The organism is Paracoccus homiensis, from assembly GCF_900111675.1.
GTDB classification, from domain to species: domain Bacteria; phylum Pseudomonadota; class Alphaproteobacteria; order Rhodobacterales; family Rhodobacteraceae; genus Paracoccus; species Paracoccus homiensis.
In genome coordinates, this window is the sequence record NZ_FOHO01000023.1 from 1 (window position 1) to 46,353 (window position 46,353).

A 46,353-nucleotide genomic window follows, 5' to 3' on the forward strand; every position below is an offset into this window, starting at 1 on the left:
CGGCTGTAGAGCGTCTTGTGCGGACCATAGGCGGCAGGCGCATCCCGCCAGCGCAACCCATTGCGATTGATGAAGATAATCCCACTCAGAGCCCGCCTGTCATCAACCCGTGGCTTGCCGTGCGACTTCGGGAAGAAAGGGGTGAGCTTGGCCATCTGCTCGTCAGTCAGCCAGTAGAGGTCGCTCATGTCACCGCTCCATTTTCTGAGCCGTGAATCACGCCGTGCGACCAAAATCAATGCATCCTGATCCTAGGCTCCGACAGCCTCGGCCCAGGGCATGAAGGTTTCGACCGCGCCCTGTCGTATCCCGTCGCGGTCGGACACGCCCGAGGGGCAGGCGAAGGGATAAGGCAGCATCGAGCGCTGCACCACGCAGGTCGGGGCGATCTGCGCCAGTTCGGTCAGGATGGGCTGTGGCAGGGCCATGTCCGCGATCACGTCGCGGGCGTTTGACACGTCGATCCGCGGGGTCTGGAACGCCTGATGCAGCGACAGCCCGCGATCGACCATCAGCGAGGCCAGCTGCGTGACCGCCGAGACGATCTTGCGCCCCCCCGCCGCGCCCAATGCGACACGACCGCCATCCGGCATCTCGCCGATGACGGGGCAGACATTCATCAGGCAGCGCTTGCCCGGCCCCAGGGAATTCGGACGCCCCTGCACCGGATCGAACCACATGATGCCATTATTCAACAGGAACCCGGTCGAGGGCGAAACGATGCGCGACCCGAACAGCGACAACAGCGTCTGGGTATGGGACACCATGTTGCCCGCCTGATCCACCACGGCGAAATGCGTGGTCGATCCGGGGGCCTTCGACACCTCGCCATCCGCACCCATCCGGGTCAGGCGGTGATCATAGGCCGACAGCAGCGCCCGCGCATGGGCCGGGGCCAGCCCTACCAAATCGGGCGACAGCCGCGACAATTCCTCCAGCGCCCGCGCGAATGTCGGGCCTGCGGTCAGACCCGGCACCGCATGAAACCGCGCATCGCGATAGGGCACCCGAAGCGGGTCATGAAACCGCGCGCGATTGGCGGCCAGATCCTCGACCGTCAGATAGCCGCCCTTGTCCTGCACGTCGCGAGCCAGGGCCGCGCCCAGATCGCCGCCATGCATGGCCTCGGGCCCGTCCCGCGCAATGACGTCCAGACTGTCGGCCATGCGTGCAAAAGGCAGGCTTGCCGCCGATTGCGCAGCCCATGACATGGCGGGGGGGAATGTCCCATCCTCCAGAAACAGCGCCGCGGCATCGGGATCGGCCGCAAGATCGCGCGCCGCGCAGCCGATGATCAGCGAACTGTACCAATCGACCGGCATCCCGGCCCGCGCGTGATCGACGGCCGGTGACAACAGCGCCTGCCACGGCATCCGGCCCCAGCGTTCATGCGCCAGTCCCAGACCATCGACCATTGCCGGAACGGCGACCGCCCGCGCGCCGATGACATTCCGATCCTCGACCACCCGATCCCAGGGGAACAGATCGCCTGCCTTGCCCGCGCCGATCAGACCGAAATCATCAAGGCGCAATCCGGCCGGGGCCTTCATCCCGAAATCGAGCGCATGATATTCGCCGGTCTCGGCGCGGAAATGGACAGCCGCGCCGCCGCCCGCAGGCCCGGACATCCAGGGCTCCAGCACGGACAGCACAAAGCCGCATGCGACGGCCGCATCGACGGCATCGCCGCCCGCCCGCAACACCTCGGCCCCGGCCTCGGCGGCCAGCCTGTGCTGCGCGGCCACGACGCCAAAGGGGGTTTCGACCACGTGACGCAGGACCTGCATGGTCGGTGACAGCGCTTGCGACATGGCAGACCCCCTATGCGCCAAGGCGACAATACAGCGCGGCGGCCAGCCGGGCGCGTTCGACAAGGCTGTCGACCTGGATATGTTCGGTCAGCGTATGCAGGCCGGCACCCTGAACACCGATGGAATCCAGCGTCGGAATCCCCAGCGCCCCGGTGAAGTTGCCATCCGAACCGCCCCCTGCCGAAGCGCCCGTCATCTGAAACCCGATCTCTTCCGAGATGTCCTGCGCCAGTGCCAGCATCGCCATGGTTCCCGGCTGATCGGGCTCCCAGACAGGGCGGGTCACGCCGCGCCTGACCTCCATGATGACATCGCCGCTGTCATCGTTCAGATCCATCATCCGCGCCACGCCCTGATCCAGCAGATCCTGGGTCTTGGCCATTGTCAGAACCTCGGCATCGCAAAAGGATGACACGCAGTTCACCCATTGCCCGGCATGAAACACCCCCAGCGAGAAGGTGCAGTCCTCGGTGGTCATCCCCTCGATCTGGCCGACCGCGCGGGCCATTCTGGCGATGGCCGAACGGCCTTCGGCCAGTTGCCAGCCGGCATGGCTGGGCCGGCCACGGGTTTGCAGGTTGAACCGTGCGATCGCATAGCGCCCGATGACCGCGCCGCCATCGGGTCGGGCGGGTTCGGGAACCAGAACGAATTTGTGCCGCCTGGCCTCGGTTTCGATCAGTTCGCGGGTCGAGGGGGTGCCGATTTCCTCGTCGGGGGTGAACAGGACGGTGACCGGCAGGGGCGTCTGGATTCCTGCCGCCAGCAATTTGCGCAGCGCATCCAGAAACACGTAATTGCCGCCCTTCATGTCCTGCAGGCCGGGGCCGTAAAGCTTGTCGCCTTCGCGGCGATAGGGAAGCTTTGACAGGGTGCCGATCGGATGCACCGTGTCCATATGACCCAGCAACAGGATGCCCCCCTCGCCCATGCGCGGATGCGGCATGGTCGCGCGAACGCTGTCGCCCAACCCCATGCGACCGGGGATCCGTTCCGTGATCGCCCCCAGGGCGGCCAGTTCATGCTGTACCACATCCATCATGCGATTGACGGCGGCTGCGTCGAATGTGGGGCTTTCGGTTTCGATCCAGGGGCGCAATCCCGCGATCATCTCGTCGCTGTCGAAAGGCAGGTCCAGCGGGTTGGTCAGGCTTTGCATCTTGGTCATGGCAATACTCTTCTGTTTCCCGGCGACGGGATGTCGGCCGGGACCTTGGTTTCGGAATGGGCAGGCCCGGGGATCGCCGGGCCCTCAGGTTCGGGGATCAGGCGACCGGCAGCCGGCGTTCGATCATCCGCGCATAGACCGATGCCCCCACGGGCAGGATCGCATCATCCAGCACGAAGCCGGGATTGTGCAGGGGAACCATGCCCGCATGACCCACCCGACAATAGGCGCCCGGCACGATTTGCAGCATGTCGGCGAAATCCTCGGATCCGGTCATCTGATCGCTGGTCAGGGTCGCGCCCGCGCCGACGATTTCCCCGGCGGCCTCGATATAGGCCTGTGACAGGTCGGGATCGTTCAGCAGCACGTCAAAGACATTGCGCAGCTTGACCTCGATCTCGATCCCGTGGGCCTGCGCCATCCCCGCGCACAGGGCCTTCATCCGGCCCTCGGCCATCTCGATCACATCCTGATGGAAATAGCGGATGGTGCCGGTGATCGTCGCGCTGTCGGGAACGACATTATAGGCAGAGCCCGCGTTGAACGTGGTGACCGACACCACCAGGGGCTTGGTCGGCGGGCAGTTGCGGCTGGCGATGCCCTGCAATTGCTGGACCAGCGCGGTGCCGATATGGATCGGGTCCTGCGATTGGTGCGGCATGGCCGCGTGGCTGCCCGTGCCCTTGACGGTGATGTCGAAAAAGCTGGCCCCCGCCATGGCCGGCCCCGGCGTCACCGTGACCACGCCCGGCTTGCCATTGGGGTCGTTATGCATGCCGTAGATCTCATCGCAGGGGAACCGCTCGAACAGGCCATCCGCGATCATGCGCCGCGCCCCGCCCAGACCTTCCTCGGCGGGCTGAAAGATCAGAACGACCGTGCCGTCGAAGCCGCGCGTCTCGGCCAGATAGCGCGCAGCCCCCAGCAGCATCGTCGTATGCCCGTCATGGCCACAGGCATGCATCCGGCCCGGATTGGTCGAGGCATAGGCCACGCCCGAGGTTTCGGTGATCGGCAGCGCGTCCATATCGGCACGCAGGCCGACACGGCGGTTGCCGCCGCCCTGCCCGCGGATCAGGCCGACGACGCCAGTGCCGCCGATACCCTCATGCACCTCGTCGACGCCGTAATCGCGCAGCAGCCCGGCCACGATGCCCGCGGTCCGGGTTTCCTCGAATCCCAGTTCGGGATGCGCGTGGAAATCCTGACGGATCCGGGTCAGGTCCGAGGCAAAGGCCTCGATGCGGGGAAGTACGCTCATACGGTGGCTCCTTGAATGGCGGAAGGCGCGGAAACCGCGCGGAAATTGGCAAAGTCCCAGTCGCGGCCGGGGGCGGCCTCGATCAGGCTTTTCGTATAGCTGTGCTGCGGATCGGCCAGCACGGCACCGGCGGGGCCATGTTCGACGACCTGCCCCTTTTGCATCACCAGCACATCGTCGCAAATCTGGGCCGCGACACGCAGATCATGGGTGATGAACAGCATCGCGATGCCAAAGCGTTTCTGAACATCGTCCAGCAGGTCCAGAACCTGCGCCTGCACGCTGACATCCAGCGCGCTGACCGCTTCGTCCGCGACCAGAAGATCGGGCTTCATGGCCACCGCGCGGGCAATGGCGATGCGCTGGCGCTGCCCGCCGGAAAACTGATGCGGATAACGCCACAATGCGTCGCGCGGCAGATCGACCAGTTCCAGCAATTCGGCCGCATGTTCCAGCGCCTGTGCCTTGGGCTGGCCGAAATTGATCGGCCCCTCGCACAGCGATCGCGCCACGGTCCAGCGCGGGTTCAGCGACCGGTAAGGGTCCTGGAACACGATCTGGAAATGCTTGCGATGCGGTTGCAACTGCCGCCGCGACAGGCGCGCGATGTCGCTGCCCGCGACACAGACCCGACCGCCCGTCGGGTCGATCAGGCGCATGATACAGCGTGCGACGGTCGATTTTCCCGATCCGCTTTCGCCGACGATGCCAAGCGTGCGCCCCGGCGCGATATCGAAGGTGACATCGCGGGCGGCGCGCACGCCCTCGGATCGGCTGAACCAACCGGTGCCGCCATAGGTCATCTGCAGATTGTCCACATCCAGCACCGCATCCGCGCCATTCACCGGGCGCGCGGGGCGCGGGGTCAGATTCGGCACCGCCTGCAACAGCTTGCGGGTGTAATCCATCTGCGGATCGGTCAGCAATTCGCGGATCGGCGCGGTCTCGACGATGCGGCCCTTCTGCATGACGCTGACCGTATCGGCGATTTCGGCCACCACGCCCATGTCATGGGTGATGAACAGGACGGCGGTGCCGTGCCGCTGCTGCATCTCGGCGATCAGTTTCAGGATCTGAAGCTGCGTCGTGACATCCAGCGCGGTGGTCGGTTCATCCGCGATCAGCAGATCGGGTTCCAGAACCAGCGCCATCGCGATCATGATGCGCTGGCGCTGACCGCCCGACAACTGATGCGGAAAGGCCTGATAGATGCGCGGCACATCGGGCAGATGCACCTGTTCCATGATGTCCAGCGTGCGGGCCTTGGCCTCGGCTGCCGACAGATCGGTGTGCATGTTCAGCACTTCCTCGATCTGGGCGCCGACGCGCAGCACCGGGTTCAGCGCGGTCATCGGTTCCTGAAAGATCATCGCGACCCGTTTCGCCCGCAGATCGCGCATCCGCGAGGGCGAGGCCGCGGTGATTTCGACCTCTTTCAACTGGATCCGGCCGCCAGTCACCTCCAGCGCGTCCTTGGGAAGCAGGCCCATGGTCGCCAGCGAGGTGACGGATTTGCCCGAACCGCTTTCGCCGACAAGGCAATGCGTTTCGCCGGCGCGGATCTGCAGGTCGATGCGATCCAGAACCGGCGCGGCATCGGGCTGACCGGCCAGCCCGACTTGCAATCCGGTGATGCTGAAGACCTGTTCGGCGCGGCTTAGATCCTTGGTGCTGAATTTCATTGCTCAGCCCTCCCGTTTCTTCATGCGCGGGTCCAGCAGGTCGCGGGCCGTATCCCCAAGCAGGTTGATGCACAGAATGCACAGCGACAGCAGAATGCCCGGCCAGAAGATCAGGCCCGGTTTCAGCTGAAAATAGGTGCGGCCCTCGGCCATGATGTTGCCCCAGGTGGGGATCTCGGTCGACACGCCCGCGCCAAGGAAGGACAGGATCGCCTCGATCAGGATGGCCGAGGCGCAGATATAGGTGCCCTGCACGATCAGCGGCGCCAGCGTGTTGGGCAACAGATGCTGGATCAGGATCTTGGGCATCGAGGATCCCAGCGCGATCGCGGCCTCGACATAGGGTTCCTCGCGGGCGGTCAGCACCACCGACCGGACCAGTCGCACGACGCGCGGCACCTCGGGGATGGTGATGGCGATGATCACCGATCCCAGCGACGGCCCGTTCAGCGCGACCAGCGCGATCGCCAGAAGGATCGCAGGGATCGCCATCAGGCTGTCCATGATCCGCATGATGATCCCGTCGGCGGTGCGGAAAAACCCCGCGACAAGGCCGATCGCCAGCCCGATGGCCACGCTGACCACCGCCGCGCCGACCCCGATCAGCAGCGACACCCGGCCGCCGGTCATCACCCGGCTGAAGATGTCCCGCCCGAACGGATCGGTGCCCAGCCAGAATTCCCCGGACGGGGGTTTCAGGCGCGACATGGCATCCATCGACAGCGGATCATGGGGCACATAAAGCGGCGCACAGACCGAGGCCATGACGATGATCGCCAGGACAAGGGCGGCGATGGCCGGGCCCGCGCCAAGTCGCGCGCCCTTGGGCAGGGCAAAGATGCCGGTCAGCACGTGAAAGGCGCTTGGGCGAGAGGTGGGTATATCGGCCATGTCAGTACCGGATCCTGGGGTCGAAGAGAGAATAGGAAAGATCCACCAGCAGGTTGACCATGACATAGATGCCCGCGGTCAGCAGGATCATCGCCTGGATCACCGGGTAATCCCGCGCCAGGATCGCATCGACGGTCAGCCGCCCGATGCCGGGAATGTTGAACACGCTTTCGGTCACCACCACGCCTGAAATCAGCAGCGCGAACCCGGTGCCGATGATGGTCAGGATCGGGACCGCCGCATTGCGCAGCGCGTGGCGGAACAGGACGACATTCTCGCGCACGCCCTTGGCGCGGGCGGTGCGGATGTAATCCTCGCCCAGAACCTCCAGCATCGAGGCGCGGGTCATACGGGCGATCAGCGCGACATAGATCGTCGCCAGTGTCAGCGAGGGCAGCACCGCCCGGCTGAAAAAGGCGCCCAGCCCGTCGGCGGGGGATTTGTAGCCCTGAACCGGCACCCAGCGCAGCTCGATCGCAAAGATCTGGATCAGGATATAGCCGATCACGAATACCGGCACCGAAAAGCCCAGCACCGAAAAGGACATGACCGCGAAATCGATCCATGACCGGTGCCGCCACGCCGCGATCACCCCCATCGGCACCGCCAGAAGCACCGAAATGATGATCGTCATGACGGCGATGTTCACCGTCGGTCCCAGCCGGTCCGACACCATGTCCAGCACATCCGTGTTCGAAATCAGCGAGGTGCCGAAATCGCCCTGCAACATCTGTCCAAACCATGTCAGGAACTGCACATGCAGCGGATCGTTCAGACCCAGGCTGTCGCGGATCCGTTCCAGTTGGGCGGGCGTGGCCGCGTCACCGGCCAGAATGGCGGCGGGATCGCCGGGCGTCAGCCGCAGCAGAAGAAAGACGAAGACGGACACGATCAGCAGGACCGGGATGGTCGCCAGAAGCCGCCTGAGGATGTAGCCGAACATAAGATGTTCCTGTGTCGGGATGGGGACAGGATATGCGGGGGCCATGGGGGCGCGCGAACGCGCCCCCGACCACGAAACGCGGTGGTTCCGTCAGGCGCCGATCACTCGGCCTTGGTCATGGCCCAGAAAACCGGCACCGGCGAGGGGATCATGTTCTCGATCACGGTGCGGCGGGCCTGCGGGATCAGGTATTCGCCCATCATCAGATAGTTCACATTGTCCATGACATGTTCCTGGATCTGAACCGCGATGGCCTTCTGCGTCTCGGCGTCGGTGGCCGCGACATAGGCCGACCGCATCTCTTCGATCTGGGGATCGTCGGGCCAGCCGAACCAGCCATCGTCGCCGCGGCCATTGACCATCACATTGATCAGCGGGTCCGAGATTTCGGGCACCATCCAGTTGGTGAAGAACATGTTCCAGCCACCCTCGCCGATGGGCGCCTGCTGGGCGCGGCGCTGAACCACGGATTGCCAGTCCATCGACTGCATGTCGACCTCGAACCCGCCTTCGCGCAGCGCCTGTGCCGCCACGACCGGCTGGTTCGACAGCGAGATCACGTCGGTCGGGGCCATCAGCACGATGGGCGTGCCGTCATAGCCCGCCTCGGCCAGCAGCGCCTTTGACGCCTCGGGATTGGGCGCGACCAGCGTTTCCGAGGCGGCCTGATCGCCAAGCGGCGTTGCACAGCCGAAGATCGCGCCGCAGACCTTGTAGTATTCCGGGTCGCCCTGCATCGTGGCCAGCATCTGTTCCTGACCCAGCGCGGCGGCGGCGGCCTGACGCACCAGTTTGTTGTCGAACGGAGGATGCAGGAAATTCGGGCGGCCGATCGTCACGTAACCCAGCGGATCGCGCATCTCGACGGTCACATCGGGGGCCGCATCCAGAATCGGCATCAGGTCGATCTGGACCTGTTCCAGATAGTCGATTTCCCCCGCAGCCAGCGCGTTCATCGCGGTCAGGTTGTCGGGCATGGTGGTCCAGACGACGCGGTCGACATTCACGACCTTGCCGCCGGCCATCCATGACGGCTCACCCTCGCGCGGGACGTAGTCGTCGAACTTCTCGTAGGTGACCGAGACGCCGGGTTCGTATTCCTCTTCGTTGAAGACAAACGGACCCGAGCCGACATATTCGGTGATCGTTTCATCGGCCGAGGTTTCGGCAACCCGCGCGGGCATGATGAAGGGCGGCACCGCCGATTGTTTCGAAATCACGTCCATCAGCGGTGCAAAGGGCTGGGACAGGGTCCAGACAAGGGTCTTGTCGTCGGTGGCCTCAAGGCTGGCGGTCACGTCGAAGATCAGCTGACCGCCACTGTCCTTCTGGCCCCAACGCTTCAGCGATGCGACCGCATCCGCCGCCGTCACCGGCGCGCCGTCATGGAACATCAGCCCGTCGCGCAGCGTGAAGGTATAGGTCAGCTGATCGTCAGAGACCTGCCAATCGGCCATCTGCGGCTGCGGCGTGAAATCCTCGTCCACGGCGGTCAACACGTCATAGATCATATAGCCGTGGTTGCGGGTGATATGGGCGGTGGTGATCACGGGGTCCAGCACCCGCAGACCGGAATGCATCACCGCGGTGATGGTCGTTTCCTCTTGCGCCTGTGCCGGGGTCAGCAGGGCGGAACTGGCCAGCAGCGTGGCGGCCAAGGTTCTGGTGACGGGCAACCCGGTCCTGATCGCTTTCATGTCGAAATCTCTCCTGTTGGTTCGTCTTGTTGGATCGTTGGTCGTCATTGGTCCGCACGCTGCGTTCAGGCGGGACTTTCCTGCGTCTTGCGCGCAGGTATCGGGGTAAAGACGGGCCCGTTCGGCGACAGCCGAAGCCCCGGCCGCAGACGGATGAAGGGCAGATCGGCGGGATCAAGCGGCATCGGACCGGGCGCCTTTGCAATAAGGATATGCGCGGCAATGGGCGCGAAATCGGCCCGGAAATGGGTCGAGCTTTTGACGACCAGCACGCGCATCCGTTCGGGGACGATGCCGACGAAACGAAACATCTCGCGGTCGGCCATCTGGGCAATTGCGCTGGTGACGACCACATCGACCCCGCCGACGCGCAGGCAGGCCGAGGGGCCAAGATCCATCTCGGTGCCGCCGTAATAAGGGCCGGTCGCGGCGAAGCGGCCATCCGACAGGGCGACGACCTGGGCGCGGGTCGAAACCGGCAGATCGCCGGGAACGCCCGGATGGCCGCCGATCTCGAAATCACCGACCGCCCCCTGCCCCAGCGAATGCGCCCGCGCGGCACTGACAGGATCGACGATCAATCCGATGGCCGCGCCCCGGACATCGGCGGCGATCAGCGCCCGCAGCATTCCGGTCGTCGCCGAGACGCCCCCGGCACCGGGATTGTCCTGCGTGTCGGCAATCACCACCGGGCCTGCGGCGGCCCCGGACAGGCGCGTCGCCTCGGCGATGGCGTCAATGGGCTGATAGGCGCGTCCCTCGAACCCCGCCTCGGCCAGATCATAGGCCCGCGCGATCTGATCGGCGGCGCGGTCGGCCCCGTCCTGCGTGTCCGCATAGGTGACGGCGACGGGACCGCAATCGGGAATATCCGCGGCGGGAAAGCCCATGAACAGCGACACGGCCTTCACCCCGCCCTGTTCAATGTCGGGCAAACGCGCGTAAAGGTCGCGCGCCGGGGCCATGTCGGTCGATTGAAACGGGATCGGCACCAGATAATCCATCCGGCGAAAACCGCAGGCCGGACGCATCCCCGTCACCATGATCTGGTGCAGCAATTCGGCGGCGCGTGCCCCTGTTTCGGCCATATCGACATGCGGATAGGTGCGAAATCCGACCAGCGCCTGAACCCCGCGGGCAAACCCTTCAGAGATGTTGCCATGCAGATCCAGCGCCGCGACGATCGGCACATCCGGCCCCACGACGCTGCGCACCGCGTCCAGAACCGCCTTTTCCCCATCATCATGGCTGTCGGTGACCATTGCACCGTGCAGATCCAGAAACACGCCATCGACCGCCCCCGCCGCGCGAAGATCGCTGATGATCCGGCCCAGCACATGATCAAAGGCCGCATCCGTCACAGGGGCCGACGGGATGGCCCCCGCCCAGGTCAGCGGCACGACATCCCAATCCCGCAGCCGCACCACGCGCAATGCGCCCGAAATGCCCAGGTTGACGTTCTGCCCACGGCGCAGGATCTCGGCCCCGTGGCTGAGCGGGATATAGCCGCCGCCACGCTGAAACGCGGCCAGATCCGCCGGGACGGGTGCGAAGGTGTTTGTCTCATGCAGGAAACCTGCAACCGCGACGCGCATGACATCCCCTGTTCTGATCGCAACAGCGTGTTGAGTTCATCGGGTGTATCGACAGCCGATACATCTGTATTGCTTATCGAGCGTAGATGATTAGAATTCGAATCGTCAACAGGAAGGTTTTTTCATGCCAAGCATTTTGCGTGCCCAGCCCACGACAGTGACCGATTTTGATGCACAGGGCTCGGATGCGCTGTTTGTGCGTGCAGCCGCCAGAGCAATGCAGGTGCTAAGCGCCTTTCACCAGGCCGCAGGCCCCCTTAGCCTCAGCGAAATCGCGGCCAATGCCGGGCTGGACCGATCCGCCAGCCAGCGCATCGTGCACACGCTGGTCACATTGGGCTATCTGCGGCGTTCGGCGGATAATCGCGGCTATCTTCCCGGCCTTCGAATTTTCGACAACACGCTGGACCTGCTGCGTCTGGACCCGCTGGTGCAGAAGGCGACACCGGTGCTGCTGGAACTGCGCAAGACCGTTCGCGAACGCGTGGACCTTAGCCTGTTCGACGAAACCCGCGTGATCTATGCCCTGCGCCTGCAAAGCAAACGCGAGACATTCTATGCGACGCTGGTCGGTCACAGCGTCCCCAGCTTTTGCACGGCAGGTGGTCGGGCGGCGCTGTCGGCACTGCCGGATGACAAGGTGCGCGAGATCATCACACGCACCCCGCGCGAAAATTTCACCAGCAAGACCGTCACCGATATCGACCAGCTGATGCAGATCATCGCGCAGGTCCGCAGTGACGGCTTCTGCCTGCTATGGGACGAATTCGTCCCCGGCGAGGTGGTGATCGGCGTCGCGGTCGGGCCGCATGGCCAACCGCCCCTGGGCGCGATCCATGTCGCGGGATCGCTGTCGGAATGGACCCCGGAACGGTTCCGCGACACCGTCGCCCCGCTGACGATGGAGGCCGCGCGCGCAATCAATGACAGCCTGTAGCCCGCGCAGGTGGCCCCGACGCTAGATCACGGGCTTTTTCGCCAGACCGACACCAAGGATCGGCCCGGTCGGCAGGTCGGTGGGCGAACCGCCCGCGGGTTCCGACGTGATTTCGTACAACTGGCTTGGCCCCGGCGCGGGCAGCCCCCGGATCGTCAGCGTGCGCGACGCGCCCCCCGCCAGCAGGCCAAGCGAAACCGGCGGCCCATCGGCATCGGGCTTGGTCCAGACCTGCATCACCCGGTCGGCAGGCAGATCGGGCCGTTCCAGCAAGGTGACCTGTGTCCTGTTGTCTTCGCCGCTTTCGATAAGGGCCACGGCCTGACCCTCGCTGTCCAACAGCACCGCCACGACCAGGGGTTCAGCCACGGACAGCAGGCTCCAGCCAAGGGCAACAGCCATCACCAGGCAGGCGGCCACCGCGCCAAGCGCCGCCCGGCGCCACTGGCCAAGGCGGGCGCGAACCTGCGCCAGATCAATCACTTCGGCGGCGGGCGCGTCAGCCTTATCCAGACGCGCCGCGATCCGGTCCCAAAGCCCCTCGGGCAGCGGCAATGGCGTGGCGGTGTCGTCCAGCGGGGCAAATCGCTGTCGCGCCTGTTCCAGACGGCTGGCAACATCGGCATCCTGCGCGGCCAAGGCCTGCAACCGCCTGCGATCCTCGTCCGAGGCCAGACCAAGCACGACCTCGTCGATCAGCATGTCAAGAGAACGGTCTGTCATGACAGGCACTCCCTCAGCTTCAGCAATCCACGCCGCACGCGGGCCTTGACGGTGCCCAAAGGCGTATCCAGCCGTCCCGCGATTTCACCGTGACTGTGACCCAGCACATAGGCCGACAGGATCGCCAGCCGCGTGGGCGCGTCCAGTCGTTCAAGGCACTGGCGCAATCCGGTCGATCTTTCCAGCCCGTCAAATGCCTGATCGACCAGGTCGGCACCTGAAACGGTCTCAAGCTCGGACATCTCGGTGGCGATTTCGCGATCCTCGCGGCGCAGCATGGTCAGACAGCGGTTGCGCAGGATCGTGTAAAGCCAACCCTTGGCACTGCCCCTGCCCGGATCGAACTGCGCCGCGCGCCGCCAGATCAGCACAAAGGCATCCTGCACCGCATCTTCGGCCAGATCGCGACGACGCAGCATCCGCGCCGCAACGCCCAACATGCGACCGCCTTCGGCCCGCATCAGTGATTTCAACGCAGCCCGGTCGCCCGAGGCGCAGGCCCTGATCAGCGCGGCGTGATCGATCTCGATCGCGATACCTCCCCCTTCAAGGGGTGTCGTGGCGGCCCCTTCAGGATCAATGGCTAATGACCGGGCGCAGGGCTGTCAAATCCAACGGCCTCGCAGATGGCTGGCGCGGCATGACCGCCGCGCCAGCCGGGCGCATCGGCCTGTTTACATATCCGCGGTCAGGAAGGTGATGTCGCGCAGGACGGCATCGCCCGCCCCCTGGATATCCCAGCTTTCGCCGATCGACCCGTCTTCCAGGGACACGGTGTGCAACTGCCCCGCCGCGACCAGCCAGGCGGTGTTCGTGCCCTCGGCATCGGTGGCGATATCAAAGGCATAGCTGTCGGACCCCTCGATCCCCAGCTTGCCCACGGCGGCCAGCGTCCCGTCATTGGGCGAGGTCTGCTGGATCAGCGCCACGATGGTGCTGTCGATGTCATACATCGCCGTCGCCTCGGGCTTGCCATAGCTGTTGATATAGGCCGCCGCGACGATCGCCGGGGCCTCGCCCGCATGCATGTCGGCCTCTTCGAAGGCCAGCGAGCCGTCAACCGTCACCGCACCGCTTTCAATATCGACGCGGTGATTGGTGGTGCCGGACATGAAGCGCAGCTTGTCGGCCATCGGGTTGAAATCGACGATCACCGGCGCGTCGCCGTCAATCGGCAATTCGGTATCCATGGTCGAAATGACGGTCGCGGCACCGGTCTTGGGGTCGATCTCGACAATGTCGAACCCGTCGGTGACGCCGATCAACTGCCCGTTCGAGGGGCGCAGGTCGATGCCCAGAAGCCGGTCGACGCCCGTGACCTCCATGCTGTCACCGACGGTCGCGTTGCTGGCGTCGATCATGTGCAGCATCTTGTCGCCGCTAAGTGCCACGGCTTTCAGCCCGCCATGATGATCGGCATGGGCAACGGTTGCGGTCACGGCCATCAGGCCAAGCGCGGCGGTGGTGGTCATCTTCAGCATGGTCTTCTCCTCACTGGTGACAGGCGGCGGTCGATCCGCAGCCCCGATATCCCCCTGACTCGGCCAGGACGTCCTTTGGATGCATCCAATCCAGATTTTTTTTCGCGGACGGGTCGCGCGGGGGAAAGTGCGGGGGTGGGGTCAGCCATCAGGAAAGCCGCCACCCCGGCAAGGCCTTGCCGGAATTCGCCGGACCCGGCGCCCCCCTGTTGACCCTCCCGGGTGCGCCATGCCATCCGCGCGGCCCTTGTGACCCCAGCCCGGCATGTGACCGGCCCCAACCGACGGAAGGACCCATGGCCTTTACCCTGCGTCGCAACCGCGACCAAGATCTTGCGCCCCTGGCGGCGATGCTGCCGACCGCAGAGATCCCCTTGATCAACCCCAACGCGAAAACCCCCTTCGATGAAACGGAATGGCATCGAAAATGGCTTGGAGATCGCGATGATGTCTCGTTCTACCTTCAGGATGACGAAGGCCGGGATGTCGGCTTCTTTGCGCTGCGTGTCGGCGTCGGGCCCGAGGTGCGGCATCTGACCTATGTCTATCTGATCGAAGAGGCGCGCGGCGGCGCCGCCGCAGAACTGACCGAAATGGTCGAGCAGGCCGCCCGTGATCTTGGCGCGCTGACGCTGACCCTGAAGGTCGAACTGGACAACAGGCCCGCCGTGAACGCCTATCTGTCAGCCGGGTATGAGGAACTTTCGCGCCGTCAGGGCATGGCGACCATGCGGCTGGATCTGGATCAAGCGCTGGCTGCCTGAGCGGTGCCGTGACGTCGTGACCGCACGCCCGCCGGAAACAGGCGTGCGGGCCCCCGCCCTTAGACGGTTTCCGCCAATGCCGGCCCGTCGCAAAGTTCGGCAAGGATCGCCGCCTCGTCGATATCGACAAGGAAGGGCGCGTTCCGCGCAAGCGCCCCGGTCACCGCCGCGGCAAGATCGCTGCAGGTGGCGGCACGGCAGGCCGGAATGCCGTAGGATCCGGCAAGCAAAACGAAATCCGGGCTGGCAAGGTGAACCCCTTCGGGCGTGACGCCCGCCGCGACCATCGCATCATGGATCTCGCCATAGCGGGCGTTGTTCCAGACAAGCAAAATGACCGGCGCGGCACTGTCGATCAGGGACGCCATCTCGCCAAGCGCATAGTGCAGCCCGCCATCGCCGACCAGACAGAAGACCGGTCCATCGCGGCCAAGCGCGGCCCCGATAGCCGCCGGAAGGGCGTAACCCAACGTGCCGAACCCGGTCGCGGAATTGAACCAGGTTCCGGGCCGTGCCGCCGCATGGCCCAAGTTGCCCGCATAGACCGGGTGGGTCGAATCGCCCACGATCGGCACATCCGGCCCGGCATCGCGCAGCATGGCCAGCACCGCCAGCCCCGCCTGCATACGCGCATCCAGCCCGGCAAATGCGGCCCGGCGCGTCGTCGCTGCGCGCTGTGCGCCATTCCTTGCATGGCCCTGCGTCAGGCGGCCAAGAAGATCTGCGGCAATCACCGCCGCGTCGCCCGGCAATGGCAGGTCGGGAATGGCATTCGTCACCATCTGCACCGGGTCGATCTCGACCCGGATCAGGGGGCTGGGGAGATCGGGCATGCCGGTTTCATACATGTCGTAATCGGTCGGGCCGATCTCGGTGCCGATTGCCAGCACCGCGTCGCTGTCCGCGATCAAGGCCCTGACTGAATCCAGAGACGGGCTGAACGGCACCGCAAGCGGATGATCCGGCGGCAGGATGCCGCGGGCATTCGTGGTCATCACCACCGGGGCGTCCAACCGCTCGGCCAGGCGTTGCAGGTCGGCGGCCGCATAGCGTGCGCCGCCACCGGCCAGGATCACGGGACGACCGGCATCGGCCAATGCCCTGACCGCCGCGCGCGTTGCGGCCGGAGCTGCGGTCCCAAGGGCAGGCACGAAGGGGGCGCGCGGCTGGTCGGGCGGCGGCAGTTCGTCCCACAGGTCCAGCGGAATTTCGATATGGACGGGACGCGGCCGCGCCCCGCCGAAAACAGCAAAGGCCCGCGCCAGAACCTTGGGCAGATCGGCCAGACTGTGCAGCGTGTGGCTGAAGGCCGCCACGTTCCGCATGACGGCGCGTTGATCGGCCAGCTCGTGCAACTGGCCCTGCCCCAGCCCCATGTGGCGGCGACGGTTCACCGACGAAATGACCAGCATCGGCACCGATTCCGCATAGGCCTGACCCATGGCCGTGGCGATATTCGTCACGCCCGGACCGGTGATGACAAAGCAGACGCCCGGCTTTCCGGTCTGGCGGGCATAGCCATCGGCCATGAACCCCGCGCCCTGTTCGTGGCGCGGCGTGACATGGGTCAGCCCGCTTTCCACCAGCCCGTCATAAAGCGGAATCGTGTGAACGCCGGGGATGCCGAACACGGTGCTGACACCATAGGATTTCAAAAGCGCGTGGATCCAGGGGCCCGCACGGCCCGGCACCGGTGCGGTCATGACGTGGCCTCGGCGACAGCGACCCGCGACCGGCAGAAGGCCGTGATCCGGCGGGCGGCCTCGGCCAGCACCTCCTGCGACAGGGTGAATGACAGGCGGACATGACCCGCCGCGCTGGGACCGAAGGCCGTGGCGTCCAGCACCGAGACGCCGGTTTCGCGCAGCAAAGACCATGCGAATTCGCGGGCAGTCAGGCCCGTGCCACGGATATCAAGCATCAGGAACATGCCGGCCTCGGGCGTCAGCGCCGAAACACCCGGCGCCTGCGCCAGCGCCGCCAGCAGGCAGTCGCGCCGCGCGGCATAGGTCGCGCGGGCTTCGGCCACGATGGCATCGGATTGTTGCAGCGCGACGACCGCCGCCTGCTGCACGAAGCCGGGCAGACCGTATAACATGCACAACGACAGGTTCGCGGCATGGTCGATCGCAGCCTTGGGCCCGACGATCCAGCCGCAGCGCCACCCGGTCATCGCATGGCTTTTCGAAAGGCTTGAAACCGTGATCGTCCGGTCGGCCATACCCGGCAGCGCAGCGATGGGGACATGTGGCACAGCATAGGTCAGTTCTGCATAGACCTCGTCACTGACGACCCACAGATCATGCGCGCGGGCCAGTTCGGCAATGGCCTCGGCCTCGGCGCGACTGGTCACGACACCGGTCGGATTGTTGGGCGAGGTCAGCAGCATCGCGCGGGTGCGCGGGGTGATACGGGCGGCAATGGCGGCGATGTCGGGACGAAAACTGCCATCGGCGCGGGGCGGCACGGCCACCGGGATCGCGCCCGCCGCGCGCACGGTCGCCTCGTAGGTGACATAGCAGGGATCGGGGATCAGGACCTCGTCGCCGGGACGCAGGACCAGCATCGATGCAAAGAACAGCCCGTTCTGTGCCCCGGCAGTGACGCAGATGTTCTCGGCTGCGACGGGCCTGCCGAACCGCGCCTGACAATGCGCGGCAATCGCCCGGCGCAGCGCGTCCGTGCCCTGAGCGTCGGTGTAATGGGTATCGCCCTGACGAAGCGCCGCGATGGCGGCATCGGTCACGACCTGCGGCGTGTCCAGATCGGGGTCGCCCACGCTGAGGACGATGATGTCCTCGCCACGCGCCCTGGCTGCCAGCGCCTCGGCATGGATGGCCCAGGCCTCGGCCCCCTCACCGGCGATCCGCTCCACCAATGGAGAATAATCCATAGCACCCCTCCAAGGTTTGTCCTGTCTCAGCCCTATCTCTTGTTGAACGATTGTTCAACACCGGGGCGACGGTTTTCGTGACAAGACCCGCACCGCATGTGTAGAAGGGTTGTAATGAAAACTGACTCCACGCCCTGCGGCACCGGCCCGAAATATTCCCGCAAAACCGCGGATGAACGGCGCGAAGCACTGCTTCAGGCCGCGCTGCGCTGCATCGTCAGGCTGGGTGTCGAAAAATCCTCGATCCGCGCCATCGCTGATGAGGCGGGTGTGTCCGTCGGCCTGATCAACCACCACTACGGCAGCAAAGAGGCGCTGGTGGCAGCCGCCTATCGGCATGTCGCCGACGATCTTCTGTCACAGATCGAAAGCCGCGTGGCTGCCTGCGACGGCGGCCCTCGCGAACGGCTGTCGGCTTTTATCGATGCCTCTTTCTCGCCGGTGGTGCTGAATGAAACGCTGTTTCGCGCCTGGCTGGCCTTCTGGACCCTGCAGGCACAATCCCCCGAGGTGTCGGCCGTACACAAGGAACGCTACGGCGCATATCGGCAGGTGCTGGAAAAGCTGTTCGCGCAGATCAAGGGCGATGCCGAGGCCGGCGCCATGTCGCCACGCATGGCGGCCATCGGGCTGTCGGGATTGCTGGACGGGCTGTGGCTGGAATGGTGCCTGGAGCCAGAAACCTTCACCCCCGCCGAGGGTATCGCCTTGGCCGAACGCTGGGTCGAGACAGCGATAGACGACCCCGGCAGCTTGTGAAGGCTTTTGCCAAGCAAGCTTCTTGAACACTTGTTCAACAGTTGCTACGCTCTGCGGCATGCAACATCTTCTGACAGGCCAAGACCCCGCGTTTCACGCCCGGCTGGACCCCGAAAACCGCATGCCCGCCGTGTCGGTCGCGGGCCTTGAAAAGAATTTCGGACGGCTGAAAGTCCTGAAAGGGGTCGACTTCTCGGCCACGCCCGGCAGCGTTTCATCGATCATCGGGGCTAGCGGCTCGGGCAAAAGCACGTTGCTGCGCTGCATGAACCTGCTGGAAAGGCCGGATCGTGGCCTGTTGCGGATTGCGGGCGAAGAGATCTCGTTCGACCCGACGGCGCGCGGCGGACGCCCACGGCTGATCGAAAGTCAGGTCGCGCGCCTGCGTCGCAAGGTCGCGATGGTGTTTCAGCAATTCGCGCTATGGCCGCATCTGACCGTCCTTGGCAATGTGATCGAGGCGCCGATCCATGTGCATGGCGTGCCGCGCCACGAGGCCCGCGACCGCGCCATGGCCTATCTGGAACGCGTCGGCATGGCCGAAAAGCACGGCGAATACCCCAATTTCCTGTCCGGCGGGCAGCAGCAACGCGTCGGCATTGCACGCGCACTGGCATCCGAACCGCAGGTTCTGCTGTTCGATGAACCGACCTCGGCGCTGGACCCCGAACTGGTGGGCGAGGTGCTGAATGTCATTCGCGATCTGGCCGAAGAAGGCCGCACGATGATCCTTGTCACCCATGAAATGAGCTTTGCCCGCGAGGTCTCGTCTCAGGTGGCGTTCCTGCACAAGGGCCAGGTCGAGGAAATCGGCAGCCCCAAAGACGTCTTCGAGGCCCCCGGCAGCGACCGCTGTCGGCAGTTTCTGTCCTCGGTGATGTGAAGATCAACCGATAGAACAAGACCCCAACAGGAGACATCTCATGAAATATCTGCTGGCCCTTCTTCTGATGACCGGCACCGCGCAGGCCGAACCGCTGCGCATGGCGTTTTCCGCCGAACCCTATCCGCCCTTCACCTATAAATCCTCGTCAGGCGACTGGACCGGCTTCGAGGTCGAGCTTGGGCAGAAGATCTGCACCGCGATGGGCAGCGACTGCGAATTGTCCCCCACCGGCTGGAGCGGGATCATCCCCTCGCTGACAAGCGGCAAGGTCGATTTCATCCTGGGCTCCATGTCGATCACCGAGGACCGCGACAAGGTCATCGACTTCTCGGCGCCCTATTACGATTCCGCAGCCGTCTATATTGGACGCGACGACATGGATTTCGCTGATGAAGGCGATCTGGACGGCAAGATTCTTGCGGTTCAGGCCTCAACCACCCACGCGACCTATGCCCGCCAGCAGCTTGGCGACAGCGGCGCGACGGTCCGCATCTATGACCAGCACGAACAGATGAACCGCGATCTTCAGGCGGGGCGGGTCGATGTGATCCTGGCCGATGAAATCGCATCGCTGTCCTTTCTTGAACGCGACGACGCGCAAGGGTTCAAGGCGCTGGCCGAGGCCCCGAAGAACCCGATCTTCGGTCAGGGGATCGGGGTCGGGCTGCGCGACGGCGACGCAAAGCTTCAGGCCTCGATGAACGACGCCATCGCCAGCGTGATCGCCGACGGCACCTGCGCCCAGCTGTCGCAGAAATATTTCGGCATCGATATCTGCGCCGACTGACATTGACCCGTGCCGGGGCCGCCGGCCCGTACCGCCAGCGGCCCCCACGCAGCACTGAACGACAGGATGGATATGGAACCCTTTGAACGCGAGGGTCTGGCCGACTGGATCGGGCCGCTTCTTGATGGCGCGTTCGTCACGCTTCAGATCGCGCTGGCGGCCTATGCGCTGGGGCTGATGCTGGGCCTTGCGGGCGCGGCGGCAAAGCTTGGCGGATCTGCGACCCTGCGCGGGATCGCCGCCGCGTATACTTCGCTGGTGCGTGCGATCCCGGAATTGCTGCTGATCATCCTGCTTTACTATGCGGGCACGCAGGGTCTGAACGCCGCGTTGCAGGCCATGCGGGCACGCAGGGTCTGAACGCCGCGTTGCAGGCCGCTGGCTATGACGGTCGGGTGGAGATCAGCGGATTCGTCGCCGCGGTCACCGTGCTGGCCTTTGTTCAGGGCGCCTATATGACCGAGGTGCTGCGCGGCGCCATCGTCGCCATCCCCAAATCCTTGACCGAGGCTGCCGACAGCTTTGGCATGTCGCGCGGGCTGCGCTTTCGCCGGATCATCGTGCCGCTGATGCTGCCCAATGCCTTGGCGGGCATGTCAAACCTGTGGCTGATCCTTCTGAAGGAAACCGCGCTGGTCAGCGTTGTCGGCTTCGAGGAACTGTTCTTCACCGCCCAGCAGGCCGCCGCCAGCACGCGGCTTTACGCCACCTTCTACCTGGCAGCCGGGGCGCTGTTCCTGGCCATGACGCTTGCGTCGAACGTGATCTTTCACTTTGCCGAACGCCGTCTGCGGCGCGGCCAAGCCAAGGGCTGAGACATGGATTTCTCCTTCATCCTTGATCCGGGCTATCTGGGTTATTTCCGCGAAGGCCTGATCAACACGCTGCTGCTGGTCTTCTGGTCCGGCCTGATCGGGATGGGGCTTGCGGTTCTTGTCGCGCTGGGGCTGGTGACCGGGCCGCGTCCGCTGCGCTGGCTGCTGTCGGGGTTTACGACCGTGATCCGCGGCACCCCACTGCTGGTTCAGCTGTTCTTTTTCTACGATGGGGTCGGACGCCTGCTGATCAGCGTGCCCGCCCTGCGCGACAGCATGTTTCGACCGCTTCTGGTCGATGCGTTCTTTTTCGGCGTCGTGACCTTCTCGATCTCGGTTGCCGCCTATTCGGGCGAAGTACTGCGCAGCGCGATGACCAGCGTGCCCAGATCCGAACTCGAGGCCGCGCAGGCCTTCGGGCATACGCGGGCGCAGATCCTCAGGCGTATCTGGCTGCCCCGAGCGGTGCAGATCTGCCTGCCCACGCTGACCGGCGAGATGATCCTGCTGCTGAAATCCGTGCCGCTGGTGTCGACCATCGCGGTGGTCGATCTGCTGCGTGCGGCCAATATCGTCAGGTCCGAAACCTTTCTGGTCTATGAACCGCTTTTGCTGGTCGCGGGGATCTTTGTCGCGATGACATTGGTGCTGACCACCGCGATGTGGATGCTTGAGCGCAGCTATCCCGGCGCAAGACCTGCTGCCGAACGCGCCCGCAAGGCGCCGGGCACCGCCTGACCTGTGGTCGTCCGCGGCGGAACCCGGCACGGCGATCGTCAGGCCGACTGCATGTTCAGCGCCTGTCCATCAAGCTCATCTGTCGTTGCGGCACGGGCCAGCACCCGCGCGACATCGGCGCGGCTTGCCTTGGCGGTCTTGTCCACATCATCGCCCAGGATCACCCCATTGCCGGGGTCGTCATCGGTCAGGGCGACCGGGCGCAGGATCGCGTAGGTCAGTCCCGACGCCTTCAAATGCTGATCCGCGTCATGTTTGGCCTTCAGGTAATGCGCCAGATCGCCGCCCGGCTCTGCCTGATCGGCCCCGACCGAGCTGAGCATGACGAACCGCCCTGCCCCCGCGTCCCGTGCCAGATCGACCAGACGCATCGCGCCCTGCCGGTCGACCTTTTCGGTCATGTCGGGTCCGGTCGATCCGCCCGAACCTGCGGCAAAGATCACCACATCGGCGCCGTGGCAGACGCCCGGTTGCAGGTTCGTCAGATCGGCACGGCGCAGTTCGGCCCCCTCGGGCAGGACGCCCGTGTCCGAGCCGTCGCGCACCAGCGCCGTCACGGCATGGCCCTGATCGATCAACAATCGGGTCAGGATGCGGCCGGTCTTGCCGGTGGCCCCGGCGATGAGAATATGTTTGGTCATGTCTTGTCCTTTCCTTTTCAGGCCGGTGGCGCCATGAGGCCGTGGGCCTGAACTGCGGCGATATATCCGGGCTGCGCTTGCAGCCTGTCCCAGTAGGCCGCGATCGCCGGATGATCGGTCAGCAGGTCGAACCGCGCCAGCAGGGCGACGATGTAGGACAGCTGGATATCGGCCAGCATGGCCCGACCGCCGAACAGCAGGGGACCATCGCTGATTTCCTGCGAAAGATAGTCCAGATGCCGGTTCAACGCGCTTTGCGCAGGTTCAGAGGCGGGCTTGCCCTGAAATGCCGGCAGGATCACCTGCAAGGCAACCTCGGCCAGGGACGCCTCGGCGTAATCCAGAAGCGCCTCGTGCTGCCAGAACGCTGGAGTGCCGACGGGGGGCGTGTGGTCGTGATCGCCGTATTTGGCGACCAGATAACGCAGGATCGTCGCGGATTCGGCGATGACATGGCCGTCATCCTCGATCACCGGCGATTTTCCCAGCGGATGTATCCGCCGCAGACATTCCGGCGCACGGAAATTCTGGTCGCGGTCGTAATCCACACGGTTGCAGGGCTGGTCAAGATCGGCCAGCAACCACAACACCCGCGCCGCGCGGGAATATTTCAGGGCATGCAGGGTGATCATGGCAGGAAGATCGCCTTGGCGTTGGTGAATTCCTTCATGCCAAAACCGCCATGTTCGCGGCCATAGCCCGAATCCTTCACACCGCCAAAGGGCATGTTCGGGTCGGCCGCGCCGAATGAATTGATCCGCACCATACCGGTATCGAAATGATCGCGGGCAAGCGTCAGCGCACGCTCTTTGTTCCGGGAAAAGATGCCGCCGCCAAGACCATAGCGGCTGTCATTGGCGATGCGCATCGCATCCTCGTCATCCTTCGCGCGGATCACCGCGGCAACCGGGCCAAAGATTTCATCGTCATAGGCGGGCATTCCCGGCGCAACGTCGCCCAGTACGGTTGCGGGATAATAGGCGCCGGTCCGGTCCGGGACCGTGCCGCCGCACAGGATTTTCGCCCCTTTCGCGACACTTTCCTCGACCTGATCCCTGACGGTCTCGAACTGGTCGGTGCTGGACAGCGGCCCAAGCTGTGTGGCCTTGTCCATCGGATCGCCCATGTCGATCGCCTGCATCTGCGCGACAAAGGCCGAAACGAAGGCGTCATAGACCTTGTCGGTCACCACAAAGCGTTTCGCCGAAACGCAGGTTTCGCCGTTGTTATACAGCCTGCCCATGACCGAGTATTTGACCGCCGTGTCGATATCGGCATCCTCCAGAACCAGATAGGCGTCGTTCGATCCCAGCTCCAGCACGGTCTTTTTCAACGCCTTGGCGGCGACGCTGCCGATATGGCGCCCGGCACCATCGCTGCCGGTCATGGTGACGCCCCGCACCAGCGGATGCTCGATCAGCGCGTCGCTGGTGTCATGGTCGATCAGCACCACCTGGAACAGGTCTTCGGGCAGGCCCGCCTCGATGCACAATTCGCGCAGCCGCAGACCCGACCCGGTGCAGATGCTGGCATGTTTCAGCACGCAGCCATTGCCCGCCATCAGGTTGGCCGCCAGCACGCGGACGGGCTGATACAGCGGAAAGTTCCACGGCTGGATCGAGTATATCACGCCGATGGGCTGGTAGGTGACGACACCCCGCGCCCCGTCTTTTCCATGCGTGCGCTCTTCATCCGCCAACATGTCCGGGCCATTCTTCGCGGTATATTCGAAGATCGCGGCACAGATTTCGACCTCGGCCTTGCCGTCGCGATACAGCTTGCCGGTTTCGCGCGTCATCAGTTGCGCCAGTTCATCCGAATTGCCGCGCAGCACATCCGCGATGCGCGTCAGATATGGCGCGCGTTCGGCATGGGACTTGCCGCGCCAGTCCAGAAATGCCGCATGGGCGGCCTTCAGCCGCTGAACGGCCTCGTCCTTGCTCATCAGCTTGTAGGTGTCGATCACCGCGCCGGTTGCGGGGTTGGTTGTCGTAATCGTCGACATGATGTCTCCTTCACGCATTTCATCGCCAACCCGATCACGGGACTTGGGTTCCTGCCCGATCACCGACACGTTATCGCGGGGCGCGGCCTTGTTCGCGGCGGTGGGTAGGCGTGCGGATCGGGCCGACCTACATGTCAGGGCAACATGACTGCGGATAAAGGAGAACCGGACATGGCCACCAAGGGCAAACAGCTGTTCACCACGCTGGAGGCTGACGGCACGCTGACCGTCGCACTTGAAGAAGTGTCCTTTCCCGATCCGACCGGAAATCAGGTTCTGGTGCGGATGGAGGCAGCGCCCATCAACCCGTCGGATCTGGCCATCCTTGTCGGCGGCGCGAATATCGAGAACGCGCAATTCAGCCCCGGCAAGTTCGTGGCGCAGATGCCCGCATCGGTGAATGCCGCTTCGCAGGCACGCCACGGGCTGAAGCTGCCCGCCGGGAACGAAGGTGCGGGCACCGTCATCGCCGCCGGCGACAGCGACGCGGCACAGGCGCTGATGGGACAGCGCGTGTCCTGCGTGCCGGGCAATGCCTACAGCCAATATTGCATCGCCGATGCCTCGATGTGCCTGCCATTGGGCGATCATTCCGCCGAAGAGGGCGCAAGCGCCTTCATCAACCCGATGACCGCGCTTGGCTTTGTCGAAAATGCCAGGGCCGATGGGCAGGATGCGATCCTGCACACCGTCGGGGCGTCGAACCTTGGGCAGATGCTGACCCGCATCTGCCTGGAGGATGGTCTTGGCCTTGTGAATATCGTGCGCAAGGACGATCAGGTCGATCTGCTGAAGGGGCTGGGGTCCACGCATGTGGTGAATTCTTCGGCGGATGACTTCATGGATCAGCTATGTGCCGCGATCCGCGAGACCGGCGCCTTCTATGGCTTCGATCCGGTCGGCGGGGGCAAGCTGGTCGATACGTCCTTCCGCGCGATGGAACGCGTCGCGAGCGAGCGGATGACCGAATATTCGCGCTATGGCTCGACCCAGATGAAGCGCATGTTCATCTATGGCCGCCTGGATACCAGCCCCACCATCCTGACCCCCAGCTATGGCTTTGGCTGGACCCTGTCGGGCTGGCTGATGTTCCCGTTCCTGCAATCGATCGGTCAGGACGCCATGAACCGGATGCGGCAGCGCGTTCGCGACAACCTGACGACGACTTTCGCCAGCAGCTACAAGACCCGCGTTTCGTTGGAAGAGATGCTGACCAAGGATGCGGTGATGGACTACCGCGCCATGCGCACGGGCGAGAAATATCTTGTGACGCCCTGGGCCTAAGCCACATCAAGGAACGGCGCCGCCCCCGGCGGCGTCGATGCACAACAGATCGGCCCCCCTGCCCGCGTGATGACGCGGCACGGGCAGGAAAAGCCCGCCTTCGCCGCCCGATCGCCCGTCAGCCGGACCGGTTGGCCGACATGCCCAGGGCGCGGATCTGCTGGGACATCTGTACGAACGAGCCGTCGACATGCTTGCGGATCACCGTGTCGGCCCGCGCTGAATCGTTGGCACGCAAGGCCTTTATCAGCTCGTCATGCTCTTCCTTGATCGCTTCGTAACGCGTCGGCGAAATGCGCAGCCGCGCCGCCTGAACGTTCAGCGTCGTGCGCAGGTTGCGCCAGATCTCGGCCGCGGTGTGGTTATAGTGGCCGCGGCAAAGAACCTCGTGGAACTGGAAATCCAGCTTGCGGAACGCGCCCTGTTCGTTATGCGGCAGCAGCTTGATGCGCGACTGAATATCCTCAAGCTCATCCAGCAGTTCCGCCGAGGCATAATCGGCGAACCAGTTGACGAAATAAGGTTCCAGCATCTGCAGGACTTCGAAGATGTTCTGGATCGACCCGGCGTCGGTGGGCCTGATGGTGGCGCCGCGATTGGGATGGATCTCGACAAAGCCTTCGCCCTGCATCCGGCGCAGCACCTCGCGGACGGGGCTGGTGCTGGTGCCGTAACGCTCGGCGATCTCAGAGACTTTCAGGCGCTGTCCCCCGGCAAGACGACCGTTGTAGATATCGTCGAGGATCGCATCATAAAGCGGGATTTCCGCAGGGTCCTGACCGTTCTTCACGCTTCTGTCCTCATGGTTCCGCCGTCAAGGTAACGCGCGGCCCGCCCCTGTGCCAGAGCGGCGCCGCGTTCAGATTTCCCCGGCATAGTGGCACAGCACATCGGCCCCGCCGACCTTGCGCACCGGCGGCCGCGTCTGCCGGCACAGATCGGTGGCATGCGGGCATCGGGTGCTGAAACGACACCCCTTGGGCGGCACGCCGACATCCACCGCGACGGACTTGCCCGACTTGCGACCCCTTTGGCGCGGATCGGCCACCGGCACCGCATCAAGCAGCGCGCGGGTATAGGGGTGTTGCGGGACCCGAAACAGCGTTTCCGTACTTGCCACCTCGACGAACTGGCCGCGATACATCACCGCCACCCTGTCGCAGATATGCTCGACCACCGCCAGGTCATGGGCGATGAACAGAAACGTCAGGGCGAATTCTTCCTGAAGATCCTGCAAAAGATTCAATGTCTGCGCCTGGATCGACACATCCAGCGCCGAGACGGCCTCGTCCGCGACCACAAGCTCGGGGCTGGTCGACAAAGCGCGGGCGATGCCCAGTCGCTGGCGCTGACCGCCGGAAAACGCATTGGGATAGCGGTGCAGGAATTCGCGGCTTAGCCCGACATTTTCCAGCAGCGTTCCGACCCGATCACTCAGCGCCTTGCCCTTCAGCCCTTCGTTTTTCTGCAACGCCTGCCCGACGAGGTCGATCACCCGCAGGCGCGGATTTAGCGAGGCCTGCGGATCCTGAAAGATCATCCGCACCTTGCGCCAGACCTGCCGCAGCTGATCCAAGGGCGCGGTGGCCAGTTCGATCTCGCCACCATCGCGGGGCAGAAAACGGATCGATCCGGAACTGGGGTCTAGCACGCGCAGGATCGTCCGGCCTAGCGTCGTCTTGCCGCTGCCCGATTCACCCACGACGCCGAATGTCTCGCCGCGATTGAGGTCGAAGGACACGGCGTCCACCGCGACAAACCCCTGTCGCGGTTTGGAAAACCAGCCGCCCTTGGTGGTTCCGAAGGTCACGGTAAGGTCTTTGACCTGCAAGATGGCCTGGGTCATTGACCTGCCTCCTGATCATGCAGAAAGCAGGCCACCTCGCCCTTTCCGCGTTGCTGCAATTGCGGTTCCTGCATGTCGCAGATCCCAGGCATGAACTGGTCGCAGCGGGTCCGGAACGTGCAGCCCGAGGGTCGCGCCAACGGATGGGGCACCATGCCGCGAACGGCGGGCAGCCTGTCGCGGGCCTTCACCCCGATCCGGGGGACGGAATCCAGAAGCGCGCGCGTGTAGGGGTGCTGCGGATTTTCGAACAGGCCGAACACATCCGACTTCTCGACGATCTTGCCCATATACATGACCGCCACGTCATCCGCGACCTCGGCCACGACGCCAAGGTCATGGGTAATCAGCATGACCGCCATCTTGAATTCGTCCTTCAGCTCGGCGATCAGATCAAGGATCTGGGCCTGTGTCGTCACATCCAGCGCGGTCGTCGGTTCATCCGCGATCAGCAGCCGCGGCTGGCACGACAGCGCCATCGCGATCATCGCGCGCTGTCGCATGCCGCCCGACAGTTCGAACGGATAGGCCTCGTATCGCTCTGCGGGTCGGGGGATCCCGACACGCGCCAGCATATCGATGGCCTCTTCACGCGCCTCGGCCTTGGTGACGTCGCGGTGCAGCCGGATCGTTTCGGATATCTGCCGCCCGATCTTCTGGATCGGCCCAAGCGAGGACATCGGTTCCTGGAAGATCATCGCGATGTCGCTGCCCCGGATCGAACGCAGTTCCTTTGACCCGGCCCTTGCGCGGCTAAGGTCCACTGTGCGCCCGTCGGCGGCATGATACAGGATCGACCCGCCGGTGATCCGGCCCGGCGCATCCACGATCCGCAGGATCGAACGCGCCATGATCGACTTGCCGCACCCGGATTCGCCCAGCAGGCACAGCGTGCGGTCCGGCAGGATATCAAGGTCGACCCCCTCGACGGCCTTGACCAGCCCGTCATCGGTGAAGAAATGCGTCTTCAGCCCGCGAATTTCGACCAGCGGTTTCGCATATGGCTTAGTGGGCATAGGGATCTGCTGCATCACGAAGTCCATCTCCTAGGAAGTTCAGGGCAAGCACCGTCATCACGATGACCGAACCGGGGCCGATCAGAAGCCAGGGTGCCTCGACGATGGTGCGGATGTTCTGGGCCTCTTTCAGCAAGGTCCCCCAGGACACGATCGGCGGTTGAAGCCCGATGCCCAGAAACGACAGCGAGGTTTCAGCAAGGATCATCAGCGGCACCGCAAGCGTCAGCGAGGCGATGATATGGCTGGCAAAACTTGGCACCAGATGCTTGCGGATCACCTCCCAGTCGGACAGGCCGTCAAGCCGCGCGGCGACCACGAAATCCTCGCGCCGCAGGGACAGGAACTTGCCCCTGACCTCGCGCGCCAATGTCGTCCAGCCGATCATCGACACGATCAGCGTCACCACGAAATAGGTCCGAAGCGGCGGCCAGTCCAACGGGATCGCGGCGGCCAGCCCCATCCACAGCGGGATCGTGGGGATCGAACGCAGAAACTCGATCAATCTCTGGATGGCGTTGTCGACCCAGCCGCCATAGTAACCCGAGATCCCGCCAAGGCTGACGCCGACGATCAGCGACACCGCAACGCCGACAAGGCCGATCGACATGGAAATGCGCGTGCCCATGATGATCCGGCTGAGGATGTCGCGGCCCAGCCGGTCGGCCCCCCAGAAGTAAACCTTGTCCCGAGGATCCTTGGGGCCAAAGAAGTGCCTGTCGGTCGGGAACAGCCAAAGCAGCTTGTATTCATGGCCCCGCACGAAGAAACCCAGCGGAATGATCTTTTCCGGGTCCTCGACGAAATGGCGGCGCATCGCCTCGCGGTCGATCTCCATCTTCAGGCCATAGGCGTGCAGACCGAATTCGCGCCCGCCATCTTCACCCTCGGCAAAGAAATGGACGTGCTGCGGCGGGGCAAAGGGCGCGCGCGTATTGGTTTCAAGGTGGTTGACCGGGGCAAGGAACTCGCCGAACAGCGCGACCAGGTAAACGAACCCGACGATGTAAAGGCTGAGATATGCGATCCGGTGGCGGCGGAACTGGCGCCACATCAGGGCCCAGGGCCCCAGCAGCACGGGTGCCTTGACCGAAGTTTCGGCGTGGTCTTCTGCGGCAGTGTCTATCGCGGTCATTGGTAACGTATCCTTGGATCGACCCAGGCAAGCAGGACATCGGACAACAGCGTGCCGATCACCGTAAGCAGGCTGACAATCAGGATCAGCGATCCGGCCAGATACATGTCCTGAACCAGCAGGGCACGCAGCAGCAGCGGGCCGGTGGTGGGCAGGTTCATGACCACGGCCACGATGATCTCGCCCGACACCAGCGTCGGCAGGATCCACCCGATGGTCGAGATGAAAGGGTTCAGCGCAACGCGCACGGGATAGCGCATCAGCAACTGGAATTCAGACATGCCCTTGGCGCGGGCGGTCACGACATAGGGGCGGTAAAGTTCATCCAGCAGGTTCGCGCGCATGATGCGGATCAGCGCGGCCGCGCCCGAGGTGCCGACAACGAAAATCGGCATCCAGATATGTTTCAGCAGGTCGACGAATTTGGGCCATGACCAAGGCTGATCCAGATATTCCGGGCTGACCAGCCCGCCGACCGACTGGCCGAAATACCGGAAGGACACATACATCATCACCAGCGCCAGCAGAAAGTTCGGCACCGCCAGCCCGATAAAGCCGATGAAGGTGGCCACATAGTCACCCATCGAATATTTGCGCACCGCCGAATAGATGCCGATCGGCAGCGCAACGGCCCAGATGAAGAACAGCGTCATCAACGAGATCGCGAAGGTCCAGCCCAGCCGGTCCCAGATCACATCGGTCACCGGCAGGTTCTTTTCGAACGAGATGCCGAAATCACCTTCCAGCAGGATGCCGGTCATCCACTTCCAGTATTGCAGATACATCGGCTGCCCGAGGCCATACTGCTCGCGCAGCTGTTCGACGACGGCGGTATTGTCGACCCCGGATTCGCCCAGCTCGGCCGCCAGGCTGTCAAGATAGTCGCCCGGCGGCAGCTGGATGATGACAAAGGTCACGATGGATACCAGCAGGACCGTTGGGATCATGTAAAGAACCCTTCGGAGGATGAAGCCACCCATGTCCGCTCCTTTCATGAAAGATCAGAAGGGGCGCCCGGAGGGGAGGACACCGGGCGCCCCGTGCAGCACTTCGGATCAGGGCAGGTTCGTGCCGCCCTCGAAGTACATCTGCGCGGTATATGGCGCGGGGAACCACAGCTGACCGGCGATCGGCAGCGGGTCGGGGACGTTTCGCACATTGTTGCGCGCGATGCCGAAGACCGGATCAGGCTGCACGATCCCGATGGTGAACAGCTGATCGGAAGCCATGTCGATGACCTTGGTCATCAGCTTTTCCTGCTCTTCCGGCGTGGCGGCGGAACGGACCTGCTGATAGGTCTGGAAGATGTCCTTCACCTCTTGCGGCGGCTCCTCGCCGGTTGTCGGATCGACACCCCAGGCAGCCCATTCGCGGGCCCAACTGACGGAATTCGAGATCGTCGGCACATAGCAAAGCGGCGACAGATAGGCGTCTGCCTGCCCGCCCGAGCAATTCCAGAGATAGGCATCGAAATCATTCGAGGTATGCAGTTCGATCAGGCGCGAGCGATCGGTGGCGCGCACCTGGAAATCAAGCCCGACATCGCGCGCATAGCCGGCGATCAGTTCCATCGCGTCGGGATATTGCAGCCCGAAGACATCCGCGACCAGGAAGATCAGCGAGAACCGGTTGCCATCCGGGCCGATGCGAAAGCCTTCGGCGTCCTTCTCTGGCAGGACCTTGTCCAGATATTCATTGGCCTTGTCGACATCGTATTCGGTATATTGCTTGGCCCATTTCTCGTCATAGAGGTCAGAGCCCATGACCGGCGCCGTCTGTCCGGCCTGACCCGCACCGAAATACAGCAGGTCGATCACTTCCTGCCGGTTCATGGCATGGCTGACGCCGATGCGGAAATCCTTGTTGTTGATCACCTCACGCTTCACCGGGTCGGTGTGGTTCAGGTTCATCATCAGGATCATGATATTGGCCGGAAGATCGCCGACATCAAAGAAACGGTACTGCCCGCGATCCATGTTGTCGGTCAAAGAGGCCTTGTTTGCCGGCCGACCGATATGGCGCAACATGTAGTCGATCTCGCCATTGAAGGTCTTGAGCAGGATGGTTTCCACATCCTCGACCTGATCATAGGTGATCCGGTCGATATAGGGCAGCTGCTGCCCTTCGCTGTCGACCTTGTAATAGTAAGGGTTGCGTTCGGCCACCACGCGGTCGGTGGCGCCATAGGCATTGGTCAGATGCCACGCATGCAGGGTCGGGCGGTCCGGGTTCTGCCAGAAAAGCGGCGTGTCCATCGGCCCCGCCTTCAGATTGAACAGCTGCACCCAATCCGCCGCCGCAGGTTCGGCATCGACCAGCGCCTGCACATCGTCATTGTATTTGGGCATGAACTGGCTGAGATAATGCTTTGGATAGGCCGTCGCGTGATAGCCGAACCCATAGGCAAGCGCCTGAATGAACAGCCCGTTCGGGGCACCGAAATCGAATTCTACCGTCACATCGTCGATCTTGGTGACCTTTACCGGACCTGCCGGGCCGACAAAGGTGCTGTCCTTGTTCGGCGTCAGTTGCGGATCGGTAAAGATGTCCTCGTACCAGAAAACGATGTCATCGGCGGTGAAGGGGGCGCCGTCGGACCATTTCATGCCCGTGCGCAGATGGAACGTGAATTTCGAGGCGTCCTCCGACACATCCCAGGATTTGGCGATGTTGGGATGAACGTCCTTCCAGTCCGGCGACCACCGGACCATGTTGTCGCTGCCGATGGTGCGCACCATGTTGTGCTGATCGCCGCCCCCCAGGATGGCGCGGCGCATCGTGCCGCCATATTCGCCCGGTCCCTCGATGACATCCATGACCAGCGGGTCCGACGGCAGACGTTCATCGACCGGAGGCAGTTCGCCCGCCGCCACCTTTTCCGCCAGTTGCGGCGCCTCTTGATATGCCAAGGCGGGAACCGCCGTGGTCAGGGCCAGGACGCTGACCAGCGCCGTACGTGTGATCCAAGTGTTCATGTGTTGTTTCCTCCTCCCTGAAAGCGTCACCAGTTGGTGACCGAGCCGTCGGGCCGCCATAGATGCGGCGGCTCGACATGCGTGGGTGTCGTCGCCCGAATTCGTTCTTCGTTGACTTCGATCCCCAGACCGGGCCTGTCGGGTACCTTATACGTGATTCCATCAAGCGGGATCTGGACCGGGAACAATTCCGGGTCGTGAAACCCCAGTTCTTCCGTCGGTCCCTGTCGGGTCTCTGCCCAACTGAAATTCGGCACTGCGGCGGCCATATGCACCGTGGCCGCGGTGCAGACCGGGCCAAGCGGGTTGTGCGGCATCAGGTCGATATAGTGGCGTTCACACCAGCCAGCGACTTTCATCGCCTCGGTGAAGCCGCCGATATTGCAGATATCCAGCCGCATATATTGGGTCAGCCCCTGTTCGATATAGGGCGCGGCCTGCCATTTCGACGCGAACTCTTCGCCCACGGCAAAGGGGATGTTGGTCATGCTGCGCAGGGTGCGATAGGCTTCGGGCGTCTCGCAGCGGATCGGTTCCTCCAGGAAATCCAGCGTGCCGACCGGCAGGCGGTTGCAGAAATCCGCAGTTTCGGCCAGGGACAGGCGGTGATGCAGGTCAATGCCCAGCACCAGATCGGGGCCGAATTCCTCGCGCAGCGCGACCAGTTCCCTGACGGCGCGATTAAGGTTCTTGCGCGGATCGAAAACGCCGTCCCCGTCGAATTCCCCGGTATAGATCCGCAGACAATCCCAGCCGGCGTCAACCAGAACGCGCGCCTTGGCAAGAAGCTGGTCCAGATCGGCGGACTGGCAGCTTGGAAAGGTCGGGATCTCGTCGCGCTGCTTGCCGCCAAGCAGCTGATAGACAGGCACCCCAAGCCGTTTGCCAAGGATGTCATAAAGCGCGATGTCGATGGCCGACATGGCCGCAGTCAGCACGCGCCCGCCCTCGAAATACTGGCTGCGGTAGCTTTCCTGCCAGATGCGGCCGATCTGGTTGGAATCCTTGCCGATCAGGAAGCCGGCGAAATGGCGGATCGTCGCGGCCACGGCATCCTCGCGGGCGGAAAGCCCGGATTCCCCCCAGCCGACCAGCCCGTCATCGGTCGAGACCTTGACCAGCAGCTGGTTGCGGATGCCGACCCGCGCAAGAAGCGGTTCGATGGCGATAATCTTTGACATTACATGTCCTTTCAGTGCCAGCCGACGCGCGGCGCGGCGGGGATCATTCCGGGACGCGCGGGCTGAATGGTCGCGGTTAACCGGTCCCGCACAGGGGCGGCGCCGGAGCTGTCCCAAAGATTGGTCATCTCATGCGGATCGGTGCTGAGGTCATAAAGCTCGCCTGCCCCGCTTTTCAGATCGACAGACAGGCGGTGCGTCGTCGAGCGCACGGTCCGCAGGTCCAGGTCCACACCGCTGCGGCGGGCATCGACCTCCCATTCGTTATGGGCGACCTCGCGTGTGCCACCCGCCATGACATCGGTCAGGGCGGCACCGTCATCGGGTGACACCGCCAACCCGCAAAGCTTTGCCAATGTGGCGCGCAGATCCACGGTCGAGACGGGCGCGTCGTAGCGGCCCTGCGTGATGCCCGGCCCTGCCATGACCAGCGGCACACGCAGCAGCCCGTCATACAGCATCGGACCTTTCAGCAGCAGCCCGTGATCGCCCAGCCATTCCCCGTGATCCGAGGTGAAGATCACGATCGTATTCTGCAACCGGCCCGAGGCTTCAAGGAAATCCAGCATACGCCCCACCTGATAGTCGATGGCGGCGATCATGCCGTAATAGACGGCGATCACATCGCGCAGGTCACGATCATTCAGCGCATCGTCATTGCCCCAGTAGGGCTGGTCCTCGGCATGTTTGCGCGCCTGTGTCCGACGTGCGGGACTTTCCAGAAACGCGCGATGCCACCAGGGCCGCCTGTCCAGATCAAGCTGGCGATGCGGCGGCAGGTCGACGGTCGCGGGATCGTAAAGCGATGCCCAGGGCGACGCGGCCAGAAAGGGCGGATGCGGATCGGGAAACGAAACCCAAGACAGCTGCGGGCGATCACTGCCTGCACGCAACATGTCCATCGCCCGATCGCCGACCCATGATGTGGACATCCACTCATCCTGCAACGCCGACCGCCACACCTGTTTGTGGGCGGTCATCGGCGCCACCTTGTCCTTGGCGCGCGCCCACCGCGCAGCGCCCTGCCCGTCGTGATCCAGAAAACGCTCGTAATGCAGGCCGTAGGGACGGTCCTTCCAGCCGCAATGGTGATGCGGACGCAGGGTCAGCGCGACATTTTCAAAACCCATATACGGACCGTTCCAATCCTCGGCGAAACGCGCCACTGAATCGTAGCATTCGGCGAAACCGGTCGGCTCGAAGGTTTCATGTGTCGAGAAATGCGCCTTGCCGATGAAACGCGTGTCATAGCCGGCGCGCCCGAACGTCCCCGCCAGCCCCGCATCCGCCAGCACGGGGTCAAGATTGCGCCCGTTGTCGCGCACGCCGTGACTGTAGGGCAGCTTGCCCGTCAGGATCGAGGCGCGTGCGGCCTGGCACATCGGATGCGGGGTGATGCAGGTATCAAACCGCGCCCCACGCGCGGCGATCCGGTCGATATTCGGTGTCCGCACGCCGCGACCGCCACCCCCAATGCAATCGCCGCGCTGCTGATCCGTCGTGATCAACAGAATGTCCGGTGCGCGGCTCATGTCAGCGCGCAGGCGCTGGACAAGACGCCAATCCCGTCTGTGACGGACGATTTCTGCTGCACTTTGCATCCCCCCAAAATTTTCCTTCTCCCACATCATGGATACACGATCACAACCCTGATCGTCGACGATTTTTTTATCTTCATCGACTTAAAAGTGGTTTATAATCGGCGCAAAGAGATGAAACGGGTTGAAATATCAGGCTTTTCGAAGCCGGTCGTGCGGACCAAAATTTCGGCGCAGCTCACCCGCGCATACGGTGCTATCGGTCATAGTCTGTTGCTTTTTACCCGGATGCGACCCGATTTTTTCATCAGGGACCGACCCACTGTCAGCTCATCTTTCACGGGGGCGACGTCACAGATGCAGGGACAATCGGTGCGGGTCCATATGCCGGACCCAGTACCCGCTGCATCGCCCGCCGTGCGGAAGATCGAAAAAATGATTGACGTCTATCATTTCGACCCCCTACCCTGATGAACAAGGGAGGCGCCGGGCCGAAAGGGTCTGGCGAGAATTGATATGGGAACTCCGACACTCAGCGACGTGGCTCGTGCCGCGGGGGTCAGCTATGCGACCGCGGACAGGGTCGTGAACAGCCGCGGCAACGTCGCCGCAAAGTCGATCGAAAAGGTGAATGCTGCGGTGGCGGCGCTTGGCTATGTCCGCAATGTCGCGGCGGCGAACTTGTCGAAAAGGCGCATCTACCGGTTCGTCTTTCTGCTGCCCGCCGGACCGAATGCCTTCTTCGCACGGATGCGAGCGCATCTGTCGCTGATGGCGGATCATCTTGCACAGGACAACATCCGGGCCGAGGTACAGGAGATCGCTGCATTCTCGGCCAGCGGGTTGGAGCAGGCATTGCGCGACCTTCACGGCACGGATTGCGACGGCATCGCCGCCGTCGGGCTGCATTCCCGCGATCTGGAACCGGCGCTTGCCGCGCTGCGGGATCAGGGGACGCAGATCGTCGGCCTCGTCTCGGATCTGCCACGCGACCATCGCGCGGCCTATATCGGGATCGACAACGTGATGGCGGGTCGGACGGCGGCGCGGCTTCTGGGCATGGCGCATGGCGGCAATCCGGGGCGCGTGCAGGTTCTGGCCGGCTCGCTTGACGCGGGCGACCATGCCGATCGCTTCGCCGGGTTTTCCGAGGTGATCGCCCGCGATTTTCCCGCGATCGAGATCCTGCCGCTGATCGAGACGCGCGACCAGGCGTCCAAGGTCCACGACGCGGCCATGCTGGCAACCCGGCTTGCCGCAACGGCAATCTACAATGTCGGTGCCGGCAACAGCGGCCTGATCCGGGCGCTGAGCGAACGGCCCGGCGACGGCAGATGCATCTGCATCATCCACGAACTGGTGGATCACTCGCGCCGCGCACTGGAAGCCGGATTGATCGATCTGATCATCGACCAGCGCCCGGATGTGGAAATCAACCGCGCGCTGACGCTGCTGCGTGCGCTTTGCGACGGGCGGCCCCTGCCGCCGATGCCCGAGCTGGTTCCGACCATCTACGTACGCGACAACCTGCCAGGGCAGGACATGACAAGCTTTTTCGAGGGACAAGCGCAATGACAACGTTCTTCAACGGCATCGACCGCCTGAAATACGACCCCGACGCGACCGGTCTGGCCTTCCGCCATTACGACCCGGACGAGCGGTTGATGGGCAAGCGGATGGAGGATCACCTGCGTTTTGCCGTCGCGTATTGGCATTCCTTCGCATGGCCGGGCGGCGATCCCTTTGGCGGGCAGACATTGGACCGCCCGTGGTTCGGCGACACGATGGACCATGCGCGGATGAAGGCCGATGTCGCCTTCGAGATGTTCGATATCCTGAACGTCCCGTTCTTCTGCTGGCATGATGCGGATATCCGCCCCGAAGGCGACAGTTTCGCCGAAAGCCAGCGCAATTTCGAAGAGATCGTCGATATCTTCGCCCGGAAGATGGAAAGCTCTCGGACGCGGCTGTTGTGGGGGACGGCGAACATGTTCAGCCATCGCCGTTTCATGGCGGGGGCGGCGACGAACCCCGACCCGGACGTCTTTGCGTGGTCGGCAGCCTCGGTCAAGCTGTGCATGGACGCGACGCATCGGCTGGGCGGGCAGAACTATGTCCTGTGGGGCGGGCGCGAAGGCTATGAGACGCTTCTGAACACCGACCTGCGCCGGGAACGACAGCAGGCTGGGCGGTTCCTGCAGATGGTCGTCGATTACAAGCACAAGATCGGCTTCGAGGGCGCAATCCTGGTCGAACCGAAGCCGCAGGAGCCGTCGAAGCATCAATACGATTACGACGTGGCCACGGTATACGGCTTCCTCAGGGAATTCGGGCTGGAGAAAGAGGTTCAGCTGAACATCGAACAGGGCCACGCTATTCTTGCGGGCCATTCCTTCGAACACGAGCTGGCACTGGCCGCCAGTCTCGGGATCCTCGGGTCGATCGACATGAACCGCAACGACTATCAGTCGGGCTGGGATACGGATCAGTTCCCGAACAACGTCCCCGAGGTCGCGCTGGCCTATTACGAGGTGCTGCGGGCTGGCGGCTTTACCACCGGCGGCACGAATTTCGATGCGAAGCTGCGCCGTCAGTCGCTGGACCCCGTCGATCTGATCGCGGCCCATGCGGGCGCGATGGATGTTTGCGCGCGCGGGCTGAAGGCGGCGGCGGCGATGCTGGAGGATGGCAGCATCGAGCGGATGCGCAAGGAACGCTATGCCGGGTGGGACCGGCCCGATGCCCGTGCGCTGCTGGAACGCGCGACGCTGGAGGATTGCCACGACCGCGTGGTCGACAGCGGCATCGACCCGTCGCCCCGTTCGGGACGGCAGGAGATATTGGAGAACATCGTCAACCGCTTCGTCTGAAGTGGCAGGACTTCAAAAGGGGGGAGAACATGAAGACCATCAAGGGCCCTGCCCTGTTCCTGGCGCAGTTCGCCGGCGATCAGGCACCTTTCGACAGTTGGGACGGCATCACCCGTTGGGCCGCCGATTGCGGATACAGGGGCGTTCAGGTGCCCAGCTGGGATGCGCGGCTGTTCGACCTTGAAAAGGCCGCGACCAGCAAGGATTACTGCGACGAGTTCAAGGGACAGGCCGCCGCGAACGGGATCGAGGTGACGGAACTGTCGACCCATCTGCAGGGGCAGCTGGTCGCGGTGCATCCGGCCTATGACGCGGCCTTCGACGGCTTCGCCGACCCGTCCGTGCGCGGCAATCCGGCGGCGCGGCAGGCATGGGCCGTCGATCAGGTCACCAAGGCGATCTCGGCCTCGCGCAATTTGGGGATCGGGGCGCATGCCACCTTCTCGGGGGCGTTGGCCTGGCCCTATGTCTATCCTTGGCCGCAGCGGCCCGCGGGCCTGGTCGAGACCGCATTCGACGAACTGGCGCGGCGCTGGCGACCGATCCTGGACCATGCCGAGGACTGCGGCGTCGACATCTGTTATGAGATCCACCCGGGCGAGGATCTGCATGACGGCATCAGCTACGAGATGTTCCTTGAACGTACGGGCAATCATGCCCGCGCCTGCATGCTGTACGATCCGTCGCACTATGTCCTGCAATGCCTTGATTATCTGGACAATATCGACATCTATCGCGACCGCATCCGCATGTTCCACGTCAAGGATGCGGAATTCAATCCGACCGGCAGGCAGGGCGTCTATTCCGGCTTTCAAAGCTGGGTGAACCGGGCGGGCCGGTTCCGGTCGCTTGGCGACGGGCAGGTGGATTTCGGCGCGGTGTTTTCCAAGATGGCAGCCAACGATTTCGACGGATGGGCGGTCGTCGAATGGGAATGCTGCCTGAAGCATCCCGAGGACGGCGCGCGCGAAGGCGCACGCTTTGTCGCGGATCACATCATCCGCGTCACCGACAAGGCCTTCGACGATTTCGCGGATGGTGGCACCGATCAGGCCGCGAACCGCAGGATGCTGGGGATTTCATGATGACGGCACGGATCAAGCTGGGAATGGTCGGCGGCGGCAGGGACGCCTTCATCGGCGGCGTCCACCGCATCGCCGCACGGATCGACGACAGGTTCGAACTGGTGGCCGGGGCGCTGTCCTCGACCCCGGAACGTTCAGAGGAAAGCGCGCGCGCCCTTGGCATCCCGCGATCCTATGGCACCTTCGACGAGATGGCCGCAGCCGAGGCCGCGCGCGAGGACGGGATCGAAGCCGTCGCCATCGTGACGCCGAACCACATGCATTACGCGGCGGCCAAGGCGTTTCTTGAACGCGGCATCCACGTCATCTGCGACAAGCCCCTGACCGCCACCGATGCGGATGCCGCCGCCATGGCCGAGGCGGTCGCGCGCTCGGATGCGCTGTTCGTGCTGACCCACAACTATACCGGCTATCCCATGATCCGGCAGGCGCGGAACATGGTCCTTGCGGGCGATCTGGGCCAGCTGCGCATCGTTCAGGTCGAATATCCGCAGGACTGGCTGACCGACCCGGCCGAGGCCGAGGGCGTGAAGCAGGCCGAATGGCGCACCGATCCGGCCCGATCCGGCGCAGGCGGGTCGATCGGGGATATCGGCACGCATGCACATAACCTTGCCTGCTTCGTGACGGGTCTGCGGGTCGAAAGCCTTGCCGCCGATCTGCAATCCTTCGGCGCGAACCGGACGCTGGACGACAACGCCCATGTGATGCTGCGCTTCGGCGACGGCGTGCGCGGGATGCTGTGGTCGTCGCAGGTGGCGCCGGGCAACGAGAATGCCCTGCGGCTGCGCGTCTATGGCGACAAGGGTGGCCTCGAATGGCTGCAAGAGGACCCGAATTACCTGTGGTTCACCCCGCACGGTCAGACCAAGCGCCTGCTGACGCGCAACGGCGCCGGCGCGAATGCGGCGGCGGGCGCGGTCTCTCGCATACCGGGCGGGCATCCCGAGGGGTACCTGGAGGGTTTTGCCAACATCTATGCCGAAGCCGCCGACGCGATACGCGCGGTGCAGGCCGGCACCCCGCGCGATCAGGCGATGGGCCTGCTGCCGGGGATCGCGCAGGGCCTGGACGGGATGGCCTTCATCCGGGCCTGCGTCGCATCGTCCCGCGCCGATTCCGCCTGGACAACGCTATGACCGCGCTGCTGGAGCTGCGGGCCGTGCGCCGAAGCTTCGGCCAGGTCGAGGTGCTGCACGGCATCGATATCGCACTTGCCCCCGGAGAGGTCCACGCCCTGATCGGCGAGAACGGCGCGGGCAAGTCCACGACGATGAAGATCATGTCGGGCTATCTGGCCCCCACATCCGGGCAGGTCCTGCTGGACGGCGTGCCGGTCACCCATGCCGACAGCCAGGCGGCCGAGGCGCAGGGCGTCGTGCTGATCCATCAGGAATTCAACCTGGCCGACCGGCTGACGGTCGAGCAGAACATCTTTCTGGGCCGCGAGAAGAAGCGCGGCCCGTTTCTGGACAAGGCCGCGATGCGGGCCGAGGCGCGCGCCCTTCTGGACCGGCTGGACTGCCGGGTTCCGGTCGATGCGCGGATCGCCGACATCTCGAACCCGGACAAGCAGATGGTCGAGATCGCGAAGGCCCTGCAACGCGACGCCCGCGTGCTGATCATGGACGAACCGACCGCCGTTCTGACCACGCACGAGGTCGATGTCCTGTTCGGCCAGATCGCGCGCCTGAAGGCCGCCGGGGTCGCGATCCTGTTCACCTCTCACAAGCTGGACGAGGTTCGCCGCATCTGCGACAGCCTTACCATCATGCGCGACGGCGCGGTCGTGGCGCAGGGCCGGGTCGCGGATTACACCGAGGACGCCATGGCCGAGGCGATGGTGGGCCGCGACGTGTCTTCGCTCTATCCCGCGCGGGCCGTGCCGGTCGGATCGGGCATCGCCTTGCGCGTTCAGGGGCTGACCGTGCCAGGCTTTGCCGACGATGTCTCGTTCGATCTGCGTCAAGGAGAGATCCTGGGTCTTGCGGGCCTGATCGGATCGGGCCGGACCGAGCTGATGGAGGGGTTGGTCGGCCTGCGCGCGGCCACCGGGCGGATCCAGATCGCGGGCCGCGACGTCTCGATCCGCGCCCCCCGCGACGCGCAGGCCCTTGGGATGTGCTATCTGACCGAGGACCGCAAAAGCCGCGGGCTTCTGCTGTCGCAGGGCATGAGAGAGAACCTGACGCTTCAATGCCTCGGGGACTTCACCAACTGGCTGATCGACACCCGCGCCGAGGAACAGGCGCTGACCCGCGCCATCGCCGAATTCGACATCCGCGCCCCGTCGCGTGGCATCGCGGTCGGCAATCTGTCGGGCGGCAACCAGCAGAAGCTTCTGATCGCCAAGATCATGCTGGCCGAACCCGATATCGTCATCATCGACGAACCGACGCGCGGCATCGATATCGGGACCAAGCAGCAGATCTACGAATTCATCCATGCGCTGGCGGCGGCGGGCAGGTCGATCATCGTCATCAGTTCCGAGATGCAGGAGATCATCGGACTGGCCGACCGCGCGCTGGTCATGCGGTCCGGTCGCATCATGGGCGAGGTCGCCCGCGCGGACATGACCGAAGAACGGATCGTGCGCCTGGCCATGGGGCTTCAGGCGGAACATGCAGGGACAGGGTGATGGCAATGAGTTCGGCGGAACGACTGGAACGGGGATGGCGGCCTGATCTGCGTGTGCTGGGGCCGCTGCTGGCGCTGGCTGCACTTGTCTTGATCGGTGCGCTGCTGAACGGCAACTTCCTCAGCGCGGGCAACATCACGAATGTGCTGTCGCGCAGCGCCTTCATCGGGATCATCGCGGTGGGGATGACCTTCGTCATCACGTCGGGTGGGCTGGACCTGTCGGTCGGGTCGATGGCGGCCTTCATCGCCGGGCTGATGATCCTGGTGATGAACGCGCTGCTTCCCGTGCTGGGCGCCGGATGGCCACTGGCCATCGCGGGCATGGCGACCGCCATCGTAGCGGGGACGCTTGCCGGCATGATCAACGGCTTTCTGATCACCACGATGCGGATCGAGGCGTTCATCGTCACGCTTGGGACCATGGGGATCTATCGCAGCCTGGTGACCTGGCTTGCGGATGGCGGCACGCTCAGCCTCGATTTCGGGATGCGGACGCTGATCCGGCCCATCTATTTCAACGGGATCCTGGGGATCAGCTTTCCGATCATCGTCTTTGCCCTTGTCGCTATCTGCGGCGAGGTGGTGATGCGCCGCGCGGCCTTCGGACGCCATGCGGCGGCGGTCGGGTCGAACGACCGCGTCGCGCGCTATTCCTCGGTCGATGTGAACCGGGTGCGGCTGACGACCTATGTGTTTCTGGGCATTCTCGTGGGCATCGCCACGATCATGTATGTGCCCCGGCTGGGCGCCGCATCCTCCAGCACCGGCGTCCTGTGGGAACTGGAGGCGATCGCCGCCGTCATCATCGGGGGAACCATGCTGAAGGGCGGTTTCGGCCGGGTCTGGGGAACCGTCGTGGGGGTCCTGATCCTGTCGCTGATCGACAACATCCTGAACCTCACCGATGGCGTGTCGCCCTATCTGAACGGCGCCATCCAGGGGGTCATCATCATTCTCGCTGTGATCCTGCAGCGCGAAAAGCGTGCCGAAGGCTGAGGTCGTCCGGCATCCGAGGAACGTGGTCAAGAGGAGGTTGAACCATGAAGATCAGCAAGATGACAGGCGCGGTGATCGCGGTGGGCGCGCTTGCGCTGCCGGCGGCGGCGCAGGAGGATACCAAGGTCATCGGCGTGTCGATCCCCGCCGCGACCCATGGCTGGGCCGGGGGCATGAACTTTCACGCCCAGCAGGCGGTCGAGCGGCTGGAAGAGGTCTATCCGCAGCTGGATTTCGTGCTGGCGACGGCATCGGATGCGGGCAAGCAGGTCAACGACATCGAGGACATGATCGCCACCCGCAACATCGACGCGCTGGTTGTCCTGCCCTTCGAATCCGAACCGCTGACCGCCCCGGTGCAGGCGGTGGCCGATAGCGGCGCCTGGGTCACGGTCGTCGATCGCGGCCTGTCGGTCGAGGGGATCGAGGATCTTTATGTCGCGGGCGACAATGCGGGCTTCGGGCGTGTCTCTGGCGAATTCATGGCCGACGCCCTGCCCGACGGCGGCAAGATCGTGGCGCTGCGCGGCATTCCCACCACCATCGACAACGAACGCGTCGAAGGGTTCGAGGCCGCCATCGAAGGCTCGGGCATCGAGGTTCTGGGGATGGAGCATGGCAACTGGAACCGCGATGACAGCTTTACCGTGATGCAGGATTTCCTGTCGAAATACGACAGCATAGACGCGGTCTGGGCATCGGATGACGACATGGCGATCGGCGTTCTGGCCGCGATCGAGGCCGCGGGCCGCGAGGATATCCAGTTCGTCCTTGGCGGTGCCGGCATGAAAGAGATGATCGCCCGCACCCGCGACAATGACCCCATGGTGCCCGCGAACGTCACCTATCCCCCGGCGATGATCGCCACGGCGATCGAACTGACCGCGGTGGGGCTGACCTCGACCGCACCGGTTTCGGGCGAATTCACCATCGGCTCGGTCCTGGTCACCCCCGAGAACGCGGCCGAGTACTACTATCCCGACAGCCCGTTCTGATCCACGGCCCGGCCCTTTTGGGCCGGGTTCATGGCCCCCACTGCGAAGGCCACAACCGACCGAAGGTGCCATGACGCGGGCCGAAGGCTGGTTCCAAAAACCTTGGACCTCTCGCAGGCGCAGTGTCTTCCGCAAGATCAGGCGCGACAGTGATCGTCTGCGACGTTGACCGGCCCCCTGTGCCGCACGTCAACGTCGCCGAAGGGCGGTCACATCCTCAAGGCCCATCGCAGCACACCATTAACATATATACCTATATACATTGATATTGATCGCTGTTAGCTTGGCCTCGTCCCGTGAACAGCGCAAGTCCCGCCATGATCGGCTTGCCCGTACCGAAAAGGAAGCCGCCCATGCCGATTTGTGCCCTTGGCGACAAAAGCCCCCAGACCGCAGGTCCGAACAGTTTCTGGGTCGCGCCGACTGCCTATGTGATCGGCGACGTCACGCTGGGTCGCGATGTGGGGATCTGGTTCGGCGCCGTCCTGCGCGGCGACAAGGAGCCGCTGACCATCGGCGACGGCACGAATATTCAGGAACATGCGATGATCCATGCCGATCCGGGCTTTCCGGTAAGGATCGGGACCGGCGTCACGATCGGGCATCGCGCGATCGTCCACGGCTGCAGCATCGGCGACGGAACGCTGATCGGCATGGGGGCGACGATCCTGAACGGCGCAAGGATCGGCAGGAACTGCCTGATCGGTGCCGGAGCGCTGGTCACGGAAGGCAAGGAAATCCCTGACGGATCGCTTGTGATGGGCAGCCCCGCCAAGGTGATCCGTCCGCTGACACCCGAGGGCATCGAAGCCCTGCAGAAACCGGCGCGAAACTACGTTCGGAACTGGCAGCGATTTGCACGCGAAATGCACCCCATCGCATAAGGCCCTGCGCGAACCGGATTTGCCGTTCCGCATATCCGACCGAAAACCAAGGCGGTACAACAGCGAACGGGGGGCTTTGCCCCCCGTTTGCGTTTGGTTGTGATCATGCCGGTCAGGTGACGATGGTGGCTTCGGTGGCGGCGCGGAGGTCGGCTTCGGTCACGCCATCGGCGGTCTCGACGATCTTCAGCCCGCCCTCGACCACGTCCAGAACGCCCAGATTGGTGATGATGCGATTGACCACGCCCTTGCCGGTCAGCGGCAGGGTGCATTCCTTCAGCAGCTTGGATTCGCCGGCCTTGTTGGTGTGGTCCATGACCACGATCACGCGCTTGACGCCCGCGACCAGATCCATCGCGCCGCCCATGCCCTTGACCAGCTTGCCGGGGATCATCCAGTTCGCCAGATCGCCGTTCTCGGCCACTTCCATCGCGCCCAGAATCGCCGCCGCGATCTTGCCGCCGCGGATCATGCCAAAGCTGGTCGCGCTGTCGAAATACGAGGTGCGCGACAATTCGGTGATGGTCTGCTTGCCGGCATTGATCAGGTCGGGATCCTCTTCGCCCTCATAGGGGAAGGGGCCCATGCCCAGCATGCCGTTTTCCGATTGCAGCGTGATGTCCTTGTCGCCGGTGTAATTGGCGACCAGCGTCGGGATCCCGATGCCGAGGTTCACATACATGCCGTCTTCCAGTTCCTCGGCCGCGCGGGCGGCCATCTGGTCACGATCCCAGCCTTTCATTTCATTGGCCATGATCACGCCTCCTCACGCTTGCGGGTGGTGACTTTTTCGATGCGCTTTTCGTGATCGCCCTGGATGATGCGATGCACATAGATGCCGGGCAGGTGGATGTGATCGGGGTCCAGGCTGCCGCGTTCGACGATTTCCTCGACCTCGACCACGCAGATGCGGCCGGACATGGCGGCGGGCGGGTTGAAGTTGCGCGCGGTCTTGCGGAACACCAGATTGCCGGTGTCGTCGGCCTTCCACGCCTTCACGATCGCCAGGTCCGAGACGATCCCGCGTTCGAGGATATATTCCTCGCCGTCAAAGATCTTGACCTCCTTGCCCTCGGCGATCTGGGTGCCGACGCCGGTCTTGGTGTAAAAGCCCGGGATGCCGCTGCCGCCGGCGCGCATCCGTTCGGCCAGCGTGCCCTGCGGGTTGAATTCCAGCTCCAGCTCGCCCGACAGGTACTGACGCATGAATTCGGCGTTCTCACCGACGTAAGAGCTGATCATCTTCCTGATCTGCCTAGTGTCCAGCAGCTTGCCCAGACCAAAGCCGTCGACGCCGCAATTGTTGCTTGCGATGGTCAGGTCCTTGACGCCGCTGTCCACGATCGCATCAATCAGCAGCTCGGGAATCCCGCAAAGACCGAACCCCCCGGCCGAGATCGTCATCCCGTCATGCAAAAGCCCGGAAAGGGC

Annotated in this window: 45 protein-coding genes; 18 read left to right on the top strand and 27 right to left on the bottom strand. The window is 63.9% G+C overall.

Annotation, left to right across the window (positions count from 1 at the left end; translation table 11 throughout):
* The 9 genes from BMX67_RS18080 to BMX67_RS18120 all read right to left on the bottom strand — a co-directional run.
* A partial coding sequence (locus tag BMX67_RS18080; protein ID WP_139206495.1) for a transposase occupies positions 1-188 on the bottom strand: 188 nt, incomplete at its 3' end.
* Between the two features lie 63 nt (positions 189-251).
* A complete protein-coding gene (locus BMX67_RS18085) occupies positions 252-1,811 on the bottom strand; it encodes a gamma-glutamyltransferase (protein WP_090737944.1) in 1,560 nt (519 codons plus the stop codon).
* Positions 1,812-1,821: 10 nt separating this feature from the next.
* Positions 1,822-2,961, bottom strand: coding sequence for a M20/M25/M40 family metallo-hydrolase (locus tag BMX67_RS18090; protein ID WP_090738020.1), 1,140 nt, complete (start codon positions 2,959-2,961; stop codon positions 1,822-1,824).
* Between the two features lie 115 nt (positions 2,962-3,076).
* Positions 3,077-4,240, bottom strand: coding sequence for a M20 aminoacylase family protein (locus BMX67_RS18095; protein WP_090737946.1), 1,164 nt, complete (start codon positions 4,238-4,240; stop codon positions 3,077-3,079).
* Complete coding sequence (locus tag BMX67_RS18100) at positions 4,237-5,922, bottom strand: ABC transporter ATP-binding protein (RefSeq protein ID WP_090737948.1); 1,686 nt, start codon at positions 5,920-5,922, stop codon at positions 4,237-4,239. The genes BMX67_RS18095 and BMX67_RS18100 overlap by 4 nt, the downstream gene beginning before the upstream one ends.
* A 3-nt stretch (positions 5,923-5,925) precedes the next feature.
* Positions 5,926-6,813 (bottom strand): ABC transporter permease, encoded by an 888-nt coding sequence (locus BMX67_RS18105; RefSeq protein WP_090737950.1) that lies wholly within the window; start codon positions 6,811-6,813, stop codon positions 5,926-5,928.
* A 1-nt stretch (position 6,814) separates the two neighbouring features.
* Positions 6,815-7,756: an ABC transporter permease gene (locus BMX67_RS18110; protein WP_090737953.1), complete on the bottom strand. Its 942-nt coding sequence runs from the start codon at positions 7,754-7,756 to the stop codon at positions 6,815-6,817.
* A 101-nt stretch (positions 7,757-7,857) separates the two neighbouring features.
* Positions 7,858-9,453, bottom strand: coding sequence for an ABC transporter substrate-binding protein (locus BMX67_RS18115; RefSeq protein ID WP_090737955.1), 1,596 nt, complete (start codon positions 9,451-9,453; stop codon positions 7,858-7,860).
* A 65-nt stretch (positions 9,454-9,518) separates the two neighbouring features.
* Positions 9,519-11,048, bottom strand: coding sequence for a M81 family metallopeptidase (locus BMX67_RS18120; protein WP_090737957.1), 1,530 nt, complete (start codon positions 11,046-11,048; stop codon positions 9,519-9,521).
* A 124-nt stretch (positions 11,049-11,172) separates the two neighbouring features.
* On the opposite strand from BMX67_RS18120, the gene BMX67_RS18125 reads away from it, so the two are divergent.
* Positions 11,173-11,985, top strand: a complete 813-nt coding sequence (locus tag BMX67_RS18125; protein ID WP_090737958.1) for an IclR family transcriptional regulator — start codon at positions 11,173-11,175, stop codon at positions 11,983-11,985.
* 21 nt (positions 11,986-12,006) lie between these two features.
* Here BMX67_RS18125 and BMX67_RS18130 read toward each other — a convergent pair whose 3' ends face one another.
* The 3 genes from BMX67_RS18130 to BMX67_RS18140 form a co-directional block, all read right to left on the bottom strand.
* Positions 12,007-12,708, bottom strand: a complete 702-nt coding sequence (locus BMX67_RS18130) for an anti-sigma factor (protein WP_090737960.1) — start codon at positions 12,706-12,708, stop codon at positions 12,007-12,009.
* On the bottom strand, positions 12,705-13,169 hold the full coding sequence (locus BMX67_RS18135; RefSeq protein ID WP_090737962.1) for a sigma-70 family RNA polymerase sigma factor: 465 nt from the start codon (positions 13,167-13,169) through the stop codon (positions 12,705-12,707). Before BMX67_RS18135 ends, BMX67_RS18130 begins: the two co-directional genes overlap by 4 nt.
* A 213-nt stretch (positions 13,170-13,382) precedes the next feature.
* A complete protein-coding gene (locus BMX67_RS18140; protein WP_090737965.1) occupies positions 13,383-14,189 on the bottom strand; it encodes a DUF4394 domain-containing protein in 807 nt (268 codons plus the stop codon).
* Positions 14,190-14,485: 296 nt separating this feature from the next.
* Here BMX67_RS18140 and BMX67_RS18145 point away from each other — a divergent pair, with 296 nt between their 5' ends.
* On the top strand, positions 14,486-14,953 hold the full coding sequence (locus tag BMX67_RS18145) for a GNAT family N-acetyltransferase (protein WP_090737967.1): 468 nt from the start codon (positions 14,486-14,488) through the stop codon (positions 14,951-14,953).
* Positions 14,954-15,012: 59 nt separating this feature from the next.
* Here BMX67_RS18145 and BMX67_RS18150 read toward each other — a convergent pair whose 3' ends face one another.
* Together BMX67_RS18150 and BMX67_RS18155 are read right to left on the bottom strand one after the other, a co-directional pair.
* Positions 15,013-16,656, bottom strand: coding sequence for a 5-guanidino-2-oxopentanoate decarboxylase (locus BMX67_RS18150; protein ID WP_090737969.1), 1,644 nt, complete (start codon positions 16,654-16,656; stop codon positions 15,013-15,015).
* Entirely contained in the window at positions 16,653-17,846 is a 1,194-nt protein-coding gene (locus BMX67_RS18155) for a pyridoxal phosphate-dependent aminotransferase (protein ID WP_090737971.1), read from the bottom strand. Before BMX67_RS18155 ends, BMX67_RS18150 begins: the two co-directional genes overlap by 4 nt.
* A 114-nt stretch (positions 17,847-17,960) precedes the next feature.
* On the opposite strand from BMX67_RS18155, the gene betI reads away from it, so the two are divergent.
* The 6 genes from betI (at position 17,961) to BMX67_RS18180 (ending at position 21,831) form a co-directional block, all read left to right on the top strand.
* Positions 17,961-18,605: a transcriptional regulator BetI gene (gene betI / locus BMX67_RS18160; protein WP_175479973.1), complete on the top strand. Its 645-nt coding sequence runs from the start codon at positions 17,961-17,963 to the stop codon at positions 18,603-18,605.
* Between the two features lie 58 nt (positions 18,606-18,663).
* Positions 18,664-19,488, top strand: coding sequence for an ABC transporter ATP-binding protein (locus BMX67_RS18165; RefSeq protein WP_425438989.1), 825 nt, complete (start codon positions 18,664-18,666; stop codon positions 19,486-19,488).
* A 40-nt stretch (positions 19,489-19,528) separates the two neighbouring features.
* Positions 19,529-20,278 (top strand): transporter substrate-binding domain-containing protein, encoded by a 750-nt coding sequence (locus tag BMX67_RS18170; RefSeq protein ID WP_090737975.1) that lies wholly within the window; start codon positions 19,529-19,531, stop codon positions 20,276-20,278.
* A gap of 66 nt (positions 20,279-20,344) precedes the next feature.
* Positions 20,345-20,638 carry an ABC transporter permease subunit gene (locus BMX67_RS19940; RefSeq protein WP_245739519.1) on the top strand — a complete coding sequence of 98 codons (294 nt, stop codon included), beginning with the start codon at positions 20,345-20,347 and terminating at the stop codon, positions 20,636-20,638.
* Between the two features lie 8 nt (positions 20,639-20,646).
* Positions 20,647-21,093, top strand: coding sequence for an ABC transporter permease subunit (locus BMX67_RS19945; RefSeq protein ID WP_245739520.1), 447 nt, complete (start codon positions 20,647-20,649; stop codon positions 21,091-21,093).
* A gap of 3 nt (positions 21,094-21,096) precedes the next feature.
* Positions 21,097-21,831 (top strand): ABC transporter permease, encoded by a 735-nt coding sequence (locus BMX67_RS18180; protein ID WP_090737977.1) that lies wholly within the window; start codon positions 21,097-21,099, stop codon positions 21,829-21,831.
* A gap of 38 nt (positions 21,832-21,869) precedes the next feature.
* Here BMX67_RS18180 and BMX67_RS18185 read toward each other — a convergent pair whose 3' ends face one another.
* From BMX67_RS18185 to BMX67_RS18195, 3 genes are read right to left on the bottom strand one after another with little or no spacing between them, the layout of a single operon-like run.
* Complete coding sequence (locus tag BMX67_RS18185) at positions 21,870-22,472, bottom strand: SDR family oxidoreductase (protein WP_090737979.1); 603 nt, start codon at positions 22,470-22,472, stop codon at positions 21,870-21,872.
* Between the two features lie 17 nt (positions 22,473-22,489).
* Positions 22,490-23,104 carry a glutathione S-transferase family protein gene (locus BMX67_RS18190; RefSeq protein ID WP_090737981.1) on the bottom strand — a complete coding sequence of 205 codons (615 nt, stop codon included), beginning with the start codon at positions 23,102-23,104 and terminating at the stop codon, positions 22,490-22,492.
* On the bottom strand, positions 23,101-24,477 hold the full coding sequence (locus tag BMX67_RS18195) for an NAD-dependent succinate-semialdehyde dehydrogenase (RefSeq protein WP_090737983.1): 1,377 nt from the start codon (positions 24,475-24,477) through the stop codon (positions 23,101-23,103). The genes BMX67_RS18190 and BMX67_RS18195 overlap by 4 nt, the downstream gene beginning before the upstream one ends.
* A gap of 171 nt (positions 24,478-24,648) precedes the next feature.
* On the opposite strand from BMX67_RS18195, the gene BMX67_RS18200 reads away from it, so the two are divergent.
* Positions 24,649-25,761 carry a zinc-binding dehydrogenase gene (locus tag BMX67_RS18200; RefSeq protein ID WP_090737985.1) on the top strand — a complete coding sequence of 371 codons (1,113 nt, stop codon included), beginning with the start codon at positions 24,649-24,651 and terminating at the stop codon, positions 25,759-25,761.
* Between the two features lie 118 nt (positions 25,762-25,879).
* On the opposite strand, the gene BMX67_RS18205 is transcribed toward BMX67_RS18200, so the two are convergent.
* The 8 genes from BMX67_RS18205 to BMX67_RS18240 form a co-directional block, all read right to left on the bottom strand.
* On the bottom strand, positions 25,880-26,551 hold the full coding sequence (locus BMX67_RS18205) for a GntR family transcriptional regulator (RefSeq protein WP_090737987.1): 672 nt from the start codon (positions 26,549-26,551) through the stop codon (positions 25,880-25,882).
* A 69-nt stretch (positions 26,552-26,620) separates the two neighbouring features.
* A complete protein-coding gene (locus BMX67_RS18210; protein WP_090737989.1) occupies positions 26,621-27,607 on the bottom strand; it encodes an ABC transporter ATP-binding protein in 987 nt (328 codons plus the stop codon).
* On the bottom strand, positions 27,604-28,623 hold the full coding sequence (locus BMX67_RS18215) for an ABC transporter ATP-binding protein (RefSeq protein ID WP_090737991.1): 1,020 nt from the start codon (positions 28,621-28,623) through the stop codon (positions 27,604-27,606). Before BMX67_RS18215 ends, BMX67_RS18210 begins: the two co-directional genes overlap by 4 nt.
* Positions 28,613-29,758, bottom strand: coding sequence for an ABC transporter permease (locus BMX67_RS18220; RefSeq protein ID WP_090737993.1), 1,146 nt, complete (start codon positions 29,756-29,758; stop codon positions 28,613-28,615). The genes BMX67_RS18215 and BMX67_RS18220 overlap by 11 nt, the downstream gene beginning before the upstream one ends.
* Entirely contained in the window at positions 29,755-30,753 is a 999-nt protein-coding gene (locus tag BMX67_RS18225; RefSeq protein WP_342707929.1) for an ABC transporter permease, read from the bottom strand. Before BMX67_RS18225 ends, BMX67_RS18220 begins: the two co-directional genes overlap by 4 nt.
* A 60-nt stretch (positions 30,754-30,813) precedes the next feature.
* Positions 30,814-32,733: an ABC transporter substrate-binding protein gene (locus tag BMX67_RS18230; RefSeq protein ID WP_175479974.1), complete on the bottom strand. Its 1,920-nt coding sequence runs from the start codon at positions 32,731-32,733 to the stop codon at positions 30,814-30,816.
* A 26-nt stretch (positions 32,734-32,759) separates the two neighbouring features.
* Positions 32,760-33,914, bottom strand: coding sequence for a mandelate racemase/muconate lactonizing enzyme family protein (locus tag BMX67_RS18235; RefSeq protein WP_090737999.1), 1,155 nt, complete (start codon positions 33,912-33,914; stop codon positions 32,760-32,762).
* An 11-nt stretch (positions 33,915-33,925) separates the two neighbouring features.
* Complete coding sequence (locus tag BMX67_RS18240; protein WP_175479975.1) at positions 33,926-35,446, bottom strand: sulfatase-like hydrolase/transferase; 1,521 nt, start codon at positions 35,444-35,446, stop codon at positions 33,926-33,928.
* 39 nt (positions 35,447-35,485) lie between these two features.
* Here BMX67_RS18240 and BMX67_RS19705 point away from each other — a divergent pair, with 39 nt between their 5' ends.
* From BMX67_RS19705 to BMX67_RS18285, 9 genes are all read left to right on the top strand, one after another.
* Positions 35,486-35,923 carry a hypothetical protein gene (locus BMX67_RS19705; RefSeq protein WP_175479976.1) on the top strand — a complete coding sequence of 146 codons (438 nt, stop codon included), beginning with the start codon at positions 35,486-35,488 and terminating at the stop codon, positions 35,921-35,923.
* 45 nt (positions 35,924-35,968) lie between these two features.
* On the top strand, positions 35,969-37,027 hold the full coding sequence (locus BMX67_RS18250; RefSeq protein WP_090738006.1) for a LacI family DNA-binding transcriptional regulator: 1,059 nt from the start codon (positions 35,969-35,971) through the stop codon (positions 37,025-37,027).
* Positions 37,024-38,322, top strand: a complete 1,299-nt coding sequence (gene xylA, locus BMX67_RS18255) for a xylose isomerase (protein WP_090738008.1) — start codon at positions 37,024-37,026, stop codon at positions 38,320-38,322. The genes BMX67_RS18250 and xylA overlap by 4 nt, the downstream gene beginning before the upstream one ends.
* Positions 38,323-38,351: 29 nt before the next feature.
* A complete protein-coding gene (locus BMX67_RS18260; protein WP_090738010.1) occupies positions 38,352-39,407 on the top strand; it encodes a sugar phosphate isomerase/epimerase family protein in 1,056 nt (351 codons plus the stop codon).
* Positions 39,404-40,546, top strand: a complete 1,143-nt coding sequence (locus tag BMX67_RS18265) for a Gfo/Idh/MocA family protein (RefSeq protein ID WP_245739522.1) — start codon at positions 39,404-39,406, stop codon at positions 40,544-40,546. The genes BMX67_RS18260 and BMX67_RS18265 overlap by 4 nt, the downstream gene beginning before the upstream one ends.
* Positions 40,543-42,045, top strand: coding sequence for a sugar ABC transporter ATP-binding protein (locus BMX67_RS18270; protein WP_090738012.1), 1,503 nt, complete (start codon positions 40,543-40,545; stop codon positions 42,043-42,045). The genes BMX67_RS18265 and BMX67_RS18270 overlap by 4 nt, the downstream gene beginning before the upstream one ends.
* Positions 42,045-43,043 carry an ABC transporter permease gene (locus BMX67_RS18275; RefSeq protein WP_175479978.1) on the top strand — a complete coding sequence of 333 codons (999 nt, stop codon included), beginning with the start codon at positions 42,045-42,047 and terminating at the stop codon, positions 43,041-43,043. The genes BMX67_RS18270 and BMX67_RS18275 overlap by 1 nt, the downstream gene beginning before the upstream one ends.
* A gap of 59 nt (positions 43,044-43,102) precedes the next feature.
* Complete coding sequence (locus BMX67_RS18280; protein ID WP_425438990.1) at positions 43,103-44,038, top strand: ABC transporter substrate-binding protein; 936 nt, start codon at positions 43,103-43,105, stop codon at positions 44,036-44,038.
* A gap of 353 nt (positions 44,039-44,391) precedes the next feature.
* Positions 44,392-44,922: a gamma carbonic anhydrase family protein gene (locus tag BMX67_RS18285; RefSeq protein ID WP_090738018.1), complete on the top strand. Its 531-nt coding sequence runs from the start codon at positions 44,392-44,394 to the stop codon at positions 44,920-44,922.
* A 112-nt stretch (positions 44,923-45,034) separates the two neighbouring features.
* Here BMX67_RS18285 and BMX67_RS18290 read toward each other — a convergent pair whose 3' ends face one another.
* Complete coding sequence (locus BMX67_RS18290) at positions 45,035-45,676, bottom strand: CoA transferase subunit B (protein WP_175479789.1); 642 nt, start codon at positions 45,674-45,676, stop codon at positions 45,035-45,037.
* Between the two features lie 2 nt (positions 45,677-45,678).
* Positions 45,679-46,353: CoA transferase subunit A (locus BMX67_RS18295; protein ID WP_090738025.1), on the bottom strand; the 675-nt coding region annotated here is incomplete at its 5' end.

Coding starts and splice junctions, on each gene's coding strand:
- BMX67_RS18105 (WP_090737950.1), bottom strand. CDS start 6,813: ATGGCCGATATACCCACCTCTCGCCCAAGCGCCTTTCACGTGCTGACC.
- BMX67_RS18270 (WP_090738012.1), top strand. CDS start 40,543: ATGACCGCGCTGCTGGAGCTGCGGGCCGTGCGCCGAAGCTTCGGCCAG.
- BMX67_RS18185 (WP_090737979.1), bottom strand. CDS start 22,472: ATGACCAAACATATTCTCATCGCCGGGGCCACCGGCAAGACCGGCCGC.
- BMX67_RS18235 (WP_090737999.1), bottom strand. CDS start 33,914: ATGTCAAAGATTATCGCCATCGAACCGCTTCTTGCGCGGGTCGGCATC.
- BMX67_RS18135 (WP_090737962.1), bottom strand. CDS start 13,169: ATGCGGGCCGAAGGCGGTCGCATGTTGGGCGTTGCGGCGCGGATGCTG.
- BMX67_RS18220 (WP_090737993.1), bottom strand. CDS start 29,758: ATGACCGCGATAGACACTGCCGCAGAAGACCACGCCGAAACTTCGGTC.
- BMX67_RS18260 (WP_090738010.1), top strand. CDS start 38,352: ATGAAGACCATCAAGGGCCCTGCCCTGTTCCTGGCGCAGTTCGCCGGC.
- xylA (WP_090738008.1), top strand. CDS start 37,024: ATGACAACGTTCTTCAACGGCATCGACCGCCTGAAATACGACCCCGAC.
- BMX67_RS18195 (WP_090737983.1), bottom strand. CDS start 24,477: ATGTCGACGATTACGACAACCAACCCCGCAACCGGCGCGGTGATCGAC.
- BMX67_RS18200 (WP_090737985.1), top strand. CDS start 24,649: ATGGCCACCAAGGGCAAACAGCTGTTCACCACGCTGGAGGCTGACGGC.
- BMX67_RS18115 (WP_090737955.1), bottom strand. CDS start 9,453: ATGAAAGCGATCAGGACCGGGTTGCCCGTCACCAGAACCTTGGCCGCC.
- BMX67_RS18110 (WP_090737953.1), bottom strand. CDS start 7,756: ATGTTCGGCTACATCCTCAGGCGGCTTCTGGCGACCATCCCGGTCCTG.
- BMX67_RS18240 (WP_175479975.1), bottom strand. CDS start 35,446: ATGAGCCGCGCACCGGACATTCTGTTGATCACGACGGATCAGCAGCGC.
- BMX67_RS18280 (WP_425438990.1), top strand. CDS start 43,103: ATGACAGGCGCGGTGATCGCGGTGGGCGCGCTTGCGCTGCCGGCGGCG.
- BMX67_RS18210 (WP_090737989.1), bottom strand. CDS start 27,607: ATGACCCAGGCCATCTTGCAGGTCAAAGACCTTACCGTGACCTTCGGA.
- BMX67_RS18265 (WP_245739522.1), top strand. CDS start 39,404: ATGATGACGGCACGGATCAAGCTGGGAATGGTCGGCGGCGGCAGGGAC.
- BMX67_RS18190 (WP_090737981.1), bottom strand. CDS start 23,104: ATGATCACCCTGCATGCCCTGAAATATTCCCGCGCGGCGCGGGTGTTG.
- BMX67_RS19940 (WP_245739519.1), top strand. CDS start 20,345: ATGGATATGGAACCCTTTGAACGCGAGGGTCTGGCCGACTGGATCGGG.
- BMX67_RS18120 (WP_090737957.1), bottom strand. CDS start 11,048: ATGCGCGTCGCGGTTGCAGGTTTCCTGCATGAGACAAACACCTTCGCA.
- BMX67_RS18130 (WP_090737960.1), bottom strand. CDS start 12,708: ATGACAGACCGTTCTCTTGACATGCTGATCGACGAGGTCGTGCTTGGT.
- BMX67_RS18155 (WP_090737971.1), bottom strand. CDS start 17,846: ATGGATTATTCTCCATTGGTGGAGCGGATCGCCGGTGAGGGGGCCGAG.
- BMX67_RS18125 (WP_090737958.1), top strand. CDS start 11,173: ATGCCAAGCATTTTGCGTGCCCAGCCCACGACAGTGACCGATTTTGAT.
- BMX67_RS18250 (WP_090738006.1), top strand. CDS start 35,969: ATGGGAACTCCGACACTCAGCGACGTGGCTCGTGCCGCGGGGGTCAGC.
- BMX67_RS18085 (WP_090737944.1), bottom strand. CDS start 1,811: ATGTCGCAAGCGCTGTCACCGACCATGCAGGTCCTGCGTCACGTGGTC.
- BMX67_RS18100 (WP_090737948.1), bottom strand. CDS start 5,922: ATGAAATTCAGCACCAAGGATCTAAGCCGCGCCGAACAGGTCTTCAGC.
- BMX67_RS18140 (WP_090737965.1), bottom strand. CDS start 14,189: ATGCTGAAGATGACCACCACCGCCGCGCTTGGCCTGATGGCCGTGACC.
- BMX67_RS18170 (WP_090737975.1), top strand. CDS start 19,529: ATGAAATATCTGCTGGCCCTTCTTCTGATGACCGGCACCGCGCAGGCC.
- BMX67_RS18165 (WP_425438989.1), top strand. CDS start 18,664: ATGCAACATCTTCTGACAGGCCAAGACCCCGCGTTTCACGCCCGGCTG.
- BMX67_RS18285 (WP_090738018.1), top strand. CDS start 44,392: ATGCCGATTTGTGCCCTTGGCGACAAAAGCCCCCAGACCGCAGGTCCG.
- BMX67_RS18225 (WP_342707929.1), bottom strand. CDS start 30,753: ATGAAAGGAGCGGACATGGGTGGCTTCATCCTCCGAAGGGTTCTTTAC.
- BMX67_RS18095 (WP_090737946.1), bottom strand. CDS start 4,240: ATGAGCGTACTTCCCCGCATCGAGGCCTTTGCCTCGGACCTGACCCGG.
- betI (WP_175479973.1), top strand. CDS start 17,961: ATGAAAACTGACTCCACGCCCTGCGGCACCGGCCCGAAATATTCCCGC.
- BMX67_RS18150 (WP_090737969.1), bottom strand. CDS start 16,656: ATGACCGCACCGGTGCCGGGCCGTGCGGGCCCCTGGATCCACGCGCTT.
- BMX67_RS18230 (WP_175479974.1), bottom strand. CDS start 32,733: ATGAACACTTGGATCACACGTACGGCGCTGGTCAGCGTCCTGGCCCTG.
- BMX67_RS18180 (WP_090737977.1), top strand. CDS start 21,097: ATGGATTTCTCCTTCATCCTTGATCCGGGCTATCTGGGTTATTTCCGC.
- BMX67_RS18290 (WP_175479789.1), bottom strand. CDS start 45,676: ATGGCCAATGAAATGAAAGGCTGGGATCGTGACCAGATGGCCGCCCGC.
- BMX67_RS18145 (WP_090737967.1), top strand. CDS start 14,486: ATGGCCTTTACCCTGCGTCGCAACCGCGACCAAGATCTTGCGCCCCTG.
- BMX67_RS18275 (WP_175479978.1), top strand. CDS start 42,045: ATGGCAATGAGTTCGGCGGAACGACTGGAACGGGGATGGCGGCCTGAT.
- BMX67_RS18215 (WP_090737991.1), bottom strand. CDS start 28,623: ATGCCCACTAAGCCATATGCGAAACCGCTGGTCGAAATTCGCGGGCTG.